49 protein-coding genes, 1 tRNA gene and 2 pseudogenes (1 of these 52 only partly in view) are annotated in these 56,433 nt (G+C 64.3%); 24 read left to right on the top strand and 28 right to left on the bottom strand.

Annotated features, from left to right (window positions below; translation table 11 throughout):
* The 3 genes from ACODSK_RS01840 to ACODSK_RS01830 form a co-directional block, all read left to right on the top strand.
* Positions 1-511, top strand: the 3' end of a protein-coding gene (locus ACODSK_RS01840; RefSeq protein ID WP_489013433.1) for a p-hydroxyphenylacetate 3-hydroxylase oxygenase component. Its footprint begins 659 nt before the window's first position; only the last 511 of its 1,170 coding nucleotides appear in the window; its start codon lies off the left edge, out of view; its stop codon occupies positions 509-511.
* A 68-nt stretch (positions 512-579) separates the two neighbouring features.
* Complete coding sequence (locus ACODSK_RS01835; protein ID WP_489013431.1) at positions 580-1,524, top strand: p-hydroxyphenylacetate 3-hydroxylase reductase component; 945 nt, start codon at positions 580-582, stop codon at positions 1,522-1,524.
* Between the two features lie 332 nt (positions 1,525-1,856).
* Positions 1,857-3,950, top strand: a complete 2,094-nt coding sequence (locus ACODSK_RS01830) for a TonB-dependent siderophore receptor (RefSeq protein WP_489013429.1) — start codon at positions 1,857-1,859, stop codon at positions 3,948-3,950.
* Positions 3,951-4,061: 111 nt separating this feature from the next.
* Here the strand turns inward: ACODSK_RS01830 and ACODSK_RS01825 are convergent, their stop codons facing one another.
* Positions 4,062-4,451, bottom strand: a complete 390-nt coding sequence (locus tag ACODSK_RS01825; protein WP_489013427.1) for a VOC family protein — start codon at positions 4,449-4,451, stop codon at positions 4,062-4,064.
* Positions 4,452-4,570: 119 nt separating this feature from the next.
* Here ACODSK_RS01825 and ACODSK_RS01820 point away from each other — a divergent pair, with 119 nt between their 5' ends.
* On the top strand, positions 4,571-5,392 hold the full coding sequence (locus tag ACODSK_RS01820; protein WP_489013425.1) for a class I SAM-dependent methyltransferase: 822 nt from the start codon (positions 4,571-4,573) through the stop codon (positions 5,390-5,392).
* A gap of 123 nt (positions 5,393-5,515) precedes the next feature.
* Here ACODSK_RS01820 and ACODSK_RS01815 read toward each other — a convergent pair whose 3' ends face one another.
* From ACODSK_RS01815 to ACODSK_RS01795, 5 genes are all read right to left on the bottom strand, one after another.
* Complete coding sequence (locus ACODSK_RS01815) at positions 5,516-7,474, bottom strand: DNA topoisomerase III (protein WP_489013423.1); 1,959 nt, start codon at positions 7,472-7,474, stop codon at positions 5,516-5,518.
* A 120-nt stretch (positions 7,475-7,594) separates the two neighbouring features.
* Positions 7,595-9,607 carry a hypothetical protein gene (locus ACODSK_RS01810; protein WP_489013422.1) on the bottom strand — a complete coding sequence of 671 codons (2,013 nt, stop codon included), beginning with the start codon at positions 9,605-9,607 and terminating at the stop codon, positions 7,595-7,597.
* A gap of 12 nt (positions 9,608-9,619) precedes the next feature.
* Positions 9,620-11,305 carry an alpha-keto acid decarboxylase family protein gene (locus tag ACODSK_RS01805; RefSeq protein ID WP_489013420.1) on the bottom strand — a complete coding sequence of 562 codons (1,686 nt, stop codon included), beginning with the start codon at positions 11,303-11,305 and terminating at the stop codon, positions 9,620-9,622.
* Positions 11,302-13,074, bottom strand: coding sequence for a flavin monoamine oxidase family protein (locus ACODSK_RS01800; protein ID WP_489013418.1), 1,773 nt, complete (start codon positions 13,072-13,074; stop codon positions 11,302-11,304). Before ACODSK_RS01800 ends, ACODSK_RS01805 begins: the two co-directional genes overlap by 4 nt.
* A gap of 243 nt (positions 13,075-13,317) precedes the next feature.
* On the bottom strand, positions 13,318-14,595 hold the full coding sequence (locus ACODSK_RS01795) for a bifunctional O-acetylhomoserine aminocarboxypropyltransferase/cysteine synthase (protein ID WP_489013416.1): 1,278 nt from the start codon (positions 14,593-14,595) through the stop codon (positions 13,318-13,320).
* 273 nt (positions 14,596-14,868) lie between these two features.
* Between ACODSK_RS01795 and ACODSK_RS01790 the strand changes: the two genes are divergently transcribed.
* Positions 14,869-16,332 (top strand): SulP family inorganic anion transporter, encoded by a 1,464-nt coding sequence (locus ACODSK_RS01790; RefSeq protein ID WP_489013414.1) that lies wholly within the window; start codon positions 14,869-14,871, stop codon positions 16,330-16,332.
* 130 nt (positions 16,333-16,462) lie between these two features.
* On the opposite strand, the gene fusA is transcribed toward ACODSK_RS01790, so the two are convergent.
* The 5 genes from fusA to ACODSK_RS01765 form a co-directional block, all read right to left on the bottom strand.
* The gene (gene fusA / locus ACODSK_RS01785) at positions 16,463-18,568 is read right to left on the bottom strand and encodes an elongation factor G (protein ID WP_489013413.1); all 2,106 of its coding nucleotides are present in this window, start codon (positions 18,566-18,568) and stop codon (positions 16,463-16,465) included.
* Positions 18,569-18,787: 219 nt separating this feature from the next.
* Complete coding sequence (locus ACODSK_RS01780) at positions 18,788-19,954, bottom strand: Gfo/Idh/MocA family protein (RefSeq protein WP_489013411.1); 1,167 nt, start codon at positions 19,952-19,954, stop codon at positions 18,788-18,790.
* On the bottom strand, positions 19,951-20,397 hold the full coding sequence (gene aroQ / locus ACODSK_RS01775; RefSeq protein WP_489013409.1) for a type II 3-dehydroquinate dehydratase: 447 nt from the start codon (positions 20,395-20,397) through the stop codon (positions 19,951-19,953). The genes ACODSK_RS01780 and aroQ overlap by 4 nt, the downstream gene beginning before the upstream one ends.
* A gap of 15 nt (positions 20,398-20,412) precedes the next feature.
* Positions 20,413-21,786 carry an MFS transporter gene (locus ACODSK_RS01770; RefSeq protein ID WP_489013407.1) on the bottom strand — a complete coding sequence of 458 codons (1,374 nt, stop codon included), beginning with the start codon at positions 21,784-21,786 and terminating at the stop codon, positions 20,413-20,415.
* A 114-nt stretch (positions 21,787-21,900) separates the two neighbouring features.
* Positions 21,901-22,947, bottom strand: a complete 1,047-nt coding sequence (locus tag ACODSK_RS01765) for a Gfo/Idh/MocA family protein (RefSeq protein ID WP_489013405.1) — start codon at positions 22,945-22,947, stop codon at positions 21,901-21,903.
* Positions 22,948-23,038: 91 nt separating this feature from the next.
* Between ACODSK_RS01765 and ACODSK_RS01760 the strand changes: the two genes are divergently transcribed.
* A complete protein-coding gene (locus tag ACODSK_RS01760) occupies positions 23,039-23,983 on the top strand; it encodes a LysR family transcriptional regulator (RefSeq protein WP_489013403.1) in 945 nt (314 codons plus the stop codon).
* Here ACODSK_RS01760 and ACODSK_RS01755 read toward each other — a convergent pair.
* Both ACODSK_RS01755 and ACODSK_RS01750 read right to left on the bottom strand, forming a co-directional pair.
* On the bottom strand, positions 23,980-24,624 hold the full coding sequence (locus tag ACODSK_RS01755; protein ID WP_489013401.1) for a TIGR04211 family SH3 domain-containing protein: 645 nt from the start codon (positions 24,622-24,624) through the stop codon (positions 23,980-23,982). The genes ACODSK_RS01760 and ACODSK_RS01755 overlap by 4 nt on opposite strands.
* Positions 24,625-24,783: 159 nt before the next feature.
* Entirely contained in the window at positions 24,784-25,188 is a 405-nt protein-coding gene (locus tag ACODSK_RS01750) for a DUF7832 domain-containing protein (RefSeq protein ID WP_489013399.1), read from the bottom strand.
* A 170-nt stretch (positions 25,189-25,358) separates the two neighbouring features.
* Between ACODSK_RS01750 and ACODSK_RS01745 the strand changes: the two genes are divergently transcribed.
* The 5 genes from ACODSK_RS01745 (at position 25,359) to ACODSK_RS01725 (ending at position 29,912) form a co-directional block, all read left to right on the top strand.
* Positions 25,359-25,856, top strand: a complete 498-nt coding sequence (locus ACODSK_RS01745) for a PaaI family thioesterase (protein ID WP_489013397.1) — start codon at positions 25,359-25,361, stop codon at positions 25,854-25,856.
* 225 nt (positions 25,857-26,081) lie between these two features.
* Complete coding sequence (locus ACODSK_RS01740) at positions 26,082-27,584, top strand: APC family permease (RefSeq protein ID WP_489013395.1); 1,503 nt, start codon at positions 26,082-26,084, stop codon at positions 27,582-27,584.
* Positions 27,544-28,131, top strand: a complete 588-nt coding sequence (locus ACODSK_RS01735; protein WP_489013394.1) for a DUF3156 family protein — start codon at positions 27,544-27,546, stop codon at positions 28,129-28,131. Before ACODSK_RS01740 ends, ACODSK_RS01735 begins: the two co-directional genes overlap by 41 nt.
* A 116-nt stretch (positions 28,132-28,247) precedes the next feature.
* Complete coding sequence (feaR, locus tag ACODSK_RS01730) at positions 28,248-29,201, top strand: transcriptional regulator FeaR (RefSeq protein WP_489013393.1); 954 nt, start codon at positions 28,248-28,250, stop codon at positions 29,199-29,201.
* Between the two features lie 132 nt (positions 29,202-29,333).
* Entirely contained in the window at positions 29,334-29,912 is a 579-nt protein-coding gene (locus tag ACODSK_RS01725) for a TetR/AcrR family transcriptional regulator (RefSeq protein ID WP_489013391.1), read from the top strand.
* A 113-nt stretch (positions 29,913-30,025) separates the two neighbouring features.
* On the opposite strand, the gene ACODSK_RS01720 is transcribed toward ACODSK_RS01725, so the two are convergent.
* Positions 30,026-30,391: a cupin domain-containing protein gene (locus tag ACODSK_RS01720; protein ID WP_489013389.1), complete on the bottom strand. Its 366-nt coding sequence runs from the start codon at positions 30,389-30,391 to the stop codon at positions 30,026-30,028.
* A 168-nt stretch (positions 30,392-30,559) separates the two neighbouring features.
* Here ACODSK_RS01720 and hpaR point away from each other — a divergent pair, with 168 nt between their 5' ends.
* Positions 30,560-30,985, top strand: coding sequence for a homoprotocatechuate degradation operon regulator HpaR (hpaR, locus tag ACODSK_RS01715; protein ID WP_489013387.1), 426 nt, complete (start codon positions 30,560-30,562; stop codon positions 30,983-30,985).
* Between the two features lie 93 nt (positions 30,986-31,078).
* Here hpaR and hpaI read toward each other — a convergent pair whose 3' ends face one another.
* From hpaI to ACODSK_RS01675, 8 genes are all read right to left on the bottom strand, one after another.
* Positions 31,079-31,882, bottom strand: coding sequence for a 4-hydroxy-2-oxoheptanedioate aldolase (hpaI, locus tag ACODSK_RS01710; RefSeq protein WP_489013385.1), 804 nt, complete (start codon positions 31,880-31,882; stop codon positions 31,079-31,081).
* A 13-nt stretch (positions 31,883-31,895) separates the two neighbouring features.
* Positions 31,896-32,699 carry a 2-oxo-hept-4-ene-1,7-dioate hydratase gene (gene hpaH, locus ACODSK_RS01705; RefSeq protein ID WP_009394236.1) on the bottom strand — a complete coding sequence of 268 codons (804 nt, stop codon included), beginning with the start codon at positions 32,697-32,699 and terminating at the stop codon, positions 31,896-31,898.
* An 11-nt stretch (positions 32,700-32,710) separates the two neighbouring features.
* A complete protein-coding gene (locus ACODSK_RS01700) occupies positions 32,711-34,015 on the bottom strand; it encodes an MFS transporter (protein WP_489013383.1) in 1,305 nt (434 codons plus the stop codon).
* Between the two features lie 61 nt (positions 34,016-34,076).
* On the bottom strand, positions 34,077-34,469 hold the full coding sequence (locus ACODSK_RS01695) for a tautomerase family protein (protein ID WP_489013381.1): 393 nt from the start codon (positions 34,467-34,469) through the stop codon (positions 34,077-34,079).
* A gap of 16 nt (positions 34,470-34,485) precedes the next feature.
* Positions 34,486-35,343 carry a 3,4-dihydroxyphenylacetate 2,3-dioxygenase gene (gene hpaD / locus ACODSK_RS01690; protein ID WP_489013379.1) on the bottom strand — a complete coding sequence of 286 codons (858 nt, stop codon included), beginning with the start codon at positions 35,341-35,343 and terminating at the stop codon, positions 34,486-34,488.
* Between the two features lie 173 nt (positions 35,344-35,516).
* Positions 35,517-36,977 carry a 5-carboxymethyl-2-hydroxymuconate semialdehyde dehydrogenase gene (hpaE, locus tag ACODSK_RS01685; protein WP_330078379.1) on the bottom strand — a complete coding sequence of 487 codons (1,461 nt, stop codon included), beginning with the start codon at positions 36,975-36,977 and terminating at the stop codon, positions 35,517-35,519.
* Between the two features lie 5 nt (positions 36,978-36,982).
* Complete coding sequence (locus ACODSK_RS01680; protein WP_489013377.1) at positions 36,983-37,759, bottom strand: fumarylacetoacetate hydrolase family protein; 777 nt, start codon at positions 37,757-37,759, stop codon at positions 36,983-36,985.
* Positions 37,759-38,430, bottom strand: coding sequence for a fumarylacetoacetate hydrolase family protein (locus ACODSK_RS01675; RefSeq protein WP_489013375.1), 672 nt, complete (start codon positions 38,428-38,430; stop codon positions 37,759-37,761). Before ACODSK_RS01675 ends, ACODSK_RS01680 begins: the two co-directional genes overlap by 1 nt.
* Before the next feature lie 164 nt (positions 38,431-38,594).
* Here ACODSK_RS01675 and hpaA point away from each other — a divergent pair, with 164 nt between their 5' ends.
* Positions 38,595-39,482: a 4-hydroxyphenylacetate catabolism regulatory protein HpaA gene (hpaA, locus tag ACODSK_RS01670; protein WP_489013373.1), complete on the top strand. Its 888-nt coding sequence runs from the start codon at positions 38,595-38,597 to the stop codon at positions 39,480-39,482.
* Between the two features lie 112 nt (positions 39,483-39,594).
* Here the strand turns inward: hpaA and ACODSK_RS01665 are convergent, their stop codons facing one another.
* Entirely contained in the window at positions 39,595-40,785 is a 1,191-nt protein-coding gene (locus ACODSK_RS01665; RefSeq protein ID WP_489013371.1) for an LLM class flavin-dependent oxidoreductase, read from the bottom strand.
* Positions 40,786-40,797: 12 nt separating this feature from the next.
* Positions 40,798-42,021, bottom strand: a complete 1,224-nt coding sequence (locus ACODSK_RS01660) for a lipase family protein (RefSeq protein ID WP_489013369.1) — start codon at positions 42,019-42,021, stop codon at positions 40,798-40,800.
* Positions 42,022-42,310: 289 nt separating this feature from the next.
* On the opposite strand from ACODSK_RS01660, the gene ACODSK_RS01655 reads away from it, so the two are divergent.
* Positions 42,311-43,378, top strand: coding sequence for a sigma-54 interaction domain-containing protein (locus ACODSK_RS01655; RefSeq protein ID WP_489013367.1), 1,068 nt, complete (start codon positions 42,311-42,313; stop codon positions 43,376-43,378).
* On the opposite strand, the gene ACODSK_RS01650 is transcribed toward ACODSK_RS01655, so the two are convergent.
* Positions 43,379-44,989 (bottom strand): inorganic phosphate transporter, encoded by a 1,611-nt coding sequence (locus tag ACODSK_RS01650; protein ID WP_489013365.1) that lies wholly within the window; start codon positions 44,987-44,989, stop codon positions 43,379-43,381. It abuts the gene before it with no gap.
* Between the two features lie 184 nt (positions 44,990-45,173).
* On the opposite strand from ACODSK_RS01650, the gene ACODSK_RS01645 reads away from it, so the two are divergent.
* From ACODSK_RS01645 to ACODSK_RS01610, 8 genes are all read left to right on the top strand, one after another.
* Positions 45,174-45,626, top strand: a complete 453-nt coding sequence (locus tag ACODSK_RS01645) for a GNAT family N-acetyltransferase (RefSeq protein WP_489013363.1) — start codon at positions 45,174-45,176, stop codon at positions 45,624-45,626.
* 115 nt (positions 45,627-45,741) lie between these two features.
* On the top strand, positions 45,742-46,095 hold the full coding sequence (locus tag ACODSK_RS01640) for a helix-turn-helix domain-containing protein (RefSeq protein ID WP_489013361.1): 354 nt from the start codon (positions 45,742-45,744) through the stop codon (positions 46,093-46,095).
* Between the two features lie 134 nt (positions 46,096-46,229).
* Positions 46,230-46,871 carry a response regulator transcription factor GacA gene (gacA, locus tag ACODSK_RS01635; RefSeq protein ID WP_009394222.1) on the top strand — a complete coding sequence of 214 codons (642 nt, stop codon included), beginning with the start codon at positions 46,230-46,232 and terminating at the stop codon, positions 46,869-46,871.
* Between the two features lie 2 nt (positions 46,872-46,873).
* On the top strand, positions 46,874-48,697 hold the full coding sequence (uvrC, locus tag ACODSK_RS01630) for an excinuclease ABC subunit UvrC (protein WP_489013359.1): 1,824 nt from the start codon (positions 46,874-46,876) through the stop codon (positions 48,695-48,697).
* Positions 48,698-48,730: 33 nt separating this feature from the next.
* On the top strand, positions 48,731-49,291 hold the full coding sequence (gene pgsA / locus ACODSK_RS01625; RefSeq protein ID WP_489013357.1) for a CDP-diacylglycerol--glycerol-3-phosphate 3-phosphatidyltransferase: 561 nt from the start codon (positions 48,731-48,733) through the stop codon (positions 49,289-49,291).
* Positions 49,292-49,357: 66 nt separating this feature from the next.
* Positions 49,358-49,433, top strand: a tRNA-Gly gene (locus ACODSK_RS01620).
* A gap of 442 nt (positions 49,434-49,875) precedes the next feature.
* Entirely contained in the window at positions 49,876-50,790 is a 915-nt protein-coding gene (locus ACODSK_RS01615; protein ID WP_489013355.1) for an AraC family transcriptional regulator, read from the top strand.
* A gap of 181 nt (positions 50,791-50,971) precedes the next feature.
* Positions 50,972-51,154, top strand: a complete 183-nt coding sequence (locus tag ACODSK_RS01610; RefSeq protein WP_489013353.1) for a DUF1289 domain-containing protein — start codon at positions 50,972-50,974, stop codon at positions 51,152-51,154.
* A 64-nt stretch (positions 51,155-51,218) separates the two neighbouring features.
* On the opposite strand, the gene ACODSK_RS01605 is transcribed toward ACODSK_RS01610, so the two are convergent.
* Together ACODSK_RS01605 and ACODSK_RS01600 are read right to left on the bottom strand one after the other, a co-directional pair.
* A complete protein-coding gene (locus ACODSK_RS01605) occupies positions 51,219-51,860 on the bottom strand; it encodes a 3-oxoacid CoA-transferase subunit B (protein WP_489013351.1) in 642 nt (213 codons plus the stop codon).
* Between the two features lie 8 nt (positions 51,861-51,868).
* The gene (locus ACODSK_RS01600; protein WP_056802975.1) at positions 51,869-52,564 is read right to left on the bottom strand and encodes a 3-oxoacid CoA-transferase subunit A; all 696 of its coding nucleotides are present in this window, start codon (positions 52,562-52,564) and stop codon (positions 51,869-51,871) included.
* Positions 52,565-53,563: 999 nt separating this feature from the next.
* Here ACODSK_RS01600 and ACODSK_RS01595 point away from each other — a divergent pair.
* Positions 53,564-53,900: pseudogene (locus ACODSK_RS01595) on the top strand (PAS domain-containing protein); the annotation flags it as partial.
* Positions 53,901-53,953: 53 nt separating this feature from the next.
* A pseudogene (locus ACODSK_RS01590) lies at positions 53,954-54,139 on the top strand (methyl-accepting chemotaxis protein); the annotation flags it as partial.
* Between the two features lie 236 nt (positions 54,140-54,375).
* On the opposite strand, the gene ACODSK_RS01585 reads toward ACODSK_RS01590, so the two are convergent.
* The gene (locus ACODSK_RS01585) at positions 54,376-56,079 is read right to left on the bottom strand and encodes an AMP-binding protein (protein ID WP_489013349.1); all 1,704 of its coding nucleotides are present in this window, start codon (positions 56,077-56,079) and stop codon (positions 54,376-54,378) included.
* Positions 56,080-56,433 lie beyond the last annotated feature (354 nt).

Below are 56,433 nucleotides of genomic sequence, written 5' to 3'. Positions count from 1 at the left end.
GGACAGCAAGATCTTCTACACCCCGTACCGCCCGTACTTCGCCGTCGGTTTCGCCACCATCAGCCTGGGCATCGCCGAGCGCATGCTGGAAGCCTTCCGCGAGAAAACCAAGAACCGCGTGCGCGCCTATACCGGTGCCAGTGTTGGTGCCGCGACCCCGGCGCTGATGCGCCTGGCCGAGTCGACCCACCAGGTCGCCGCCGCCCGCGCTTTCCTCGAAAAGACCTGGCAGGACCACGCCGACCACGGCGCGCGCAAGGAATACCCGAGCCGCGAGACCCTGGCCTTCTGGCGCACCAACCAGGCCTATGCGGTGAAGATGTGCATCCAGGCCGTCGATCGCCTGTACGAAGCCGCTGGCGGCACCGCCTGGTTCGAGAGCAACGAACTGCAACGCCTGTGGCGCGACTCGCACATGACCGGTGCGCATGCCTACACCGACTACGACGTCTGCGCGCAGATCCTCGGTCGTGAGCTGATGGGCCTCGATCCAGACCCGAGCATGGTCTGAGTCCCGATTCTCTCTTTCGCATAACAACAATCACGGTTGCCCCTCGCCGGGCAGCCGGGGAGTCTTGCATGTCCAATCAAACCGTAGCGGCCTTCGACAGCCGTGCCTTCCGCCGCGCCCTGGGCAACTTCGCCACCGGCGTCACCGTGGTTACCGCCGATGACGGCGCGGGCAACAAGGTCGGCGTCACGGCCAACAGCTTCAACTCGGTGTCCCTCGATCCGGCACTGATCCTCTGGAGCCTCGACAAGCGTTCCACCAGCCTGGCGACCTTCGAGGCGGCCAGCCACTTCGCGGTGAACATCCTCGCGGCGGACCAGATCGACCTGTCCAACAACTTCGCCAAGCCGCGGGACGATCGCTTCGCCGGTATCGCGCATCAGGCCGGAGCGGGCGGGGCGCCGATCCTGCTGGACTGCTCGGCCAACTTCCAGTGCGAGAAGTACCAGATCCTCGACGGTGGCGATCACTGGATCATGATCGGCAAGGTGGTGTGCTTCGAGGACTGCGGACGTTCGCCGCTGCTGTATCACCAGGGTGCCTACTCCATGGTCCTGCCGCACACGCGCATGACCAAGCGTGAAGAAGGCCAGCCGCCGAGCAGCAACTTCCAGGGGCGCCTGAGCCACAACCTGTATTACCTGATGACCCAGGCTCTGCGCGCCTACCAGAGCAGCTACCAGCCACGCCAACTGTCCAGCGGCCTGCGCACCAGCGAAGCGCGGATGCTGATGGTGCTGGAAAACGATGCCGGCCTGAGCCTGGCCGACCTGCAGCGGGAAGTGGCGATGCCGGCGCGGGAAATCGACGAAGCGGTGGCCAACCTGACCCGCAAGGGCCTGGTCAGCGGCAGCGAGGAGGGTGGTAATGTGCGCCTGACCGTCAGCGGGATCGACCAGACCGAAGCCTTGTGGACCATTGCCCGGGAGCAGCAGGACAAGGTGTTCGGGCAGTTCAGTGAAGAGCAGATCGAGACCTTCAAGACTGTGTTGAAGGCTGTGATTCGCGGGTGAGTCGACTGGCCTCATCGTCGGCAAGCCGACTCCCACAGGGTTCTGGGTCGGCCACGGCATCTGTGTTCGACGCGGACCCTGTGGGAGCTGGCGTTGCCAGCGATGAGGCCGGAAAGAACAACACTGACCAGCAAGATCGGTGTCGAAGCTGATGGCCCCATCGCCGGCAACGCCGGCTCCCACAAGGAGCGCGGTCAGAAACCTGTGGGAGCTGGCATTGCCAGCGATGAGGGCCTCGAGTCATGCACTGAAAGCCAATTCCCCCACAAACCGGATGGTGTCATTTTGCTTCTGAATTGTTATGTTATTACATCAATAATTCAGGTGCCCCCATGTCCTCCGCCTTCGCCAGACTCTCCCTTGGCCTTTCTGCCAGCCTCCTCAGCCTGCCCACCCTTGCCGAAGAGCCGATGCTGCTCGATGCGCTGAGCATCAGTGACCGCCGCATCGAAGAACGCGCCGACGGCCCGGTCCAGGGTTATCGCGCCACCCGCTCTGCCACCGCGACCAAAACCGACACCGATATCCGCGACACTCCGCAGGCCATCAGCGTGGTTCCGGCGCAAGTGCTCGAAGACCTCAACAGCACCCGCATCGACCGCGCCCTGGATTTCGCCGGCGGCGTCTCGCGGCAGAACAATTTCGGCGGCCTGACCTTCCTCAACTACAGCGTGCGCGGCTTCACCACCGGCGAGCTGTACAAGAACGGCTTCGCCATCAACCGCGGCAGCTACAGCTCACCGGACGCTTCGGCGATCGAGCGCATCGAGGTGCTCAAGGGCCCGGCCGCCAGCCTGTACGGTCGTGGCGATCCCGGCGGGCTGGTGAACATCGTCAGCAAGAAACCCCAGGCCGAGGCGTTCAGCACCTTCAAGGCCAGTGCCGGCAGTTGGGACCGCTACCGCAGCAGCCTCGACGTCAACACGCCGCTGAGCGAGGACGGCCGGGTGCTGTCACGGGTCAACATGGCCGTGGAAGACAACGGCAGCTTCCGCGACCACGTCGACGGGCGCCGGGCGATCGTCAGCCCGTCCCTGAGCTGGCAACTGACCCCGGACACCTTGCTGTCCATCGACAGCGAGTTCTCCCGCACCGAATCGGTGTTCGACCGCGGCATCCCGGCGGTCAATGGCGAACTGGGTCCGGTGTCCCGTTCCACCTTCGTCGGCGAGCCCAACGACGGCCGTATCCGCAACGACAACCAGACCCTCGACCTGGCGTTGGAACACCATCTCGACGACAACTGGAAACTGCGCCTGGCCAACCACTACACCCAGGGCACCCTGCGCGGTAACAGTTCGGAGCCGTCGCGGGTGGTGGGCGATCGCATCAGCCGCTTCTACCGCGAGCGCGATTTCGAGTGGAACGACAACATCACCCAGGCCGAGCTGCACGGGCACTTCGAGCTGCTCGGCTGGCAGCACCAGAGCCTGGTTGGTCTGGAATACGAGAACTACCGCAACAGCCAGAAGTACCCGCAAAGCGTGACCGGCTTCGGCTATGGCATCGATATCTACAACCCGGTGTATGGCCAGGCCAAGCCGGCCATCGTCAACCCCAACGACTTCTTCGAGCAGACCGAGAGCTACGCCCTCAACCTGCAGGACCAGATCGCCTTTACCGACCGCCTGCGCGGCCTGGTCGGCGTGCGCCTGGAGCATATCGAGCAGACCGCGCAGAACCGCGCGACCGGCGTGGTCAACAGCCAGGAAAAGGACGTGGCCACGCCGCGCCTGGGCCTGCTGTATCAACTGACCCCCGAGGTCGGTGTGTTCGCCAACGCCTCCACCTCGTTCAAGCCCAACGCCATGGGCACCCAGGGCCAGGTGTACAAGCCGGAGAAGGGCATCGGTTATGAAACCGGGCTCAAGCTGGATCTGTTCGACAGCCGGGTCGGCGCGACCCTGGCGCTGTTCCGCATCGACAAGGAAAACGTCATCACCACCGATGCCTTCGGCGACAGCATTGCTGCCGGCAAGGCACGCAGCCAGGGTGTGGATATGCAGTTCAGCGGGCAGGTGACCGATGCGGTGCGGGTGATCGGCGCCTATGCCTACATCGACGCCGAGGTGACCAAGGGCGATGCGGCGTTGCCCAAGGGTAGCGACCTGCTGGGCATTCCCCGGCATAGCGGCAGTGTGATGGCGGTGTATGAGTTCCAGGACGGGGCGTTGCGGGGTTCGGACTTCGGCGCGTCGGCCAACTATGTCGGGGAGCGTTCGGGGCAGGCCGGCAGCAGCTTCCGCTTGCCGTCCTACAGCACTGTCGATCTGCTGGCCCACTACAAGGCCAGCGAGCAGCTCACCTTCGGTCTGAACCTGAACAATCTGTTTGACCGCAAGTACTACGAGCGGGGCTACAACATGGCCTGGAACATGCCGGGGGATCCGCGCAACCTCAGCCTGAGCCTGACTTACTCGATGTAGTGCTCTCTCGGGCCTCATCGCCGGCAATGCCGGCTCCCACAGGGTTCTGTGCTCGACGCGGTCACTGTGGGAGCTGGCGTTGCCAGCGATGAGGCCCTTGAAGTCAACCCATCAACCGACGGCCGTACACAACTCCACCAGAATCCCCGCCGGGCACCGCACCCACGACACCGTCTGCCCCCAGGGCTTGACCTGCGGCGCCTTCAGCTCCACCGCTCCCGCAGACAGGGCCCGGGCATGGGCGCCTGGCACATCCTCGGTGACCAGGCCGATCTCCATCCCCAGTGGCCGCTGGCTCTCGCTGGCCGGCAGCACGCCACCTTCGAAATTCATCTCACCCAGCTCCAGCGAGGCAAAGGCCAGGGTAGTAGCCCCGGTTTCCAGCTCGCCGTAGTCCCCCGACTCGTGGAGAAACCGCCGTTGCAGCCCGAAGGCGGCCTCAAAAAACGCCAGAGAAGCGCTGACATCGGCGACATAGGCGATGGTGTAACCCAGTTTCATGTGGCTCTTCCTTGATGAACGAGACCTGCGGTTATACCCCATTGCGGCCAACCGGCACATTGCTAGTACCGCTGGACAGCACTATGGTGGTGCACGGACCTGGAACAAAGGAGCTGACCATGGCCGATTCACTTGCCCTCAACAAAGCCAGCTGGGACGAGCGCGCGCCGCTGCACGCGGCCTCTGGCGATTACGAAGTGGCGGCATTCATCGCCGACCCTGCGCACCTGTCCGAAGTGGTGCGCTTCGACCTGCCGCTGCTGGGGGATATCGACGGCCTGCGCGGCCTGCACCTGCAATGCCATATCGGCACCGACACCCTGTCCCTGGCCCGACTTGGCGCGCAGATGACCGGGCTGGATTTTTCCGCGCGTTCGCTGGAGCAGGCCAGGAGACTGGCCTCGCGCTGCGAGTTGCCTATCGAGTATGTCGAGGCTGATGTCTACGCCGCCTGCTCGACCTTGCCGGCGGCCTCGTTCGACCTGATCTACACCGGCATTGGTGCGCTGTGCTGGCTGCCGGATATCCAGCGCTGGGCCGGCACCGTGGCGACCCTGCTCAAGCCGGGCGGGCGGCTGTTCCTGCGTGAGGGGCATCCGATGCTGCTGGCCTTGAACGAGGATCACCAGGACCGGCTGGTGGTCGATTATCCGTACTTCGAGCGGCCTGAGCCGACGGTGTGGATCAGTGACCAGACCTATGTCGCCACCGACTCCAGCCTGGTCCATACCGAGACCCATGAATGGAACCACGGCCTTGGCGAGGTGGTGAGCGCCTTGCTCAGCCAGGGCCTGCGTATCACCGGCCTGGTGGAGCATGACAGCATCCCTTGGGAGGCGCTGCCGGGGCAGATGAGCCGGCGCGACAATGGCGAGTGGCAACTGGATCATCAGCCGTGGCGATTGCCGTTGAGCTATACCTTGCAGGCGGTGAAGGAGTAGGGATCGCAGATAGAGGTGTTGTTGATGGCCTCATCGCTGGCAACGCCAGCTCCCACAGATTTTCTGGCGTACATCCCACTGTGGGAGCTGGCGTTGCCAGCGATGAGGCCATCAGCAGCAACCTCAAGCCCCGGCCTTTTTCACCCTCGGCTTGCGCACTCGCTTCACCCCATCCTTGGTGGCCGTACCACTGGCCTTGCGTTTCTTCTTCCACGGCGATCCGCCACGCCCGGCCGGTGTCGCCGGCCCGGAGATGCGCAGGCTCATCCCGGCACAGCGCTCCACCTGCTTGCTCATCCATGCCGATTGCTTCTCGACGAAGGTTTCCAGGCTCATTTCCCCGCTTTGCACCATGTCCAGCGCCTGTTCCCAGATCGCCGTGGTGCCCGGGTCGGCAATCGCCCGCGGTACCGCGTCGATCAGGCTGAACGCCGCCGGCGTGGCATTCAGCGCCTTGCCGTTCTTCACCAGGTAACCACGGTCGAGCAGACCCTGGATGATCCCGGCGCGGGTCGCCTCGGTGCCGATCCCGGTGGTTTCCTTGAGCTTCTGCTTGAGGCGCGGATCCTCCACCAGCTTGGCGACGTTCTTCATCGCCTTGATCAGGTCGCCCTCGGTGAATGGCTTGGGCGGCTGGGTCCAGAGGTCCTTGAGGGTCAGGTCGCGGACATCGCACCACTGGCCCTTGCTCAATGCGGGCAGCACCTGTGGCGCTGGCGCTTCACGCCCCTTCGGCGGCGTCAGGGCTTCCGGCAGGGCCCGGCGCCAGCCCGGCTCGACGATCTGCTTGCCCACCGCGCGCAAGGCCTGTCCGGCACAGTCGAAATCGGCCTGGGTGCGGTCGTATTCGTGGTTGGGCAGGAACTGCGCCAGATAGCGCGCGCGGATCAGGGTGTAGACCGCCTTGGCCTTGCCCGGCAGGCGATTCGGATCGACCGCCGCTGCCGTGGGGATGATGCCGTGGTGGGCACTGACCTTGGCGTCGTTCCAGGCCCGCGAGCGGCGTTGCGCCTGAAGGTGCGGCTGCAATGGCGCCAATGATGGATCGGACCGACCGAGCGCAGCGAGAATCGCCGGCGCCTCGCTGTGCTGGCTGAGCGGCAGGTAGCCGCAATCACTGCGCGGGTAGGTGATGACCTTGTGGGTCTCGTACAGCGACTGGGCGATATCCAGGGTTTCCTGGGCGCCGAGGCCGAATTTCTTCGAGCAGACTTCCTGCAGGGTGCCGAGGTCGAAGGGCAGCGGCGGCGCCTCGCGCACGCGCTCGGTCTTCACCTCGACCACCTGCGCCGAACCCGCCGCCTGCATCGCCGCGGCGGCCTGTTGCGCCAGTTCCTGCTTCAGGCAGCGGCCCTGGTCATCGCAGGCATCATCCGGTGCACGCCACTGTGCGGTAAATACGGTGCCATCGCTGTCCAGCTGCACCTCGATGGCCCAATAGGGCACCGGGACGAAATCGGCGATGCTGCGGTCGCGGTCCACCACCAGGCGCAAGGTCGGGGTCTGTACCCGGCCCACCGGCAGCACGCCCTGGTAGCCGGACTGGCGGCCGAGCAGGGTGAACAGGCGGCTCATGTTCATGCCGATCAGCCAGTCGGCGCGGGAGCGGCCCAGGGCCGAATGATACAGGCTGAAGGTTTCCGCCCCGGGCTTGAGCGCGGCCAGGGCCTTGCGGATCGACGCGTCGTCCAGCGCCGACAGCCACAGGCGGCGGATCGGCCCGCGATAGCGGCAGTGCTCGACCAGCTCGCGGGCGATCATCTCGCCCTCGCGGTCGGCGTCGGTGGCGATCACCAGCTCCGTCGCCTCGCCGAGCAGGCGCTTGACTGCCTTGTACTGGCTGGCGGTCTTGGGCTTGACTTGCATCTTCCACTGTTGCGGCACGATCGGCAGGTCGGCCAGCACCCAGCGCTTGTAACGGGCGTCGTAGGCGTCGGGCGGGGCGGTTTCCAGCAGATGGCCGATGCACCAGGTCACCGTCACCCCGGTGCCGACCCAGCAGCCATCGCCACGCCGGCTGGCGCCGAGGACCTTGGCGATATCCTTGGCCTGGGAGGGCTTTTCGCAGAGGAACAGGCGCATGGGCGGGGTGGCATCCAGGGAAAAGAGGTTCCCTAGGATGCGCAGGATGGAAGGGGATGGCAAGAATTATCTGTATGGATGTACAGCTTTCCGGGGCCGCACAACGGCCCCGGAATTGTTTTACGGCGCCGCACTCACCGTAGCATTGCGCCAGGCATTGCTCAGCTTCTGCTCCAGCTCGGCCGGCACCGGTTTCTTCTGTGCCACCAGGCTCAGCTTCAGTCCGTTCAGCGAGCGTCCGCTCAGGCGGTTTTCGCTCAGGTCCTCGGTGAAAATCCGCTCCGCCTCCCGTGCCTTGCCTTGCGCCAGCAGCGCATAGCCCAGCGACTCGCGCACGGTGTAGTACCAGTCCGGCGGTTCGTTGTACCAGAGCTTGTCCTGCACTTCGACGGCCTTGCTCCAGGCCGCGAGGACCTGTGCCTTGCTGTCGTCCTTGAGTCCGGCGAGGTCATCGGCCAGGGCCTTGCCCAGATCGCCCACGGACCTGGCGGCGGTGTCTTGCACGGCCTTGAGCACCAGAGCGCCGTCAGTCGCCTCCTGGGCCTTGGTGAACAGGATCAGGTTGGCCAGGCGCAGCAGTTCGACGGCGTCGTTGTTGCCATAGCGCAGCCCCGTTGGCGTGGTTTCCTTGACCTCGGCAAGCACCTTGCCCGCCGTGCTCCAGAATCCGTTCAGCGCCTCGACGGCCTTGCCGCTGTCCTGCTTGCCGTCGAGCGTGCGATACGCCTGGGCATAGCTCTGCATGATCCGCGTGTAGGGCATGGTCAGTTCTTGCCAGCCCTGCACCTGGGCCTTGCAGGTGTCATTGATCTTCGCCAGTCCGGCCTGGACCTGATCGTCGAACGGTTTCAACCTGTCCCACGCCTGGAAGCGCACGGCGTAGTAGTACGGCACCGCGTAAAAGTAGTCGGACTTGGTCTTCAGCTCCGCCGGATATTTCTCGCAAAGGAACGGCAGCGAAGCGTTCTCGGTGGTGTTGTCCACCAGTTCGCTGGCCATGTTCAGCGCTTCGTTCTTGCGCCCTTCGATGGACAGGGTCCAGGTCAGGAAGTGGATGTTGTGCCCCAGGTAATGCAGCAGGTACGGGCTTTCCGGCTGGACCTCGCGGCCATAGGCGCGGTCCACCGAGATCGCCGCGTAGTTGGTGGCACTCGACAGCGCGTTGTTGCCGGTGCGCTGGTAGATGTGCGAGGCCATGTGGATCAGGTGGCCCACCGCCGGGTTGAGGGTGCGGAAGCGCTCGGCCATGGGCATGCCGCTTTCGGGGAAGGGCGATTCCTCGATGGCATGGATGAAGAAGTGGTTGGCGCCGGAGTGGTTCTGGTCCTGTACCAGCACGCGGTTGAGCACTTCCAGGGCGTCGGCGGCTTCATCGGTCGGCTTGACCGCATTGGACGTGGCTTCGCTGCCTTTCCACCATTTCCACGGATCGATGTTGAGCAGGGCGTCGGCGTACAGGGCGGCAGCGTCGAGATCATCGAAGTAGGTGGTGGAGAGGTCCTTCATTTTCTTCACGTAGCGCTGCTTGCCGTCCGCCGACAGGGTGATGTCATCGCCGTTGACGTCGTACTGGCTGAGGAAAGCGCTGGCATATTCCGCTTCACGCTTTACCTGTGCTTCGCTGAAGCCGGTCGGGATCTTGTCCACGCGGACCTTGGCGTTCTTCTGAGCCTTGTTCACCGCCAGGTACGCCAGTTGGTCGCAGCCCTCGGTGGCGTCGGTGTTGATGTTCGAGCTGGCCGACAGGGCGATGCCCCAGAGCGGCATGGCCGAGCCATTGTCGAGCTGGTAGGCCTGATAGAAGGCGCGGATAGCCTCGCTGAAGTTGAAGCCGTATTGCAGGGCCATGCCCTGGCTGTAGAAGGCCTGGATCTTCTCGCTGTCACCCAGTGCGACCAGGTCGTAGCGGGTACCGCCGAGGCCGGAGAGCAGTTGATCCGGCTTGGTGTCGCGGGTACTGACGCAGAGCTCCAGTGCCTGTTCCAGGGTGGTGCTGTCGGGTAGTTTCTTGAAGGTCTTGCCTTGTGGCTGGTCGGCGTCGTTGTGCATGCCACCGTGAGCGATGGCCTGCAGCGGCAACGCCGCCAGCAGTGCGCAGGCGATCGCCGTGCGCACGCTGGTGGTTCTGTCCATGAACGTTGTTCCTTATGGGGTGGTGGCCAGGCGCTCGATCTGCACCGCCAGGTCTTTCTCGGCAATCTTCACTTCCACCAGCACCGGACGGTCGCTCACCGCCAGCAGCTTGGGCAGCAGTTCCTGAAGTTCGGCGACCGTGTGGATCTGGTGGCCTTCGGCGCCGTAGCCCTTGGCCAGCGACGGGTAGTCGAGGCTCGGCAGGGTGTCGAAGGGGGCGAAACTGCCGTCGGGCTTGAAGGCGTCGATATCGACGAAGGCCTGCTCGATGGCATACACCTGGTTGCTCATGACGAAGACGATGGCATTGACCTTGTTGCGCGCCAGCGCCGCCAGGGACTGGCTGACCATCATGAAGCCGCCGTCGCCGGCCACCACGATCGGCCGCCGGCCACTGCCCAGGGCCACGCCGAGGGCGCAACCGGTTTCATGGCCGAGGGAGCCCCAGATGGCATCGGAGAGGAAGGCGTTGCGCGGCATGCCCTGGATATTGCTGGCCACGTACAGTGACGAGCTTTCACCGAGGATCAGCGTGCTCTGCTCCCACAGGTGATGTTCCTGGGCGAAGCTCACCAGGCTGTCGAAGAAGTTGGCGTAGCTCAGCGGGCTGTCGCTGCCGTGGCTGGCCAGCAAGGCCGGATGCTTCGGCAAGGTGACGTCCTGGCGCGGGAAGCGCGCATCGACGTCCAGCGCCTTGAGCAGCCCGTCGACGTAGTCCGGCAGGCGCACGTTGGGGTAGTAGTCGTCGCCGGTGCGGGCCAGGTCGCAGTTGACCTGGATGATCTTGTCGAAGCTGGCATTGAGCAAGTCGAGGTAGTCATCGGTGAAGATCACCCCGATGGCCAGGATGCAGTCGGCCTCCAGCACCAGAGGCGAGGTTTCCAGGCGCGAGGCCGGGCCGGCGTAGGTGCCGATGAACGGCTTCTGGCTTTCGTCGAGCACGGTCTTGGCATCAAGGGTGGTGCTGAACGGCAGCTGGCAGGCGTCGATCAGGCGCTGCACCGCGTCCTGCAGGCCGTAGCGCATGACTTCCACGCCGAGCAGCACCAGCGGCTTCTTCGCCTCGGCCAGGCGTTTGACGCTGTTGTCCACCAGTTGCTTGAGCGCGTCGGCGTTGGATGGGCGCGGCGCCGGGGTCAGTTGGCCATGGGGGCGCGAGCATTCCAGGCCCCAGACATCCTTCCACGCTTCCAGATACACCGGCTGGCGGTGGGTGATGGCGGCGATCAGCGCGTTGTCGATCTGCCACGGCGCCTGGCGAGCATCGGAGATGATCTCGCTGGCCACGGTGACCTGCGCCAGCACGTTGCGGTCGGCTTCGAAGTCGCCGGTAGAGTGGTGGAACAGCACGTTCTGGGTGCGCGCCAGTTCGCGGTTCTGGGTCGACGGGCTGGCGGAAATCACCACCACCGGGGCGCGTTCGACGAACGAGCCGGCGATGGCGTTGACCGCGCTGAAGGTGCCCACGCCGTATTGCAGGGACACGGCGCCGATGCCATGCACCCGGGCATAGCCGTCGGCGGCGTAGGCGGCGCCCATTTCATAGACCTCGCCCACCGCGTCGATGCCGTCGAAGGCATCCAGCGCGTTCATGAAGTTGGAGACATAGTCCCCCGGGACCTGGAACACCTTGGTCAGGCCCAGTTCCTTGAGGCGGGTCAACAGATAGTCGGCAACGCTGAAGTCGACGGTACTCATGCCTTGATCCCCGTGTAGGCGAAGTCGGTGACTTCGGCGAGGGTGGCCTTGCAGTCGGTGCAGGGCAGGGCCGGCGGATTCTCGATATCCACTGGCGCCGGGGTCGGCAGCAACTGATAGGCCTCAGGCAGCCACTCCGGACGCGGCAGGCCGAAGAAGTCCTGGAGGGTGGATTCGGCAGTGGTCAGTGCACCTTCGACCCAACCCTGGCCATAGGAATAGGCCTCGCCGACGATGTACACCTCCTGCTCCGCCACCGGATGGCGCATCTGCTGGATGATCAGGTCGAGACGGTAGTTGGCTTTCCATTCGTGCCAGCCGCCGCCGAACGGATCGGCGTCCCAGGCGTGGTAGACCGCGGAATAAGGTGCCGGCAGCTCGATCTGGTCATGCAGCGAGGTGACCTGGCGCTGGGCGATATGGACCATCTCTTCGCTGATCTGGTACTGCATCTTCGGCACGATTTCATTGGCATCGACCCGGCCCTGCAGGGTCGAGGGCTGGTAGCCCGCGAACGGTACGCCGCCTTCCAGGCCCTTCCAGAACGGCACGGTGCCGATGTCGTTGTAGGAGGCCATCAGCAGCGAGTTGAGGGTCTTTTCGCCGCCGTCCTGCTCGCACTCGGTGCCCATGTAGTAGCACTGGCGGATCGGCAGGTCGGTGACCGAGCGGCCGGCCACCAGGCCCTGGGCGCGCCACCAGGGTTGCTCGTAGGCGAGGAACAGCTTGAAGGCGGACTGCACCAGTACCGAGTCGAGGTTCTCTTTCAGCCACTTGTCCTGGAACAGCGGCGAGTCGATCAGCTCCAGCGAGCGCCGCGGCATGGCCAGGATGACCTGGCGGGCGTGGATGATCTCTTCCTGCGCACCGACGATATCGCGGGTGTTGCCGTTCACGGTTTCGGTCGGCTGGAAGTGCAGGCGGTACGGGTATTCGGTGTCATCGCTGTATTGCAGGGAGGCCAGGCGACGGTTCTTGTGCACCCGGTCCTCGCTCGGCACCAGGCCGCCCGGGACGTTCTTGAACTGCTCTTCGAGGGTCAGCGGCAGGGACTGGAAGCCCTTCTTCAGGGTGAGGAACTTGGTGGTGTCGCTGTATTCGGTGGCGGGCAACTGGGTCACGGCGCTGGCGTTGGCCACGTTGGCCTCATAGCCGCCGGCGTCCTTCATGAACTGGTAGCCCTCGTTGCTCAGCACGCGGTAGAGCAGGTCCCAGAAGCCGTAGCGCCAGATTTCCTTGCCGAACACCTTGACCTGCATCTGCTCGGCCAGGCTCAGCTTGTCGAAGCCCGGGTAGATGCTGTTCATCACCTTGACCTGCAGGTCCTCGGGGCCGAAACCACGCTCGGACCAGGCCAGCTTGTAGGGGATCTTTTCCGGGGCTTCGCTGAAGTCACGCAGGCGGAAGCGCTCGCCGCGCAGGTAGAACAGGTTGTCCTTGGCGCCCACCGGATCCTTCTCCGGCAGGTTGCTGCCCATGGGGAAGTCCTTGGTCGGCAGCTTGAGCTCGCCCACCAGCCTGTCGACCATCACATGGCCGCTGGTGCCTTCCTTGTTGGACGGCATCCAGCGCATGCCGCCGACTTCGGCGACGACGTTGGGCAAACCGGGGAGATTGATACTGAAGAGACGCCCGCCGATGCGGTCGCTGTATTCGAACAACTGGATGCGTTGACGATCACCCTGGGCTTCTTGCAAGCGCCATGCGCTATAGGTCCCTGATACGCCGCCGCCGATGATGGCGACATCCAATGGCTGGGTCTGACTCATCGCAAATATCCTTATGTTGTGTGGGCAAGGAATTCCGTGCGGGAGGCAGTATTGACGACCTTTGTGACAATGCCAATGTGATATCACTGAAATATTTGCAGGCGATCGCTGAAACGGTGAACCCCCAATGAAACCGGGGCTTTTCCCGCAGAAAAGCTATGTGCGCAAGGCAATTCCGAGGGCACCGCTCAAGCCCGCGCCCGCCGTCGATATCGGGCAGGGCGAGGCTGGCGGAGTTGCCGTTTATCCGCGGCTGGCAGCGAGGGCCTGTTGCAGGTCGGCGAGGATATCGTCGCTGTGCTCGATGCCGATCGACAGGCGCACCATGTCCCGTGGCACGCCGGCTTTTTCCAGTTCTTCGTCGTTCAGCTGGCGGTGGGTGGTGGAGGCCGGATGGCAGGCCAGGGACTTGGCATCGCCGATGTTCACCAGGCGCACCACCAGCTTCAGCGCATCGATGAAGCGCGCGCCGGCTTCCTGGCCGCCCTTGATGCCGAAGGACAGGATCGAGGCAGGTTTGCCCTGGGTGTAGCGCCGGGCCAGTTCGTGCTCCGGATGATCGGGCAGGCCGGCGTATTTGACCCAGGCGACCTGCTCGTGCTCCTGCAGGTAACGAGCGACCTTGAGGGCGTTCTCGGTATGGCGCTCCATGCGCAGGGCCAGGGTTTCCAGGCCCTGCAGGATCAGGAAGGCATTGAACGGCGACAGCGCCGCCCCGGTGTTGCGCAGCGGTACCACGCGGCAGCGGCCGATAAAGGCGGCCGGGCCGAAGGCTTCGGTGTAGGTCACGCCGTGGTAGGACGGGTCGGGGGTGTTGAGCAGGGCAAAGCGTTCCTTGTGCTCGGCCCAGGGGAACTTGCCCGAGTCGATGACGATGCCGCCGATGCTGGTGCCATGGCCGCCGATGTACTTGGTCAGCGAATGCACGACGATATCGGCGCCGTGTTCGAACGGCCGGCACAGGATCGGCGTGGCCACGGTGTTATCGACGATCAGCGGCACGCCATGGCGGTGGGCGGCGTCGGCCAGGGCCTGGAGGTCGACGATATTGCCGGCGGGGTTGCCAATGGACTCGCAGAACACCGCCTTGGTGCGCTCGTCGATCAGCGCTTCGAGGGCGGCGATATCGTCGTGGGGGGCGAAGCGGGTCTGGATGCCGATGCGTGGCAGGGTATGGGCCAGCAGGTTGTAGGTGCCGCCGTAGAGCTTGGCCACCGAAACGATGTTGTCGCCCACCTCGGCCACGGTCTGGATCGCGTAGGTGATCGCCGCCATGCCCGAGGCCACGGCCAGCGCGCCGACCCCGCCTTCGAGGGCGGCCATGCGTTGCTCCAGCACGTCGTTGGTGGGGTTCATGATCCGCGAATAGATATTGCCGGCGACCTTCAGGTCGAACAGGTCGGCGCCGTGCTGGGTGTCGTCGAAGGCGAAGGAGGTGGTCTGGTAGATCGGCACGGCCACCGCCTTGGTGGTCGGGTCCGGACTGAAGCCCGCGTGGATGGCCAGGGTTTCCAGCTTCATGCAATCGTTCCTTGAGGGATGGGTGGAGCGGGGGAGCATGGGGTTGGGGCGATTGGCTGGTCAATAGCCATAGTGGTTATAAGGAAATAGCCAGAGCACCGAAGAACCCTGTGGGAGCCGGCGTTGCCGGCGATGGCGTCTGGTCAGGCAACATCGTCGCGAGTGCTGGCCTCATCGCTGGCAAGGCCAGCTCCCACAGGGTTTTGTGTCGTCTATGGGGAATCCGGTAAGCTTGCTAACGATTTTTCCCCGCCTGTCCCAACGGAATCCCCGATGTCCCAAGCACACCCGAAAAGCCGGGCCCTGCGCGTGCGCAGCGATATCCTGGCCGGTTTGACCACGTCGTTCGCCCTGGTGCCGGAGTGCATCGCCTTCGCCCTGGTCGCCCACCTCAACCCGCTGATGGGCCTGTATGGCGCCTTTATCATCTGCACCCTGACCGCCCTGTTCGGCGGCCGCCCCGGCATGATCTCCGGTGCCGCCGGCTCCATGGCCGTGGTGATCGTCGCCCTGGTGGTGCAACAGGGTGTGCAGTACCTGCTGGCTACGGTGTTGCTGGGCGGGCTGCTGATGATCCTGTTCGGCCTGCTGCGCCTGGGCAAGCTGGTGCGACTGGTGCCGCATCCGGTGATGCTCGGCTTCGTCAACGGCCTGGCCATCGTCATCGCCATGGCCCAGCTCGAACACTTCAAGCAAGGTGAAGCCTGGCTGCAAGGCCCGGCCCTGTGGCTGATGCTTGGCCTGGTGGGCCTGACCATGCTGGTGGTCTATGTGCTGCCAAAGCTGACCCGCGCGGTGCCGCCGGCGCTGGTGGCGATCCTCGGGGTCGGCGTGCTGGTGTACCTGCTCGACCTGCCGACCCGCACCCTTGGTGACATGGCCCATATCGCCGGTGGCCTGCCATCCCTGGCGCTGCCGCAGGTGCCATGGAACCTGGAGACCCTGCGCATCATCGCCCCCTATGCGGTGCTGATGGCCCTGGTCGGCCTGCTGGAAACCCTGCTGACCCTCAACCTCACCGACGAAATCACCGAGAGCCGCGGCCACCCCGACCGCGAATGCGTGGCCCTCGGCGCGGCCAACATGGTTTCCGGTCTGTGTGGCGGCATGGGCGGTTGCGCGATGATCGGGCAGACCGTGATCAACCTCAGCTCCAATGGCCGTGGTCGCCTGTCGGGTGTGGTCGCAGGGGTGATGATCCTGCTGTTCGTGCTGTTCCTTTCGCCGCTGATCGAGAAGATCCCGCTGGCGGCGCTGGTCGGAGTGATGTTCGTGGTGGCCCAGCAGACCTTCGCCTGGGCGTCGCTGCGGGTGCTGCACAAGGTGCCGCTGAGCGATGTGCTGGCGATCGTCGCGGTGACCGTGGTCACGGTGTTCACCGACCTGGCCACGGCGGTGCTGTTCGGCATCGTCATCGCTGCCGTCAACTTCGCCTGGCAGCATGCCCGTGAGCTGTACGCCGACAGCCAGTTGCAAGCCGATGGCAGCAAGCTGTACCGGGTGCATGGCACGCTGTTCTTCGCTTCCAGCACGCCGTTCCTCAACCAGTTCGACCCGGCCAATGATCCAGCGCAGGTCACCCTGGATTGCCAGCACCTGAGCTTCGTCGATTATTCGGCGATCGCGGCGTTGAAGACCTTGCGCGAGCGTTATGAGAAGGCGGGCAAGCACCTGCGGGTGGTGCATCTGTCGGAGCGCTGCAAGCAGTTGTTGAAGCGGGCGGGGGCGGAGCACTGATTTTGTGTTGATGCTGATGGCCTCATCGCTGCGGTTCGGCGCCCCGACAAGCCAGCTCCCACAGGGTTCGGTGCATGCAATACCTGTGGGAGCTGGCTTGCCAGCGATGAGGCCATCAGCCCCAACAAAGCTATCCCTGCTTCTTGATGATCGCCTCGGCAATGCTCGCCGGCGCCTCGGCGTAGCGGGTGAACTCCATCGAGTAGCTGGCCCGGCCCTGGGTCATCGAGCGCATCTCGGTGGAGTAGCCGAACATCTCCCCCAGCGGCACTTCGGCGCGCACCACCTTGCCTGCCGGGGTGTCCTCGCTGCCCTGGATCAGGCCGCGACGGCGGCTCAGGTCGCCCATGATGTCGCCCATGTACTCCTCGGGCATCACCACTTCAACCTTCATCACCGGCTCCAGCAGCACCGCGCCGCCTTTCTGCGACAGCTGCTTGGTGGCCATGGATGCGGCGACCTTGAACGCCAGTTCGTTGGAGTCGACATCGTGGTACGAGCCGTCGAACACCGCGGCCTTGAGGCTGATCAGCGGATAGCCGGCAACCACGCCGTTCTGCATCTGTTCCTCGATGCCTTTCTGGATCGCCGGGATGTACTCTCGGGGGATCACCCCGCCGACGATTTCGTTAATGAACTCCAGGCCTTCCTTGCCTTCGTCGCCCGGGGCGAAGCGGATCCAGCAATGCCCGTACTGGCCGCGCCCGCCGGACTGGCGGACGAACTTGCCTTCGATTTCGCAGGTGTTGCGGATCTTCTCGCGGTAGGCCACCTGCGGCTTGCCGATATTGGCCTCGACGCCGAACTCGCGGCGCATGCGGTCGACGATGATGTCCAGGTGCAGCTCGCCCATGCCGGAAATGATGGTCTGCCCGGTTTCTTCGTCGGTCTTGACCCGGAACGACGGGTCTTCCTGGGCCAGCTTGCCGAGGGCGATGCCCATCTTCTCCTGGTCGGCCTTGGTCTTGGGTTCCACCGCCACCGAGATCACCGGGTCGGGGAAGTCCATGCGTTCGAGAATGATCGGTTTGTTCAGGTCGCACAGGGTGTCGCCGGTGGTGACGTCCTTCATGCCGATCAGCGCGGCAATGTCACCGGCACAGACGGCCTTGATCTCGGCGCGCTGGTTGGCGTGCATCTGCACCATGCGCCCGACCCGTTCCTTCTTGCCCTTGACCGAGTTGAGCACGGCGTCGCCGGAACTGAGCACGCCGGAGTAGACCCGGGCGAAAGTGAGGGTGCCGACAAAGGGGTCGGTGGCGATCTTGAAGGCCAGGGCCGAGAACGGTTCGTTGTCGTCGGCGTGGCGCTCCAGGTGCTTGTCCTCGTGGTCCGGGTCGGTGCCGTTGATCGCCGGGATTTCCGAAGGCGCGGGCAGGTAGTCGATCACCGCGTCGAGCATCAGCGGCACGCCCTTGTTCTTGAACGACGAACCGAGGATCGCCGGGACGATCTCGTTGGCCAGGGTGCGCTGGCGCAGGCCGGCCTTGATCTGCTCGTTGCTCAGCTCGACGCCGTCGAGGTAGAGGGTCATGAACTCGTCGTTGGCCTCGGCGGCGGCCTCGATCATATGGGCGCGCCATTCCCGGGCCTGGTCCAGCAGCTCGGCGGGGATCTCTTCCTCGCGGTAGCTGGTGCCCTGGTCGTCGTCGTTCCAGTAAATGGCTTTCATCTTCACCAGGTCGATCTGCCCGGCGAAGTGTTCCTCGGCGCCGATGGCCAACTGGATCGGTACCGGATGGTGGCCGAGGCGCTGGTCGATCTGCTTGACCACGCGGAGGAAGTCGGCGCCCTGGCGGTCCATCTTGTTGACGTAGGCCAGGCGCGGTACGTGGTACTTGTTGGCCTGGCGCCAGACCGTCTCGGACTGCGGCTCGACGCCGTCGGCGCCGCTGAACACCACCACCGCGCCGTCGAGCACGCGCAGCGAGCGTTCCACCTCGATGGTGAAGTCGACGTGGCCGGGGGTATCGATGATGTTGAAGCGGTACTTGTCGGCGAATTGCTTGGTCGAGCCCTGCCAGAACGCCGTGGTCGCCGCCGAGGTGATGGTGATCCCGCGTTCCTGTTCCTGGGCCATCCAGTCCATGGTCGCGGCGCCGTCGTGGACCTCGCCCATCTTGTGGTTGACCCCGGTGTAGAACAGGATCCGTTCGGTGGTGGTGGTCTTGCCCGCGTCGACGTGGGCGACGATGCCGATATTGCGGTACAGCTCGATGGGGGTGGTGCGCGCCATGTGGGGTCACCTGTGCTGCGGTGGGGAAGGGGAATTGTCTTTCCACGGTAGCAGAGGCTGGGGGTTGTGCTTGGGTGGGTGCCGGGTGGCGACTCCTTGGCATCTCTATTGATGCTGATGGCCTCATCGCTGGCAATGCCAGCTCCCACAGGTTCTGTGGTGAACGCGGTCCTTGTGGGAGCTGGCGTTGCCAGCGATGAGGCCATCAGCGACAACGAATCAAGCGACCTCGGTCCAGCGCCCCTCGGCCCGGTCCGATTTCACGCAGGCATCGATAAAGCGCATCCCGCGCAGGCCATCCTCGGCCGTCGGGCACAGCAACGATTGCGCACTCGGCACCCGCTGTTCACGCCGCGCACGAATGCGCTCCGCCGCTTCGCTATAGATATTGGCGAACGCCTCCAGCAACCCCTCCGGCTGACCCGCCTTGATCCGCGTCGACAAGCGCGCCGACTCGCTCAGCCAGGCCTCGCCCCGGCGCAGGATCTGGTGCGGCTGGTCCTGGTAGCGCACTTCCAGGCGCTCCGGGTCTTCCTGGTGCCAGTACAGCGAGCCCTTTTCACCGAACACCCGCAGTTGCAGGCCATGGCGATGCCCGGCGGCGACGAAGCTGGCCCAGAGCATGCCGCGCGCGCCATTGCCCAGGCGCAGCTTGACGTGGGCGTTGTCGTCGCTGACCCGGCCCGGCACCAGGGTGCTCAGTTCCGCCGAGACTTCGCTGATTTCCTGGCCGGTGACGAAGCGCAGCAACTGGTGGGCATGCACGCCGACATCCGCCAGTACCGAGGACGCCCCGGCCTGAGCGGGATCGGTGCGCCACATCAGGGCCTTGGCGCCTTGCTGTTCGAGGGCGCGGGTGCCGAAGCCGGCGGCATGCTCGACCTGGACCAGGCGCACCTCGCCGAGGGCGCCGCTGGCGATCAGTTCGCGGGCTTCGCGGATCAGCGGGTAGCCGCTGTAGTTGTGGGTCAGCAGGTGCAGCGCCGGGCCCTTGCGCACCCGTTGCAGCAGTTGCTCGGCTTCATCGAGGCTGGCGGCCAGCGGCTTGTCGCTGATCACGTCGATGCCCTGGTCGAGGAAGGCCAGGCTGGCCGGCACATGCACGGCGTTGGGCGCCATGATTGCGGCGGCGTGGATGCCGTCTTCGCGGGCGGCTTCGGCCACCGCCATGCTCTGGAAGTCCGGGTACACGCGGTCCGGCGCGATGCCGTAGGCCTCGGCGGCGGCGCGGTTGCGCGCCGGGTCGCGGGCGAACACCCCGGCCACCAGTTCGAAGTGGCCGTCCAGGTGCGCGGCGTAGCGGTGGGTGGAGCCGATCGACGACTCCAGGCCGCCGCCGACGAAGCCCAGGCGCAGGCGTTGGTTCGGATTACCGAGGTTTTTCATGGCTTGCTTCCTTGCAGTTGCTTGGCGAAGTGATCGATGGCCAGGACATAGCCGTGAGTACCGAAACCGGCCAGCACCGACTGCGCCACCAGCGACACATAGGAGTGATGACGGAAGGCCTCGCGGCGGTGCACGTTGGAGATATGCACCTCGATCACCGGCACTTCGGCAGCGATCAGCGCGTCGTGGATGGCCACCGAGGTGTGAGTCCAGGCGCCGGGATTGATGACGATGCCGGCGACCCGGCCACGGGCCTGGTGGATCCAGTCGATCATCTGGCCTTCGTGGTTGGTCTGCTGGAACTCGATGGCCAGCTCATGGCGCTGGCCGGCGGCGCGGCACAGGGCTTCGACATCGGCCAGGGTCTCGCGGCCATACACCTCGGGCTGGCGCAGGCCGAGCATGTTCAGGTTGGGGCCGTTGAGGACGAGTACGGTTTGCATGGGGATCACTTCCAATCAGGGGGTGGTGCGCAGGGCCTGGGCCCGCAGCGCGTCGTAGGTGGGTTTGTCGAGAGCCACGGCGTCGCTCTTGCCGAGCTGGTCCAGTGGCGTGCGGTAGGTTTCCGGGGCGCTCCAGGCGGCAATCGCCGAGATCGCGGTGACCACGCAGGTGATGGCGCCGATCAGCAGCGGCACGTTGTCCGAGCCGGGCGGGGCGACGGCGGTGAACAGGGCCGGGAGCAGGGCGGTGATCATGTAGCCGATGTTCTGCGCCACGGCCATGGCCGAGACGCGGTAGTGGGTCTGGAACTGCTCGGGGAAGAAGCTCGGGAAGATCGCGTTGTAGCCTTGGTAGATCGTCCCCCACATCAGCAGCGAGGCAGCGAAGGCCAGCGGCACGCTATGGATGCTGATGGCGTACAGGTAGAGGAACGACATCAGCCCGCAACCGATCGCCGCGCCGATGATCAGCGGACGCCGGCCGATGCGGTCGGACAGGTTGCCGACGAAGGGAATCACCAGCACCGCGACGATATTGCCGACCACCGGGATCCACAGGTAGACGCTCTTGTCGAAGCCCACGCCGTAGGCCGGCTGCACCGCGTAGGCAGCGCCGAAGATGGTGGTGACCACCGGGATCACGTTCATCAGCGACACGCCGAACACCACCAGCATGCCGTGCCAGCTGTACTTGAAGGCCTCGCGGATCGGCGAGCGGGTGCGGGTGACCTGTTCCACCTTCTGCACGAAGGCCTCGGGTTCCTTGACCTCGCGGCGAATGATGAAGGCAGCGATCAGCACGGCGGCGCTGAGCAGGAACGGAATGCGCCAGCCCCAGCTGTTGAAGGCTTCTTCCGGCATGAAGTAGGCCAGCGGCAGGAAGATCGCCGCCGCCAGCACCTGGCCGGCCTGCACGCCCTGCAGGGTGAAGCTGGCGAAGAAGCCACGGCGCCCGGGTGGGGCGTGTTCAAGGATCATCGAACTGGCCCCGGCGATCTCGCCGGCCACGGCGAAGCCCTGGATCAGGCGCAGTACCACCAGCAGGGCGGGGGCCCAGTAGCCGATCTGGTTGAAGGTCGGCAACAGGCCGACGGCGAAGGTGGCGATGCCCATCAGGAACATGCACAGCAGCAGGACGTTCTTGCGCCCGCGGGTGTCGCCCCAGTGACCGAGGACGAAGGCACCGACCGGACGGGCCAGATAGCCGACGCCGTAGGTGGCGAGGGAGGCGATGATCGCCAGCTTGGGGTCGCCGGCGGGGAAGAAGATCTGCGGGAAGATCAGCGCGGCGGCCTGGGCGTAGATGAAGAAGTCGTAGTACTCCAGGGCGGAGCCGACCCAGCCGCTGGCGGTGGCTTTTTTGGTTTGTCGGGTGTTGTCGTGAGCCATGGTGTTCTCTCTTGTTGTTTTTATGGTGTTCTCTGGGGCCTCATCGCTGGCAACGCCAGCTCCCACAGGGATCGTGTGGGAGCTGGCTTGCCAGCGATGAGGCCCTGACGGTCTCTACAACTCTTGGGTGGAGATGATTTGCCCGGTTCTGGCCGCCTCGCTGATCGCATCGACGATCTGCAGATTGCGCAGCCCGTCGCGCACGCTGACCAGCGGCTCGGCCTCGCCACGGATCACCTGGCAGAAATGCGCCAGCTGGCGCGCCAGCGGGTCGGCTTCTTCCAGGCTGGCCACCGCCGTCTCGAACGGCTTCCACCACGAGCGGTCGTCACGCCTGGCGTAGTACTTCAGGCGCATGGTCGGGATCGACAGCGAGCCCTGGGTGCCGGCCAGCACGTAGCAGTCCTCGTCGGCGTAGCTCGGGTAATCGTGGTTTTCCCGCGCGGTCTGCTCCCAGCTGCGGGCGCAGGCGGCGGTGTCGGAGAGCATGAAGGTGCCGAGGGCGCCGCTGGCAAAGCGCAGGCTCACCGCCACCGTGTCTTCCACGGCAAAACCACGGGTGGCATTGGAGGCCTGGGCCTGCACCGAGACGATCTCGCCGCACAGCGAACGCAGGTTGCCGATCTCGTGGATCATGTTGATCAGCACCGGTCCTCCCCCGGCTTCGCGGCGCCACGGGGCGGCATCGAAATAGTCGTCGGGCTTGTAGAACAGCGCACTGCCCATCACCGCCACCAGGTTGCCCAGCACGGCTTCGCCGATCACTTCGCGAGCCTTTTCCAGGATCGCGCTATGGGCGCGGTGGTGGCCCACCAGCAGCTTGGCCCCGGCCTGTTCGGCGATGGCCAGCAGGCGCTTGCCTTCTTCCAGGGTGTGCGCCACCGGTTTTTCGATCAGCGCGGGAATGCCGTGGGCGACGCAGGCGAGGGCGCCTTCGACATGCAGTTGGTTGGGGGTGGCGAGGATCACGCCGTCGGGACGCTGGGCGGCCAGCAGGCTGTCGAGGTCGGCGTAGAGCGGCACGCCGAGGCTGTCGGCAAAGGCGGCGGTAGCGGGCAGGGGATCGACAATGGCAGCCAGTTCGCAGTCGCGGCTGGCCAGGATCAGTTCGATATGGCGGCGGCCGATCAGGCCGGCGCCGGCAACGGCAATGCGGATCATCTTCGTGGGTCTCTCTTGTTGTTCTGGCTTGTACGGCAAGGCAGCTTTTGTGAGAGGCTAAATAAAAAGTCCCAGGAGATAATCGGGCGTAATGAAGAATCAGAATGTGCTCACAGCGAATAATGGGCCGCTATTGCGCGACCTCCAGCTGTTCTGCGAAGTGGCCCGGCGCTCCAGCTTCATCGCCGCTGCCAGCGAGACCGGGCTGTCGCCGGCGCATGTCAGCAAGCGCATCGCCACCCTGGAGGAACAGCTCGGGGTGAAGCTGTTCAATCGCACTACCCGACGGGTGAACATCACCAGCGATGGCGAGGCCGCGTTCGTCTGGGCGCAGAAGATTCTCGAGGACGTCGGGGCGATGGTGGATGCCTTGTCCGGTGGTCAGCGGGAGCCCCAGGGCACCTTGCGCCTGTGCACCAGCCTGCGCCTGGGCCGCGAGCACATCGCGCCGATCCTTTCGCTATTGCGCCGGCAATACCCGGCGCTGGAGGTGTGGCTGGAATTGCTGGACCGTCGTGCCGACCTGATCGCCGATAACTTCGATATCGATATCCGCGTGGGCGAGGTGCAGGAGAAGCACCTGATCGCCCACCGCATCGCCGAGAGCACCCGGGTGCTGGCGGCGGCGCCGGAGTACCTGGAGCGCCGTGGCGCGCCCAAGGTGGCGGCGGACCTGGCCCAGCACGATTGCCTGCTGTTCCGCAGCCGCGACGATCGGTTCGGGGTGTGGAAGCTGGTCGGCCCGAACGGCGGAGAGACGGTCAAGGTCACCGGGCCGATGGCTTCCAACCACAGCGATATCGTCCGCCAGTGGGCCCATGACGGCCACGGCATCATCATGGCTTCGGCCTGGGATATCGCCGGCAGCCTGGCCAGCGGCGCGCTGGTGCGGGTACTGCCGGCCTGGTATCAGCCAGCGGATATCTGGGCGGTGACGGCGGTGCGCTCGTCCAGTTCGGCCAAGGTGCGGGCCTGCGTGGCGTTCCTGCGCGAGCAGTTGGCCAGCGGGCCCTATGCGCTGGAGCGCAGGGTTTAGGCCCAGCCGCTGTTCTTCTTGCGACCCCGGGTCAGCGCCGGAATGATCAGCCCGGCAAGCAGCCCGGCTCCGGCGATTGCGCCGCCGTAGACCATGTAGCGCATCATCACCTGCTTGTTTTCGTCGCCGAGGCGGGCCTGGGTGTCGCGCAGTTGCGACTGGGCCTGGGTCAGTTCTTCGTTGAGCGACTGGTTGCGGGCCTGCAGTTCGTCTACCAGGTTCTTGCGCGAGTCCATGGTCTCCTGCATGCCCTGGACGCGGCTTTTCCAGCTGTCGTCGATGGTCTTCAACTGTTGTTCGAGCTGGGCGACGCGCTCGGTCAGTTGCGGCAGGCGCTCGGCCTGGCCAGGGACGCTTTGCAGGTCGTTGCTGGAAATCCATACGGTATCGCCGGACTCGGCACGGACCTGGCTGTAGCTGCCCTGGGTAGCGAGCAGCTTGACCTTCTGCCCGGATTTCAGGGTGCCGACCAGGCGATGGCCGTCGGTGGGGCCGCTGCGTACGTAGGTGGTGAGGCTGTCGCTGACCCAGCGATCGTCGCTGGCGGATTCTTCGGCGTGGGCGACGCTGCTCAGGAGCAGGCCGGCGAACAGGGCGGGAAGCACGGCGGAGCGTGCGCGGAGAGGGCGAAGCAGGCGCATGGTTATCTTCCCCGAGAAGAAAAAATGAAAACCGCCGACCGGCATGCCTGCCGCCAGCGCAACGAAAAAAGGGGATAACCGTTGGACGTCCCCGGGGCTTGTCAGTCAGGGAGTACCGCGACAAGCCACCGCGAGAAGACAGTATTTATCGCATCAGGTTCACTGACCGGCCTGCCATTGGGCGAACCGTTGGTCGAGGCGTGGCGCCAGCAGATCGTAGTGTTCCCAGCTGGCACCGGGCTCGTCGATGCCGACCATGCCGAGCAGCTGGGTCAGGTCGTCGGGCAGCGACGGGGCCCGGCGGCCGAGGTAGTGAGCGGCGAAAGCGTTGCCCTGGCGGCTGAGGTCTTCGTCCACCAGCAGGTTGTCGCAGCACAGCTGGAAGAAGCGGGCGGGGGTCAGCAGGCGTTCGGCGAGGGCCTGGATTTCGGCGTCGTAGTCGGCCTTGAAGTCGCGACTGAGCAGGTCGTGGGAGGCGCTCCAGGCAAGGAACAACCCGGTGTAGGGGGCGTGGCGGGGGGAACCATCATCGGCATAATGCCAGCCGGCATCATTAGCAATCATCGCAGCAGTCCTTGTTCTGATGTGGGGCCTTGCTGGGGGTGTAGCTTACTCCTTCCGCTCATGGCCGGAAGCCATATGAGACTTAATGACGCATGAAACGGCTGACTTTGAATCAGAACAGGGAGAGCGTTAACATCTGAACTTTCCTACAAAAACAAATCTGGAAACAAATGACCTCCCAAGCGATCCCCCTCCAGGACCTGGCAGCGCCGGACGGCGTCTGCTATGGCTGCGGCTCGGCCCATCCGAGCGGCCTGCACCTGAAAAGCCACTGGGCCGATGACGGCGTCCATGTGGTCTGCACCCATTCTCCCGACAGCACTTTCTGCGGCTGGCCCGGCCTGGTCTATGGCGGGCTGCTGGCGATGCTGGTGGATTGCCACTCGAACTGGACGGCAATGGCGTATCACTACCGCGCCCAGGGGCGCGAGCCGGGTTCGCTGCCGCGCATCGATTGCGTGACCGGGCACCTGGGGCTGACCTACCTGAAGCCGACGCCGATGGGCGTGGAGCTGACCCTCAAGGCTCGGGTCGAGGGCGAACCGGGGCGCAAGACCCGGGTGATCTGCGAGGTGTGGGCGGGGGATGTGCTGACGGTGACGGCGGATTCGGTGTTCGTTCAGGTGGATACCGAGAAACTGAAGCAGAAGGCGCATGGGCAGGCCTGATGTGTAGATATTGAGGGGCCCATCGCTGGCAAGCCAGCTCCCACAAGGTCCGGTGCATGCAGGTCCTGTGGGAGCTGGCTTGCCAGCGATGAGGCCCTCACAAGCGACACCCTTCCAAGGCCTGGCAGCCAGCAACAAAACCCCCGGCAGTCTGGGGCAAGACGTGGCATGGAGTGCGGCGCACAGTGACGCACAACCATAACAACGGCACTTGAGGTCTTCACCATGTCGCTCAACGACACGCTCAGCGCGCACCTGAACCGGGGCACGATCGGCTTTCCCACCGCCCTTGCCAGTACCATCGGCCTGATCATGGCCAGCCCCGTCATCCTGACCGCGACCATGGGCTTCGGCATCGGCGGCAGCGCCTTCGCCATGGCGATGCTGATCGCGGTGCTGTTGATGCTGGCGCAGTCCACCACCTTCGCCGAAGCCGCGGCGATCCTGCCGACCACCGGCTCGGTGTACGACTACATCAACTGCGGCATGGGCCGTTTCTTCGCCATTACCGGCACCCTGTCGGCCTACCTGATCGTCCACGTCTTCGCCGGTACCGCCGAGACCATCCTCGCCGGGGTCATGGCCCTGGTGAACTTCGAGCACCTGAATACCCTGGCCGAATCCGCCGGCGGCTCCTGGCTGCTCGGCGTCGGCTTCGTGGTGGTGTTCGCCGTGCTCAATGCCTTCGGCGTCAGCGCCTTCGGCAAGGCGGAAATCATCCTCACCTTCGGCATGTGGACCACCCTGATGGTGTTCGGCGTGCTCGGCCTGATCGCCGCGCCGGCGGTGCAGCTGGATGGCTGGTTCGGCGAGTCGATGGTCGGCACCGACCTGATCACCGTGCTGTCGCTGGTGGGCATGGCCATGTTCATGTTCGTCGGCTGCGAGTTCGTCACCCCGCTGGCCCCGGACCTGCGTCGCTCGGCGCGGACCATGCCGCGGGCCATGGCCCTTGGCCTGCTGGGTGTGGCCACCTGCATGTTCATCTATGGCGCGGCGATGAAGCGCCAGGTGGAAAACGTCGTGCTGGACGCCGCCACCGGCGTGCACCTGCTGGATACGCCGATGGCCATCCCGCAGTTTGCCCAGCAAGTGATGGGTGATATCGGTCCGCTGTGGCTGGGCATCGGCTTCCTGTTCGCCGGCGCTGCGACCATCAACACCCTGATGGCCGGCGTGCCGCGCATCCTCTACGGCATGGCCGTCGACGGCGCGCTGCCGAAGGTCTTCACCTACCTGCACCCGCGCTTCAAGACCCCGCTGCTGTGCATCCTGGTCGCCATGCTGATCCCGTGCCTGCACGCCCTGTACCTGGGCGGCAACACCGACAACATCATGCACCTGGTGCTGGCTGCGGTGTGTGCCTGGAGCACGGCGTACCTGTTGGTGACCCTGTCGGTGGTGATCCTGCGCATCCGTCGTCCGGACCTGCCGCGCGCCTACCGCTCGCCGCTGTTCCCGCTGCCGCAGATTCTGTCCAGCGTCGGCATCCTGCTGGGCATGTGGTTCATCACCCCGCCGGGCATGAATCCTGCCGACGTCTACGTGCCGTTCGCCTGGATGCTCGGCGGTACTGCGGTGTACGCGCTGTTCTGGACCTTGGTCGTGCAGCGGGTCAACCCGTTCAAGCCGGCCGTGGTCGAGGACGTCCTGGCCAAGGAATTTGCCAACGAACCTGGAGTGCATCATGGCCACCAGCGCGCCGAATCTCTGGCAAAGGCTGTTTGATCGCGCACCCTCGGGCTATCGCCCGGGGGTGACCCTGGAGTACCTGCGACGCAATCTCGGCGTGCAGGACTGCCAGGTCGTGCAACCCGGCCAGGCGCGTTTCGCCCTGGCCGGCGGCGTCGAATTCGAGGTTCGCGAGCGCACCGAATCACAGCTGCTGATGCATATCGTGGTCTGCGAATTCCGCCTGCAATGTGCTGCCAGTTCCGAGGGCACCGCGACCCTGGAACTGCACCACAGTGGCGCGATTCGCCGTACCGGCCTGGGCTGGAAACAGAAGGGCGGTGAAGCGGGATTGCTGGAGCGGGTACGCCAGCGCCTGGAGCAGGATCAGGCGCTGATGCAGGCCCTGATGCCGCTGGACTTCAAGCGCCTGCGCCTGGAGCGCGCCGAGGGCCTGTGGACCGTGGTACTGGAGCATATGGGCGGTAGTGAAGTGGTTAACCGCATGCCTGCCTTTCGTCGCTATATCCGCATCAGTCCCGAGCAGCGCGAGCATCTGCTGACCGCTCTGATTGCCCTGAAACCGCTGTTGGAAGGACTCTGAACGAAAGTTGGCACTCATCGTGCTTTTACACATGGGCTTACAGAATTGTTGCGTGCATATAGATAACATGTTAACTATTGCCCGACAAAAACAAGATGCCACTGTGGAGGTACGTCATGAGTATCCATCAGGCTACCGGCTCGGCCCTGGATCGCTGGAACGCGGCAATGCAGGCAACGTGCGGGTACTTCGAAACCGAACTTGCGTTCAACCGCTCGCTGTTCATCGGCGAGATTTCCACCTGGTCGCGGGGTGGCCTGGGCATGGCCAACCTGCGCACCAACGCCGGGGTGATCCGGCGCAACGGCCTCAAGGCCGATCGCGACAACGACCAGCATTGCTTCCTGGTCAGCCAACGGACCGGCTTTTCCCAGATCACCCAGAACGGCACCAGCCTGCAGCTGGCTCCCGGCGAGATGCTGCTGATGGATTCGGTGGGCGCCTGCGAGATCACCCCCTTCGGCCTGATCGAACACGCTTCGCTGGGGCTGTCCCGCGAGCAGGTGTCGCGGCAACTGGGCGGTGACCAGCGCATCTTCGGCAAGATCTCCCAGAGCAAGGCCTGCGGGCGCATGCTGCATTTGCTGATGGACCAGCTGTGCAAGGAAACCAGCGCCCAGGACGGCGAACAGGCCGAAGGCGATGCGCTGCACAGCGCCTTCCTCTCGCTGCTCGGCTCGGCCCTTGAAGGCAGCGACCAGGACACCCGCCTGCCGGCCTCGTTGCAGGGCGCCGACCTGCGCAGCTACGTGCAGAAGGTCATCGACGAATCCCTCGGTCAACCTGGCCTGACCCCGGTCAGCCTGGCGACACGCCTGAACATCTCGGTGCGCCATCTGTATCGCCTGTTCGAAGAGCAGGGTGACAGCGTCTGCCGCTACATCCAGCGCGCCCGCCTGCAGCGCAGCGCCGATGACCTGGCCAATCCGATCCACAAGACCGAGTCCATCACCACCATCGCCTACAAATGGGGCTTCACCGATTCGGCGCACTTCAGCCGTTCGTTCAAGAAGCAGTACGAGCAGTCGCCCAAGGACTTCCGCAGCACCAGCCTGGCGGGCCTGGCCTGAATCACGATCAATACGCAGTACCGGCTTGACCCTGCCTCCAGGCGGCTTTAACTTCGCCCAGATTATCGACCTATCGGTCGTTAGGGTGCCTGGAAGGCAGGTTGGCAAGCAGGGTCAATGGAGAGGTTTTGCATGAGAGTTCTTTCGCCCTCGGCGGAGAAGATTTGCCTGGTGGCGGTCGAGCAGTTCGCCGAGTCCGGCTACGACGCTGCCTCGCTCAACGATATCGCCGTGGCGGTGGGCATGCGCAAGCCGTCGCTGTATGCCCACTTCAGCGGCAAGGTCGACCTGTTCGAGGCGGTCTTCGAGCGGGCGCTGGAGGCGGAGCGGCTGCATGTCGATGGCTGTTTCGCCGAGGACGACGGCCTGCCCGGCGCGCTGTATGGCGAGCGCATGGCGCAGCGCTACCGGGAATCGGCGCACCTGCGGTTTTTGCTGCGGGCGGCGTTCTTTCCGCCGGCGGAGCTGCGTTCGATGATTTCGTCGGGATTCGAGGGGCACCTGGCGCGGGTCGGCGAGGTGTTCGGCAAGGCACTGGAGCAGCAGTTTCCCCGGCTCAAGGGCGAGCGGCGGCAGTTGTTCGTGGATGCTTACCTGGGGGTGATCGACAGCCTGATCGTCGAGCTGATCTATGCCGGAGAGGCGGCGTATGAGCGGCGGTTGAAGGCGATGTGGACGATCTTTGCGGCTTCGCTCGGGGCTGCTGTTTAAGCCTTGAGGGCCTCATCGCCGGCAACGCCGGCTCCCACAGGTTGCAGTGTAGCTGCGGACATTGTGGGAGCCGGCGTTGCCGGCGATGAGGCCATCAAGGCTTATAAAGAACCTCAGGCCACCGCGAAGTAATGCTTCACGAAGCTCTCGCTGAGAATCTCCCACAGTACCGGGGTGCCCTTGGTCACGAACCAGCTGTCACCGACCTTGTACTCGGTCACCTGGCCGGTGCTTTCGTCGGTCAGGCGCACGGCACCGGTGACCACCACGGCCTGTTCGTTGAACGGGTAGACCATGCGGAACTTGCCCTGGGTGGTGCCGAAGTAGGCGCTGCTGACCGCATCGGTCGGCGCACCGAAGGTCATCTTGCCGAAGGCGCGGACTTCACCTTCGAGAATCTCCGAACCGAGGTCGGCGACGGTGCCCCAGGCGTCGAGTTCGCTGAGCTGGATGTGCTGTTTGGCGGCGTGCAGGGTCATGGCAGTGCTTCCTTGAAAGGAGGAATGAAAGTGTGCCCATTAACGCCGCTGCGCCGGGCGCTGTCTTGCCCATGCGTGCCGGGGCATTTGATCGGCGATGCCAGGCGCTGTCGTCGTCAAGGCTTTTTGTTAAAGTGTTAACAAATAACCCGAGAACCTTGCACTTTCATGTCCAGCCGTCCGCGTCAGTCCCTGACCCTCACCCTGTTGCAAGCCCGCGAAGCCGCGATGCGCTTCTTCCGACCTTCCCTCAACGAACACGGCCTGACCGAGCAGCAGTGGCGGGTGATCCGCATCCTGCGCCAGCAGGGCGAGCTGGAGATCTATCGCTTGGCCGACCAGGCCTGCATTCTCAAGCCGAGCATGACCGGTGTGCTGGTGCGCATGGAGGCGGCCGGATTGGTCAAGCGGCGCAAGGCCGAGACCGATCAGCGCCGGGTGCTGGTGGAGCTGGCGGAGAAGGGCGAGGAGATCTTTGCCTCGATGAGTCAGCGCATGGAGGCCAACTATCAGGCGTTGCAGGGGCAGTTTGGCGAGGAGAAATTGCAGCAGTTGCTGGGGTTGCTGGATGAACTGAAGCAAGTTCGGCGGTGAGTTTGCTGGCCTCATCGCTGGCAATGCCAGCTCCCACAGGGTTCTGCGGTGTGCGCAATCCCTGTGGGAGCCGGCGTTGCCGGCGATGACTGACTAATAAACGCCGCCGGAGGTTGGCTGCACCACCTGGCCTTCCTTGAACTTGGCCGCCAACCCCTGCAACCCGCGCATCAGCACCGTGGTATCCACCCCCACCGCGACGAACTTGGCACCGAGCTCGATATAGCGCCGGGCCAGTTTCTCGTCGGCACTGAGAATCCCCGCCGCCTTGCCGGCCTTGTTGATGCGCAGGATGGCGTCTTCGATCGCCGCCTGCACCTCGGGGTGCCCCGGGTTGCCGCGATGGCCCATGGACGCGCTGAGGTCCGCCGGGCCGATGAACACGCCATCGACGCCGTCCACCGCAACGATCTCGTCCAGGTTGGCCAGGGCCTCCAGGTTCTCGATCTGCACCAGCAGGCACATCTGCGCATCGGCGTGATCCAGATAACCCGGAATGCTGTTCCAGCGCGACGCCCGCGCCAGTGCACTGCCGACCCCGCGCACACCCTTGGGCGGGTAATGCACGGCGCGCACCAGCTGGCGTGCCTGCTCGGCACTGTCGACCATCGGCACCAGCAATGTCTGCGCGCCGATATCGAGAACCTGCTTGATCAGCGCGGTATCACCGATCACCGGGCGGATGATCGCCTCGCTGGCGTAGGGCGCCACGGCCTGCAGCTGGGCGAGCATGCCGCGCAGGTCGTTGGGCGCGTGTTCGCCGTCGATCAGCAGCCAGTCGAAGCCGGCGTTGGCCGCCAGCTCCGCGCAGTAGGCATCGGCCAGGCCGAGCCACAGGCCGATCTGCGCCTGGTCCTGCTGCAGGCGCTGTTTGAAGCGGTTGACGGGCATGTCCATGACGGTCTCCTGATCAGACGAAACGGCAGGCGATGGAGCCGAGCATGTCGTAGTCGACATGGAAGGTGTCGCCCGGACGCGCCGCTACCGGACGGGTGAACGAGCCACCGAGGATGATCTGCCCGGCTTCCAGGGTGACGTCGTACGGCGCCAGTTTGTTCGCCAGCCAGGCCACGCCCTTGGCCGGGTGGTTGAGCACGGCCGCGGAGACGCCCGATTCCTCGATCACGCCATTGCGGTAGAGCACCGCCGGCACCTTGCGCAGGTCGATGTCGGTCGGCCGCACCGGGCGCCCGCCCATGACCACGCCGGCGTTGGCGGCGTTGTCGGAGATGGTGTCGAAGACCTTGCGGGTGACCTGGGTCTGCGGGTCGACCTGCTGGATGCGCGCATCGATGATCTCCAGTGCCGGGATCACCCATTCGGTGGCGTCGAGCACGTCGAACACGGTGACGTTCGGGCCCTTCAGCGGTTTGCCGAGGATGAACGCCAGTTCCACTTCAACGCGCGGGACGATGAAGCGCTCGAAGGGGATGTCGCTGCCTTCTTCGAACAGCATGTCGTCCAGCAGTGCGCCGTAGTCCGGTTCGGTGATGTTGGACGACACCTGCATGGCGCGGGAGGTCAGGCCGATCTTGTGCCCGACCAGCTTGCGCCCGTCCTTGATCTTCTGCGCCACCCAGGCGCGCTGGATGGCGTAGGCGTCCTCGATGGTGATGCCTGGGTGCTCCAGGGAGAACTGGCGCACCTGTTCGCGGTTGCGTTCGGCGCGGTCCAGTTGGGCCGCGGCGCTGAGGATCTGGCTGTGGTCGAGCATGATCGAATCTCTTACTGAGGGTTGACGGTAGCGGCGTGGGTGCGCAGCACCAGCAGGCCGCCGAGCGTGATGAAAACGGCCAGCACGTACAGGGCCAGGCTGGCGCTATGGGTGGTGTCGCGCATCCAGCCGATCAGGTAGGGCGCGGAGAACGAGGCGATGCTGCCCAGCGAGCTGATCAGGCCGATGCCTGCCGCCTGGGTGGTGTTGGACAGGAACGCCGGCGGCAGTTGCCAGAACATCGGCAGCGCGGCGCTGGCGCCCATGCCGGCGATGATCAGGCCGCCCATCACCAGCGCGGCGTTTTGCGGTGCCAGGCCGGCCACGGCGATGCCCAAGGCGGACATCAGCAGCGGCACGCAGAGGTGCCAGCGGCGTTCGCGGCGGCGGTCCGAAGAGCGCCCGCAGGCGATCATGAAGAAGCAGCCGGCCAGGTACGGCACGGCGCTGAGCAGGCCGACGCGACCATCGCTGCCGATGCCGGCGCCATGGATCAGGGTCGGCATCCAGAAGGCCAGGGTGTTTACCGCCAGCATCACCGCGCAGTACACCGCCACCAGCAGCCAGACCCGGGCGTCGCCGAGGATGCCGCCGAAGGAGGTGATCGACTTGCGTTGTTCTTCCTGGTTCAGCTCTTCGCGCAGGCCTTGCTTCTGCTCGTCGCTCAGCCAGCTGACGCTGGCGAAACTGTCCGGCAGGCACTTGAGCACCACCAGGCCCAGCAGGATGACGGGAGCGCCCTCGAGCAGGAACATCCACTGCCAGCCGCGCAGGCCGGCGGCGTCGTGGAACAGTTCGAGGATGCCGCCGGACAGCGGGCCGCCGACCACGCCGGCCATGGGTACGGCGATGGCGAACAGCGCGGTGATCTGGGCGCGGCGGCGGGCCGGGTACCAGCGGTTGAGGTAGACCAGGATGCCGGGGAAGAACCCCGCCTCGGCCACGCCCAGGAGGAAGCGCAGCACGTAGAAGCCGGTCGACGTTTCCACCAGCAGCATGCTGGTGGACAGCGCGCCCCACACCACCATCAGGGTGGCGATCCAGCGCCGCGGGCCGACCCGGTCGAGGGCCATGTTGCTGGGCACGCCGAACATCGCGTAGGCGATGAAGAACAGCCCGGCGCCGAAGCCGTACACCGTGTCGCTGAAGTGCAGGTCGGTGCTCATCTGCATCTTGGCGAAGCCGATGTTGATGCGGTCGAGGTGGGCGAACAGGTAACACACCAGCAACAGCGGCATCAGCCGCCAGGTGACGGTGGAGTGGGTCGAAGCTTGACGGGCAAGGGTGACGCTATCTGCGGTATTGGCTGTGCTCATGATGTTGTTCTTTTTTGTCAAAGCCGTGGATGAAGTGTGCCGTTAAGGGAAGGCGGGGAGGTCAACCCGCCTGGTTTTTCAGGAATGCGTGAACGTTGTTCTGCTTGAAGTTCAGTTGCGGGTGCAGCTCGGTCATCTCGAACGACAGCGCCAGCAGGCGCTCGGCCTGCAGGGCGGCGAAGTGCTCGGTGATCACCGCGAACAGCTGCTCGGCGACTTGCGTGCGGGTTTCCAGGTCGCGGCCGTGGCCGACCTTGAGGGTCATGTGGACGAAGGCGTAGTCGTGCTTGCCGTCGGCCATGCGCCAGGTGTCCAGGCGCACCGCGCGGCTGCGGATGCCGCCGAGGGGAAACACGCCGCTGGCGCCCAGGGTGGCGTGGACCTTCTCGAACAGGCCGGGCAGGTCGGCTTGCTGTTCGATGTTGTCGGTGATTTCAGCGATGAAATGAGGCATGGAGAACTCCTTGGGATCAGACCGGGAAGATCGCGTTGATCTGGCCGGTGCCGGAGCTGCCGAAGGCTTCGGTCAGGACTTCCACCGGCTTGTCGTAGTCGGCACCGCCGAGCAGGCCGAGGAGCATCGCGGTGTCGTGCATGCCGCCTTCGCCGTAGCAGGCCGTGGCGTAGTCGGGGAGCATTGCGCAGAACTCCTTGAAGCGACCTTGCTTCCACAGCTCGACCACGCGCATGTCGACCTGCTTGTCGAATTCGCGGGTCCAGTTATGGATGTTGGCTTCGGCGTTGCGGTCGTCGGAGAAGCGGTGGGAGAGGGAGCCGGAGGCCAGCACCAGGACCTTGCGGTCGCTCTTCTCGATGGCCCGGCGCACGGCGGCGCCGAAGGCCAGGCTGTCTTCCAGGCGGTGCCAGGCGCACCAGGCGGCGATCGACACGACCTGCAGTTTTTCTTCGTCCGGCACGCCCATGTGCATGTAGCGCATCGGGACCAGGGTGCCGTATTCCAGCTCCAGGCTCGGGATGTTGTGGGCCTGGGTGCGCACGCCGGCGGCATTCGCCTCGGCGGCGATCAGCTCGCCCAGTTCGGGGCTGCCGGGGTATTCGAAGGCCATGTCCTTGATGAAATGGGGCAGTTCGTTGCTGGTGTAGACGCCCTTGAAGTGCTCGCCACAGTTGATGTGGTAGGCGCTGTTGACCAGCCAGTGCACGTCGAACACCACGGCGGTGTCGGCGCCCAGCTCGCGGGCGCGGCGGCCGATTTCCTTGTGCCCGGCGATGGCCGCTTCGCGGCAGCCGTGGTGCTTGCCCGGCAGTTCGGACAGGTACATCGAGGGGACGTGGCAGACTTTGGCTGCCAGGACGACTTCGCCCATGATGGAACTCCTGGTTCTGTTGTTCTTGTCTCGCGTGTGCGACGCAGGACCCTGTGGGAGCTGGCGTTGCCAGCGATAGGGCCCTGGCAGTCACCCTCTGTGGTGAGGCTGCTGGCCTCATCGCTGGCAACGCCAGCTCCCACAGGGGATTTCGGTGATCGCCCGATCAGCGGTCAGACACCCCAGCGCGGAATGTGGTGGCTACCCATCGAGATGCACACGTTCTTGATCTCGGCGAACACTTCGAAGCTGTACTGACCGCCTTCGCGACCGGTACCCGAGCCCTTCACGCCGCCGAACGGCTGGCGCAGGTCGCGGACGTTCTGGCTGTTGATGAACACCATGCCGGCCTCGATGCCACGGGCCAGGCGATGCGCCTTGCCGATGTCCTGGGTCCAGATGTACGAGGCCAGGCCGTACTCGGTGTCGTTGGCCAGTTGCAGCGCTTCGGCTTCGTCCTTGAACGGGATCAGGCAGACCACCGGGCCGAAGATCTCTTCCTGGGCGATGCGCATCTTGTTGTTCACGTCGGCGAACACGGTCGGCTGGATGAACTGGCCGCGTGCCAGGTGAGCCGGCAGGTTGGCCGGGCGCTCCAGGCCGCCGGCGAGCAGGGTGGCGCCTTCCTCGATGCCGATGCGGATGTAGCCGGTGACCTTGTCGTAGTGGGCCTGGGTGATCATCGAGCCGACCTGGGTTTTCGGGTCGGTTGGATCACCCACAATGAGCCGCTTGGCGCGGGCGGCGAACTCGGCGACGAACTGCGGGTACACGCTCTCCTGGATGAAGATCCGGCTGCCGGCGGTGCAGCGCTCGCCGTTCAGCGAGAAGATGGTGAACAGCGCGGCGTCCAGCGCGCGTTCCAGGTCGGCGTCCTCGAAGATCAGCACCGGCGACTTGCCGCCCAGCTCCATCGAGTACTTCTTCAGGCCGGCGGTCTGCATGATCTTCTTGCCGGTGGCGGTGCCGCCGGTGAAGGAGATGGCGCGCACGTCCGGGTGACGGACCAGGGCATCACCGGCGGTGGCGCCGTAGCCCTGGATCACGTTGAGTACGCCATTCGGAATACCGGCTTCGACAGCCAGGCGACCCAGTTCGTTGGCGGTCAGCGGCGACAGTTCGCTCATCTTCAGCACCGCGGTGTTGCCCAGGGCCAGGCATGGCGCGGTCTTCCAGGTGGCGGTCATGAACGGCACGTTCCACGGCGATACCAGGCCACACACGCCGACCGGCTGGTACAGGGTGTAGTTGAGCATCTGGTCGTCGACCGGGTAGGTGTGGCCGTCCATGCGTGTGCAGACTTCGGCGAAGAAGTCGAAGTTGTGCGAGGCACGCGGGATCAGCACGTTCTTGGTCTGGTGGATCGGCAGGCCGGTGTCCAGGGTTTCCAGCTCGGCCAGCTTCGGCACGTTCTGGTCGATCAGCTCACCCAGCTTGCGCATCAGGCGGGCACGTTCCTTGGCCGGGGTGTTGGCCCATTTCGGGAAGGCTTCCTTGGCCGCAGCAACCGCCTGGGCGACTTCCTCGGCACCGCCGCTGGCGACTTCGCCGATGGCTTCGCCGGTGGCCGGGTTGTAGTTGACGAAGGTGTCCTTGCTCTCGACCTCACGGCCGTTGATCCAGTGCTTGATCATGCTGCTCATGCCTCAGTTTTGTTGTAGTGAGCGAAGAACTCGGCTTCGCTGACGATGCGGTTGACCAGGCGGCCGACACCTTCCACTTCCACCACCACTTCGTCGCCCGGGACCACGTCGGCCAGGCCTTCCGGGGTGCCGGTGGCGATCATGTCGCCGGGTTGCAGGGTCATGAAGCTGGACAGGTATTCGATCAGGTAGGGGATGTCGAAGATCATGTCGCGGGTGCTGCCTTCCTGTTTCAGCTCACCGTTGATCCAGGTGCGCAGGGTCAGGTTGGACGGATCCGGTACATCGGCCACGTCGACGATCCACGGACCGACCGGGGTGGTGCAGTCGCGGTTCTTCACCCGCAGGTTGGGGCGGTAGTAGTTCTCGAGGTAGTCGCGGATGGCGTAGTCGTTGCACACGGTGTAGCCGGCCAGGTACTCCAGGGCGTCCTCGCGCTTGACGTTGCGCGCCGGCTTGCCGATCACGGCCACCAGCTCGCACTCGTAGTGCATGTACTTGATGTTGTCCGGGCGCCAGGTGATGGCGTTGTGGCCGGTGTAGGTGCCCGGCGACTTGACGAAGGCCAGCGGCTCGGTCGGCGGCGCAAAGGCCAGCTCGGCGGCGTGGTCGGCGTAGTTCAGGCCGAGGGCGAACATGCTGCCGTTGGCAGGTGGCAGCCACTCGACCTGATCTTCGGCGATCAGGCGGCCATCGGCCAGGCGCACGGCGTTGTCGGCTTCCACGGTCACGGCGTGGACTTCACCCTGGAAACGGATACGAGCGTGTTTCATCAGTGGGCCTCCTGCTCGGCAACGATGGGATTGGCCAGACGGCCCAGCCCGGTGATTTCGATTTCGACCTGGTCGCCCGCCTGCACGTCGGCGCGGCCTTCGGGGGTGCCGGTGATCAGCACGTCGCCTTCATGCAGGGTCATGAACTCGCTGATTTCCGCGATCAGTTGCGGGATGCCGCGCACCAGGTTGGCGGTGCTGTTCTGCTGACGGACTTCGCCGTTGATGAACAGGCGGATATCCAGTTGGTGCGGGTCGGCGATCTGTGCCACCGGTACCAGTTCCGGGCCGATCACGCAGAAGCCGTCGCGGCACTTGGCCTTGACCGCCGGGCGGTAGTAGCTCTCTTCCGGCAGGCTGAATTCGTTGACGATGGTGAAACCGGCGACGTGCTCCAGGGCCTGTTCGGCGCTGACCCGACTGGCGCGCTTGCCGATCACCACGCCCAGGGCAGGGCCGGCCTGCAGGCGCTCGACACCCTTGGGATAGACCACCGGCTGGCCATGGCCATTGCGGGTGTTGGGGGTCTTGATGAACAGCACCGGCTTGACCGGTGGCTTCTGGTACGGCGCCTGTTCGAATTCGGCGAGACGCTGTTGCAGCAGCCCCTTGTAGTTCAGCGCAACGCCGAACAGGGTGCCGGTGGCAGTGTCATGCAGGGCACGGCTCATGCTCTTCTCCTGACAGTGGGCGGGACGACACGGGGTGCCCCACGAGGGTAATTGTTAATGTGTTAACGTTATAATTAAGATGTTAACGAAATGCAAGCTGCCGATCGTCCGTGGCGGCGTTAAGCTGGCGCACAGAACAACAAGCAGTAACGGGTAACAGGGCCATGAGCGATCGCACACCGATCCCCAACATCAACATCGGGCAGGTCTACGACCAGCGCTACAGCGACTCGGAAGTGCACTACGACCAGCTCGGCAACCTCGCCGGCTTCTTCGGGCGCAACATGCCGGTGCACCGGCACGACCGGTTTTTCCAGGTGCATTACGTCAAGTCGGGGACGGTGCGGGTCTATCTGGACGACCAGCAGTACGTCGAATCCGGGCCGATGTTCTTCCTCACGCCGCCGACCATCCCGCACTCCTTCGTGACCGAGCCGGATGCCGACGGTCATGTGCTGACGGTGCGCCAGCAACTGGTCTGGCAGTTGCTCGAAGCCGATCCCGGGTTGGCCCCGGGGGCGCAGGTGGCGCCGGCTTGCGTGGCCTTGAACGGGCTGGTCGAGGCGCAGCGGCTGGAGATGCTCTTCGAGCTGTTGCGCGGGGAAGTGGAAGGGACGGAGGCGGGCAGGGAAGCGGCGCTGCACAGCCTGACCCGGTTGCTGATGATCAGTCTGCTGCGGTTGTGCGCGCGGTCATTGCCGGCGCGGACCACACGGCATGAAGACCTGCTGATCTTCCACCGCTTCAACGAATTGATCGAGGCTCATTACCTGGAGCACTGGCCGTTGTCGCGTTATGCCGAGGGTATCGGGGTGACCGAGGCGCGGCTGAACGATGTCTGCCGCAGGATCGCCGACCTGCCGTCCAAGCAACTGGTGCTGGAGCGGGTGATGCAGGAGGCCAAGCGGCTGCTGCTGTTTACCGGGAGTTCGGCGAACGAGATCTGCTACAGCCTGGGGTTCAAGGATCCGGCGTATTTCAGCCGGTTCTTTTTGCGGTATGCCCAGGTGACGCCGGGCGAATACCGGTTGAGGCAGGGAGGATTGCGTTGACTGTGAGGGCCTCATCGCCGGCAACGCCGGCTCCCACAATGTCCGCGGTGACACAGAACCCTGTGGGAGCTGGCATTGCCAGCGATGAGGCCCGAAAACGCAGTAAAAAACTTCAGCCTGCTGCTTTAAGCCCAGGCAACACAGCCCGTTTCAGCGCCTCCCGCTCCCCGCGAAAATGCGGAAGGATATGCTCCCCAAGCCGATACGCCTCTTCCAGATGGGGATACCCGGCGAGGAAGAACACATCGATCCCCAGCTCGTTGTACTCGCGAATCCGCGCCACCACGTTCTCGTAGCTGCCTACCAGTGCCAGCCCCGGCGGGATGCCGATATAGCCGAACCCGGCCCAGACGTTCGGGTAGATGAAGAAATCGTCGAAGCGCTTGCTCTCCTCGCGATTCCCGTATTCCTCCTCGTAGCTCAGCTTGCGCGCCGTGCGCAGCCCGGCGTGGACGGCGGCGGCCTTGATGGTGTTCTTCGCCACGCCTTCGTCGAAGAAACGCTTGGCTTCGAGATGGGCAAGCTCCTCGGTTTCGCGGGTGATCACGTCGATGGACAGGCCGAAGCGGATCTCGCTGTCGCGCCCGTACTTCAAGGCGCGCTCGCGGATATCGGCGATCAGCTCGCGGATCTTGTCCGGGTGCTCGGCGCGCATCAGGTAGAAGTCGGCATGCTTGGCGGCGAACTCCCGCGCCGGGATCGACGAGCCGGCGGTGCAGATCAGCGGCAGCTCGGCCTTTTTCTGCGGCCCGCGCAGGCCGCCGCCTTCGGCCTTGAAGAAGCGCCCGTCGTAGTGGAAGTTCTCCGAACCCCAGTAGCCGCGCACCACGTCCATGAACTCGGTGGCACGCTCGTAGCGATCGTCATGCTCGAAGAAATCGCCGACCTGGCGCTGCACCGCGTCCGAGCCGCCATTGATGATGTTCCAGATCAGCCGGTTGCCGGTGGCGCGCTGGTAGGTGGCGGCCTGCTGCACCGCGACCCAGGGCGTGTAGTGGTACGGCTGGAAGGCCGCCACGTAGTTCAGCGTGCGGGTTTCCCGGGCCAGCAGCGAGCACACCGTCCAGGGCTCCTCGCCGTAGGGCGCGTTGACCATCAGCACGCCGCCGAAGCCGTTGATTTCGGCGGCCTTGGCGATCTGCCCGAGGTAGTCGATGTAGGTGAAGTGATCGCCAACACGAAAGCCCGACACCGCACCGGTGCTGTCGCCGCCGGGATGCCAGTCGCCGCGGTTGCGCGGGTCGCCGGGGAGGAACTGGGTTTCGCCGTGCAGTGGCAGGCGGGTGAAGAATTCGATGCTCATGGGGCGCTGTCCTTATTGCACGGAGGGGTTGCAGACCGGGGCGATGGTTTCGCCGTTGAACACCTTGCGGGCGAACGGCAGGGAGTCCTTGAGCGAGGCATTGACCGTTTCGCTATGGCCCAGGCCCTTGTACAGGTGGCCCTGGACCACCGAGCCGGCCTTGCAGGCGTCCTGCATCAGGGCGACCTGGGTCGAGGCGGCGGGGGTCTTGTCCTCGGCGCCGGTGCCGATGAAGATCGGCTGCGCCAGTTTCAGGGTCGGGTAGCTGACCTGGGCCTGCCAGGCCTTGAGTTGCTCGCCGTCATTGGCCTTGCGCGTGTTGGCCGGGGTCAGGCCGGTGCCGATGACATCGGCGGTCAACTGTGCCAGGCAACTGGTGCGGGCCTGTTCGAACAGCGGCAGGGCCTTGTCGGTGTAGTAGTCGCGCGGATCGATCTGCGGGTTGTACTGCTGCGCCGCGAGCAGGGTGTAGAAACCGTAGGCCAGGGAGGCGTCGACTTTGTTCGGGTCCTGCTCGCCGACGTTCTTGCTGCCGACGGTGTAGATCACCCCGGTGCCGACGCTACCCTTGAGGCCGAGGTCGGGGGCGTAGGTCGGTGCGTAGGCAGCTGCGGCGAAGGCGCCGGCGCCACCTTGGGACTGGCCGAGCACCAGCACCTTGTTGGCCAGGCCCGGCACTCCGGCGATCACCGCTTTCGCCGCGTCGAGAATGCCGTAGGCGGCCATGCGGTTGTTCAGCAGCGGATGGCCACCGGGCACGCCGAGGCCCTGGTAGTCGGTGGCGACGATGGCATAGCCCTCGCTCAGCCAGCGCGCCAGGTACTGCACGTCGCGGTAGGAGCGCCCGGACCAGGACGGCGCGCAGATGTCCGCCACGCCCACGGTGCCGTGGCCCCAGGTCACCACCGGCCAGCCACCCTGCGGTGCCTTGCCTTGCGGAATGAACAGCGCGCCGGACACGGCAATCGGCGTCTTGCCGTCGATACCGTCGGTGGAGCTGTAGAGGATGCGCAGTTGCGAAGCGGCGCCGGGCAGGCTGAGGGTGCGGTCCAGCGGCTCGCTGCGCAGCAGTTTGCCCGGGGTGGCGGGGATCGCCTTGTCGAAGGTGTAGAACGCCGAGACCCGGCCGTCGCCTTGCAGCGGGTCGGGTTTCGGCGCGTAGGTTTCGCCGGCCAGGGCGTTGACGGAGAGGGCCAGCAGGCTGAGGCCGACGGTAAGGGCACGGGTGAATTTCATGAAGGGTCCTTGAACGAGACAACGGTCGGGGAGCCCTTGAGCGAAAGCCATGCCAAATGTCGGGAAATACGCTGCAGGCCGCGGCTGACAAGGCTTCCAGCCTAAGCATTGGCAACGGCCGCTGGCGCCTCGTGCTGACCTTGGAACACTCCCTGCTGGCCGGTTGCTGCTGGAGCAGCAGTGCTACTGCACTGACTTTTCTGGAATATACAAATGCAAATTAATAATTATTTGTTCTAATTTGTTTCGTGCACTATGAGGGCGCGCCACACCTGCCAGGAATGCCCTTATGTCGCTGATTACCCATCCCAACGCCCGCGAGTTGACCAAGTCCGTTCGCGCCACCGTCCTGGTGTTCAAGGACCCGCGGTCCCAGGAACTGCTCAGTCGCATCGAGCGCCTGGCGCCCAGCGAAGCCAACACGCTGATCATCGGCGAGACCGGTACTGGCAAGGAGCTGGTGGCGCGGCATATCCACCAGCTCAGCCGTCGCGGCCGCGAGCCGTTCGTCGCGGTGAACTGCGGTGCCTTCGCCGAAACCCTGGTGGAGAGCGAGCTGTTCGGCCACGAGAAGGGCGCCTTTACCGGCGCGACCAACGCCAAGGCCGGCTGGTTCGAGGCGGCCAATGGCGGCACGCTGTTTCTCGACGAGATCGGCGACCTGCCGCTGAACATGCAGGTGAAACTGCTGCGCGTGCTGCAGGAGCGCGAGGTGGTACGGCTGGGTTCACGCACGCCGATCCCGATCAATGTGCGCCTGGTGGCCGCGACCAACGTCAACCTGGCCGATGCCGTGGTGGCGGGGAATTTCCGCGAGGACCTGTTCTACCGCCTGCATGTGGCAACCATTCGCCTGCCGCCGCTGCGCGAGCGGCCGGGGGATATCCTGCCGCTGGCCGAGTTCTTCCTTGAAGAGCATTGCCAGCGCCTCGGCTACAACCGCGCGAGCCTCAGCCCGGAAGCCGAGCGCAAGCTGCTGACCCACAGTTGGCCGGGGAATATCCGCGAGCTGGAAAACGCCATTCACCACGCGCTGCTGGTGTGCCGCCAGCAGCGGGTGCAGCCGGGAGACCTGCATCTGGTGGATATGCGCCCGGGGCAAGGTGTGCGCCACGAGGAAGCCTTGCTGCCGCAGCGCCTGCCGGCAGCGCCGCCGGACCTGGAAGCGGCGCTGACCGCGCTGTTCGAACAGAACATTCCCGACCTCTACGAGCACATCGAGGAAACCGTGTTCCGTACCGCCTACCGCTTCTGCCATGGCAACCAGTTGCAGACCGGTCGGCTGCTGAACATCAGCCGCAATATCGTCCGCGCCCGCCTGGAGAAGATCGGCGAACTGCGCAGCAACAGCGCCTGATCAGATAAACCGGGTCAGCAACCAGTACAGCACGCCGGACAGCAGGACCGACATCGGCAGGGTGAGGATCCAGGCCATGGCCAGGTTGCGGATGGTCCGCCCCTGGACTCCGGAACCGTTGGCCACCATGGTTCCGGCGACCCCCGAGGAGAGCACGTGGGTGGTGGACACCGGCAGGCCGAAATGGTCTGCCGCGCCGATGGTGCACATGGCGACCAGTTCGGCGGAGGCGCCCTGGGCGTAGGTCAGGTGGGTCTTGCCGATCTTCTCGCCGACGGTGACGACGATGCGCTTCCAGCCGACCATGGTGCCCAGGCCAAGGGCCAGGGCCACGGCGACCTTGACCCACAGCGGGATGAAACGGGTGGCGTCGTCGATGCTGGTCTTGAACTGCTGCACCGTTCTACGCGCCTCGGCATCCACCTCCAGCAGCTTGTGCTTGTCCATCAGGCGGATCGCTTCGCTGGTCAGGTACATGTCGTTGCGCACGTTGCTCACCGCCTCGGCGGGGATTCCGGCGAGGCCATAGCTGTCTACCTGCTGGCCGATATCGCCGGCCAGGCTGGCCAGCGCCGGGATCAGCAGCGGACTGGCTTCGGGGGCGCGGATGAATTGGGTCAGCACTTCCCGGGGCCGGGCCTCCAGCAGCGGCACCGTGGCGTAGCCCGACAGGGCCTGGCGGGTCTCCTGGGCGACCATGACGAAGCGCTGCGATTGTTCTTCCGGCATGGTCCGGTTCAGCGCATAGGCCATGGGCAGGGTGCCGACCAGGATCAGCATGATCAGGCCCATGCCTTTCTGTCCGTCGTTGGAACCGTGGGCGAAGGACACGCCGGTGCAGGTGACGATCAGCAGGCCGCGGATCCACAGCGGCGGCGGCTGGTTGCCGACCGGGGCTTCGTACAGTGCGCGGTGTTTCACCAGCTTGCGCAGGCCCAGTAACAGCACGGCGGCGCAGGCGAAACCGAGGATCGGTGAAAACAGCAGGGCATAGCCGACCTTGCCGGCCTGGGCCCAGTCGACCCCGGAGGTGCCATCGCGACCGTGCATCAGCGCATTGGCCACGCCCACGCCGATGATCGAGCCGATCAGGGTATGCGACGAGGAGGCTGGCAGGCCCAGCCACCAGGTGCCGAGGTTCCAGATGATCGCCGCCAGCAGCAGGGCGAAGACCATGGCGAAACCGGCCGATGAGCCGACCTGCAGGATCAGCTCCACCGGCAGCAGGGCGATGATGCCGAAGGCCACCGCGCCACTGGAAAACAGCACACCGAGAAAATTCCACACCCCGGACCAGACCACGGCGAAGCGCGCCGGCAGGGAATTGGTGTAGATCACCGTGGCCACCGCGTTGGCGGTGTCGTGGAAACCGTTGACGAACTCGAAGCCGAGGGCGATCAGCAGCGCCAGACCGAGTAGCAGGAAGGGCGTCCAGGTGGTGATCACCGTGCCGCTGGCGTCGATATCGCGGAACAGGCTCCAGGCGGTGTAGAGCAGGGCGCCGATCAGCAGGCTGCAGAACAGCACGGCGGGGCTACGGCTCGCACGGGAGCCGGGAGAGGATGCTGCGAGCGCGCCCGCAGGGGCGGTGGCGCTGGTCTGGGTAGTCATGAACGGGTCCGGGGGTGACATTTTCAGGCTCCTGCCTGTGCCAGGGCAGCGTACTAGCATAGGCAGTGAGCGAGCTGACGCCAGTCAATGAAACCGGGTGTAAGCTCCATTGATTTGAGTGATGAAGGGCTTGTCCGGGTCCGTTTCAAAGCGACCTGGAAGCCCCTTCGAACGAGGCCCTGCCGTGAACCTGCAACTGCTCCCCGCCAGCGATTCAGACCTGCCGTTTGCCCGTGACCTGACCCGGCGCGGCATGCTGCGCTACTACTGTGATTACGATCTGCTGTGGCAGGACGAAGCCTTCGATCAGGCCTGGGGGTGGCGCGAGCAATGGCTGCTGATGGGCGACGAACGGCGCCTGGGTTTTTGCAGTCTGAGCCAGGACTCCCGGGCGTTGTATATCCGCGAACTGCATATATTGGAAGGTTTCCACGGTCAGGGCTGCGGCACCTGGGTGTTACGCGAATTGAACGGCTGGGCGAAGCTGCGCCGATTGCCGTGGTTGCGTCTGACCGTATTCGAGAACAACCCGGCGCGTCGGCTTTATTTGCGTGAGGGATTTCGTCAAGAAGGCGTCGACGAGTGCTTTGTCCGCATGCAGCGCGAAGCGTGCGTTGACCCCCTTCGAAAGGCGTAGGACGGCTTGTGCTGCACTTCGCCGCGCAGGCATAGTTCAAGATTGTTGACGGTGCAGTGGATGTACCGGGTTTCCTACCCTTAATTGGGTGTTTTGCAAAGGATTATGTATTCGTATGAAGGGTATTGGACTACGTCTCAGGGAAGAACGCGAACGCCTTGGGCTGACTCAGCGGGCATTTGGCGATATCGGTGGTGTCGAGCCCAACGCCCAGGGCAAGTATGAAAGTGGCGAGCGTACCCCCCGTGCCGACTATCTCGCGGCGGTAGCGGCCAGCGGCGTCGACGCCTTGTATGTATTGAGCGGCGTGCCGACGCCGGCAATCCTCGACGATCTTCGCCCTGGTGAGAACCATTTGCTCGACTGCTACCGGCGCCTACAACCGGCGGATCAGCAGGCTGTACGACATCTTCTGGAGAGTCTGGCGGGAAATGCTCTGGCGCCTGTAGGCAAGGTGGCATTGGCCTGATCGGAAAATGCGTAACCCGAGTGTCGAAAAAATGAAATCTGACGTCATCTTTGTGACGCATTCTGTTAGGTCCACCACGCAATTTTTTGATAAGGTGGCCGGATCCAATTCAGACCGTAAGGCGAGGTGTCTGCTTGATTAGGGTTCTGGTGGTCGACGATCACGATCTGGTACGTACCGGCATAACCCGCATGCTGGCCGACATCGACGGTCTGCAAGTGGTAGGCGAGGCCGACTCCGGCGAAGAAGCGTTGAAGAAGACCCGCGAGTTGAAGCCGGACGTGGTCCTGATGGACGTGAAAATGCCCGGAATCGGTGGCCTCGAAGCCACCCGCAAGCTGCTGCGCAGTCACCCCGACATCAAGGTGGTCGCGGTCACCGTCTGCGAGGACGATCCGTTTCCCACCCGTCTGCTCCAGGCCGGCGCTGCCGGTTACCTGACCAAGGGCGCCGGGCTTGAGGAAATGGTCCAGGCCATCCGCCTGGTGTTTGCCGGCCAGCGCTACATCAGTCCGCAGATTGCCCAGCAACTGGCGCTCAAGTCCTTCGAGCCAAAGAACGCTTCGCCGTTCGACAGTCTGTCCGAGCGGGAAATCCAGATCGCCCTGATGATCGTCGGCTGCCAGAAGGTGCAGATCATTTCCGACAAGCTGTGCTTGTCGCCGAAAACCGTGAACACGTACCGTTACCGCATCTTCGAAAAACTCTCGGTTACCAGCGATGTGGAACTCACCTTGCTGGCGGTCCGCCACGGTATGGTCGACGCCAACCTCTGAACATGACCCCCGCTTTTGATCCAAGTGCGTTTCTGGCGACCTGCAGCGGCCGTCCGGGTGTCTACCGGATGTTCGACGCTGGCGGTCGCCTGCTTTATGTAGGCAAGGCCAAGAACCTCAAGAAGCGTCTGGCCAGCTATTTCCGCAAGACCGGCCTGGCGCCGAAGACCGCTGCGCTGGTCGGGCACATCGCCCAGGTCGAGACCACCATCGTCTCCAGCGAGACCGAAGCGCTGCTGCTGGAGCAGACGCTGATCAAGGAATGGCGGCCGCCCTACAACATCCTGCTGCGTGACGATAAATCCTACCCTTACGTATTCCTGTCTGACGGCGAATTCCCGCGGCTGGGCATCCACCGTGGTGCCAAGAAGCAGAAGGGCAAGTATTTCGGCCCGTACCCCAGTGCCGGAGCGATCCGCGAAAGCCTGAGCCTGTTGCAGAAGACCTTCCATGTTCGCCAGTGCGAGGACAGCTACTACGCCAACCGCACCCGGCCTTGCCTGCAATACCAGATCAAGCGCTGCAAGGCGCCGTGTGTCGGCCTGGTCGAGCCGGCCGAGTACGCCGAGGATACCCGCCACTCGGTGATGTTCCTCGAAGGTCGCAGCCATCAGCTGACCAACGAACTCAATGCCGACATGGAAAAAGCCGCCATGGTCCTGGAATTCGAGAAGGCCGCCGAGCTGCGCGACCAGATCGCCTTGCTGCGCCGGGTTCAGGACCAGCAGAGCATGGAGGGCGGCAGCGGCGACGTCGATGTGGTGGCGGCCTTCGTCAACCCGGGCGGCGCTTGCGTGCACCTGATCAGCGTGCGCGGCGGGCGGGTGCTCGGCAGCAAGAACTTCTTTCCCCAGGTGGGTATCGAGGAGGAGGTGGCCGAGGTCATGTCGGCCTTCCTGTCCCAGTACTACCTGGGCAACGCCGAGCGCGAGCTGCCGGCGGAGCTGATCGTCAACGTCATTCATGAAGACTTCGATGCTCTGCGTGACGCCGTGGAAACCCTGCGTGGCCGCGAATTGGGCATCAGCCACCGGGTTCGCGGCACCCGTGCCCGCTGGCAGCAACTGGCGGTGACCAATGCCGAACAGGCGCTGATGGCCCGTCTTGCCAACCGCCAGCATATGGCCGCGCGCTTCGAGGCCCTGGCCGAGGTGCTGGGCCTGCCGGAAGTGCCGCAGCGCCTGGAGTGCTACGACATCAGCCATTCCAGCGGCGAAGCCACCGTCGCCTCCTGCGTGGTGTTCGGCCCGGAAGGTCCGCTGAAGTCCGATTACCGCCGCTTCAATATCGAAGGCGTGACGGCGGGCGATGACTACGCCGCCATGCAACAGGCCCTGACCCGGCGCTACGGACGGATCAAGGACGGCGAGGGCAAGCTTCCCGATGTCCTGCTGGTGGACGGCGGCAAGGGCCAGCTGAACATGGCCCGGGAGGTCATGCAGGCCTTGCAGGTGCCGGACCTGACCCTGCTCGGCGTGGCCAAGGGCGTGACCCGCAAGGCCGGTTTCGAGACCCTGTACCTGAACGATGTGCACCACGAGTTCACCCTCAAGGGCGACTCCCCGGCGCTGCACCTGATCCAGCAGATCCGCGACGAAGCCCACCGTTTCGCCATCACCGGCCACCGTGCGCGGCGCGGCAAGGCGCGGCGCACGTCGAGCCTGGAAGACGTCGCCGGAGTCGGGCCGAAACGCCGTCGTGACCTGCTGAAACATTTCGGCGGCTTGCAGGAATTGTCCCGCGCCAGTGCGGAAGAAATCGCCAAGGCACCCGGAATCAGCAAAAAGCTCGCCGAGTCGATTTATGACAGCCTGCATAGCGAGTAGAATCCCCCGTTCACCTCGCAGCCAGTTGTCCCGATGAATATCCCGAACCTGCTAACAGTCCTTCGTGTCCTGCTCATCCCGATTTTCATTCTGCTGTTCTACCTCCCGTATCACTGGAGCTATGTAGCGGCCAGCAGCGTCTTCGCCATTGCCGCGGCCACCGACTGGCTCGACGGCTACCTGGCCCGGCGCCTGCAGCAGAGCACGCCGTTCGGCGCCTTCCTCGATCCGGTGGCGGACAAGCTGATGGTGGCGGTGGCCCTGGTGCTGCTGGTGCAGGTGCACGCCAACCTGTGGCTGACCCTGCCGGCGGCGGTGATCATCGGTCGCGAGATCGTGGTTTCGGCACTGCGCGAGTGGATGGCCGAGCTGGGGGCGAGGGCGCATGTCGCGGTCTCCAACCTCGGCAAATGGAAAACCGCGGCGCAGATGCTGGCGCTGGTCATCCTCCTGGCCAACCCACCGGCGTTCACCGCCTGGGTGGTGGTGGGTTATGCCTTGCTGATGATCGCCGCGGGCCTGACCTTGTGGTCGATGGTGCACTACCTGCGTGCCGCCTGGCCGCACCTGCGCGAAGGCTCGGAAAAAAAATAAAGTTTTTCTGAATCAAGGGGTTGACGATATGTTTCAACTCTATACAATGGCCACCATCAAGACGACGCGGGAATAGCTCAGTTGGTAGAGCACGACCTTGCCAAGGTCGGGGTCGCGAGTTCGAGTCTCGTTTCCCGCTCCAAATATGGCGCTTCAGAATGGTTTTATGATCATTCTGGAGTGAAAGAAAAAAGGCCCTTTAGGGCCTTTTTTCGTTTTCCCGGGAAAAATCACCGAGACCTGCCTCGTCCTCCTTAAACGTCACGCGTCATTCCCGCGCAACAGACGGCATCAAGCTCCCCCCAAAAAAAGTCAGGCAAAACAGGCAAATCCTATTCTCGACCTGACACCCTGCAGTCAGGCAAACCCCAACCTCCAAAGCCTTTCCCCAGGCTCCCGCGCTGAAGCTTTATCAGAACGAGCAAGTCATCAACCGGAATAGGCAAAGACCGTTCCCCGCCTTTTTTTACAATCAGCTCGACTTGTTCGTCGTCCGGCAGCCGTTGCCGGCGAGGCGATCAGGCTGAATGTCTTATCAGACACCCACCCATCAATGTGCTGTCACGTTTGCATCGAGGTACCTCATGACCGGGTCTTCCGAACCGCCACGGCCGCCTGCGGGCGATTGCCGAGCCCTGGCTGCCGCCATCGCTCGCATTGCGCTCTCCGATGGCGATTACGAAACCGCGATTCCCGGCTTGACCCTGCATCGCCGTCGCACGGTCACCCAACCCTTGTATTGCATATACGGTCTTGGCCTGGGGATTACCGCTCAGGGCGAGAAGCAGGTGGTGGCAGGTGACGAGGTCCTTAACTTCGGACCAGGGCAGTCGTTGTTGGCGACCGTCGATCTTCCCGTGGTGACCACCGTCACCAAGGCAAGTCATGGCGAGCCATTTCTCGGCCTGATGCTGCACCTCACGCCGCAGGACGTGCTGCAGATGCTGACCGAGCTGCGCTTGCCATCACCGATTCACGACTGCGGTTTTCGATCGATGGCCGTGGAGCCCTTGACCGATGGCCTGCTCGACGCGGCGTTGCGCCTGGTGGAGCTGCTGGCCGACCCGATCATGCTGCCGTACCTCGCACCCTTGGTCCTGCGTGAGATCGCCTACCGGTTGCTGACCGGTCCCCATGGCGCGCAGTTGCGTCACCTGATCAGCCAAGGGGCGCCCAACCAGCAAATGGTCGGCGCCATCAACTGGCTCAAGCACCACTTTGCCGAACCCATGGATCTTGAGCGACTGGCTGCCAGTTGCCATATGAGCCTTTCGACCTTCCGCCAGCACTTTCGCACTCTGACCGGCCTGAGCCCGCTGCAATACCAGAAGCAACTGCGCCTGCAGGAGGCGCGTCAGCTGATGCTCACCCGCAGCCTGGATGCCAGTACCACGGCCGCGCGGGTCGGGTACGAAAGCGCCTCGCAGTTCAGCCGTGAGTACGCCCGTTTGTTCGGCGAGCCACCGCAGCGGGACATCCGTCGCTTGCGCCTGAACTGATCCTTCCTAACCTGAGCAACTCCTTGGCGCGCAGTGTCGCGGGAGAAGGCATTGCGCCGGGCTGGGTGCGCGGACCGGGTTTCGAACGGTATCCTGCCGCAGCGAAAATCAGGGCTGCGCAGCCTCGATAAGCAACGCGGGGCCGTGAGCGCTCTGCTCATCGATCAATCAGGCAGGAAACATGGCAAAAGATGTTGAAAACCCCTGCGTCTCGCTCTGCCAGCTGAACAGCGAAATGTGCGTCAGTTGCGGGCGAACCAGGGAAGAGATTCGTAAATGGCGCGGTATGAAAAGGCCGGAAAAGATGGCCACGGTGCAGAAGGCGGCCCTGCGGATGAAAGGCATCGCCAAAAAGAAAAAGTAGGGCGGGATACCGCAAAGCAAACAGGACCTTGTGGAGGCCAAGCCCCCACAAGGTCGCCGTTGAATCACTTGATCAGCGGTACGCCACTCAGCTTTTGCAGCTCATCAAAGTCGATATCGGCGCAGATCTCTACCACTTTCAAACCCTCGGTCGTCACTTCCAGCACCGCCAGGTCGGTATAGATGCGGCTGACGCAGGCGATCCCGGTCAACGGGTAGGTGCACTCGGGCACCAGCTTGCTTTCGCCGGATTTGGTCAGGTGGTCCATCATCACGAACACCTGGCGCGCGCCGGTGGCCAGGTCCATCGCGCCGCCCACGGCAGGGATCGAACCTTCGGCGCCGGTGTGCCAGTTGGCCAGGTCGCCCTTGACCGAGACCTGGAAGGCACCCAGTACGGCGATGTCCAGGTGGCCGCCACGCATCATCGAGAACGAGTCGGCGTGATGGAAGAAGGCACCGCCGGTGAGCAGGGTCACATGCTGCTTGCCAGCGTTGATCAGGTCGTCGTCTTCCTCGCCCGGAGCAGGGCTCGGGCCCATGCCCAGCAGGCCGTTTTCACTGTGCAGGAAGACTTCCTTGTCGCCCAGGTAGTTGGCCACCAGGGTCGGTGCGCCGATACCGAGGTTGACGTAGGCGCCTTCCTGGATGTCGGCGGCGACGCGCTGGGCCATCTCGGTGCGGGAGAGTTTCTTGGTGATGGTCATGGCAGGCCTCAGACAGCTTTGGCGATCGAAGAAGCGGCAGCGCCGGAAACGGCGACCACGCGCTGGACGAAAATACCGGGAGTGATGATGTGCTCCGGATCCAGCTCGCCGAGTTCGACGATCTGGTCGACCTGGGCGATGGCGGTCTTGGCGGCCATGGCCATGATCGGGCCGAAGTTGCGCGCGGCCTTGCGGTAGGTCAGGTTGCCCCAGCGGTCACCCTTGTGCGCCTTGATCAGGGCGAAGTCGGCGTGCAGCGGCATTTCCAGCACATACTGGCGACCATCGATCTCGCGGGTTTCCTTGCCTTCGGCGAGCAGGGTGCCGTAGCCGGTCGGCGAGAAGAACGCACCGATGCCCGAGCCTGCAGCGCGGATACGCTCGGCCAGGTTGCCTTGTGGCACCACTTCCAGCTCGATCTTGCCGGCGCGGTACAGTTCGTCGAAGACGTAGGAGTCGGACTGGCGCGGGAAGGAGCAGATCACCTTGCGCACGCTGCCGGCCATCAGCAGGGCGGCCAGGCCGATCTCGCCGTTGCCGGCGTTGTTGCTGATGATGGTCAGGTCGCGCGCACCGGTGGCAATCAGCCCGTCGATAAGCTCGGACGGCATGCCGGCAGTGCCGAAGCCGCCGACCATGATGGTCGAACCGTCGGTGATGCCCTCCACCGCGCTGGCGATGGACTCAAACGTTTTATTGATCAAAGCGGGCTCCTGGTTATTCCTGGAGTATTGATTGCCGGACTGGCCGACGCGCCGTGAGGCCTGGGCCAGTCAGCGCCTGGAGTCGTTGGCTGACTTGTCCATAGCGTGCCGCAGAGAGGGCAACAAGTAGAGGGGGTAAAGCGGAAGTGGTGCGATTATCGAACCGTTGTGCGATATGCGCGCAGGGTTGTGGCTGTCACGGCCATAGGGCTCTGGTTGTGGCTCGTGGCAAAACCATGAATACCAACTTCCGGAACAGATGTCCCCGCGCGCAGCCACAGGACCACCTCGTCACTAAACTGCCTCCCACCTTGTGATAACCGAGACGCTACGATGTTTCTCTTTTCCACAATCCGGGCGGTCAGAAACACGCTTTCTCGAATCATCAACCTCTCGAACGCTGCCGATGCCGTCTGCTCAGGCTCGATCCGGGCGCTGGCAGTGCAAGCCGAGCGATCACTGACGGACATCGAGCACCGACTCGGTGTTCTGCAAGAAGAGAAGATAGTCCAGGCCCGGGAGCTTGAAACACTCACGCAAAGCCTGATGGCCGCACAAGAAGCGTATCGGCACGAGCGGGTTCGTTTTCAATTGCTCACCTCCTGCGCGGGAGGCTGTTTCTGGGAGTCTTCCTCTCACGGAAAGCCCGGCCCGGGTAGCGCGATAACCCTTTCGCCGCAACTGGCGGCGCTTTTGCCTGGCGCGCCAACCCGCCTGGGTGAATTGATGGCCTATCTGCATGCGGATGACCGTACCCCGGTGGAGACAGCGCTTTACGGCTCGCGAGGGACACTGGCACAGGTGTTCGAATGCCGGATCCGCGTTGCTGCGGATGAATATGTCTGGTTCGAAGGCTGTCTTGAGGTGAGTGGCGCTGCCGCCAAAGCCCCGCAGATGCTTTGCGTGCTGCACGACATCACGGAACACAAGCGTCAACGGGATGCACTGGCTGCCAGCGAGCTGCGCTTTCAGCTCTCGCTCGAAGCCATCCGCGACGCGATCTGGGAGATGGAAGTGGTGGACGGCGACCTGGTCAACCCGAGGAACGCGGTCTGGTGGTCGCCTCAATTCATTCGCCTGCTGGGTTTCGAAAATGCTCAGGAGTTTCCTGAACGCCTGGAAAGCTGGGCGTCCCGACTGCATCCGCAAGACCAGCAAAGCACCTTCGATACCTTTACCGCGTACATGGCGGATCTCGCCGCAGAGGCCCCGCTGGAGCTGTCCTATCGGTTGAAGCTGAAGAGCGGCGAATACCGCTGGTTCCGGGCCAAAGGCCTGGCCCAGCGTAGCTACAGCGGTGTTCTTCTACGCGTGATCGGCTCGCTGGTCGATGCTCAGGATGAATTCGAAGCGTCCGAACTCAGGCGCCGGCAGGACCTTCAGCACCAGTCGCTTCAGGGCAACCTGAAGAAGATAGACACGATTGTCAGCTCCATCGAAGGCATCGCCAGCCAGACCAACCTGCTGGCCCTGAACGCCGCCATAGAAGCCGCCCGCGCGGGCGAATATGGCCGGGGCTTTGCCGTGGTCGCCGATGAAGTCCGCACCCTGGCGATTCGCACGACCGAGGCGACACGACTGCCAAGGCGATGATGGGTGCTGGTGAGGAAGAGAGCCGCCCCTAGAGGAATGCCCGTCAGCTAAGTCATGGGGCCGCTTTGCGGCCCTTCGCGAGCAAGCTCGCTCCCACGAAGTAGCGCAATACCGTGGGAGCGAGCTTGCTCGCGAAGGGCTGCAAAGCAGCCCCAAGTAGTCAAACAGAACGTCCGCAAAACCTGAATGATGCGCTGCTATGGAGCTGTCAGAGACTGTTAACTTTTGAGCTGCGGGAAGTCCTCCTCGAAGTACTCACGCTCGCCGCGACTGTCGCCCTGGCGGCGCTGGTCCTCCCGCTGGCGCAGCTCGACCCGACGGATCTTGCCGGAAATGGTCTTGGGCAATTCGGCGACGAACTCGATGCGCCGGATCCGCTTGTACGGCGCCAGGTGTTCGCGGGCGAAGGCGAGGATGTCGTGGGCCAGCTCGGCATTACCCTCGTGGTCATGGACCAGGATCAGGAAGGCCTTGGGCACGGCCAGGCGCACTGGATCGTGGCTGGGCACCACGGCCACCTCCATCACCGCCGGATGCTCGATCAACGCGCTTTCCAGCTCGAACGGACTGATACGGTAGTCCGACGCCTTGAACACATCGTCGGCGCGGCCGACGAAGGTGATGTAGCCCTCGGCATCGACCTGCGCGGTATCGCCGGTACGGTAGTAGCCGCCGCGCATGACTTCGTCGGTTTTCTCCGGACTGTCCTCGTAGCCCAGCATCAGGCCCAGCGGTCGCTCGGCCAGGGGCAGGGCGACTTCGCCTTCGGTGGCGGGCTGACCATCGGGATCGAGCAGGGTCACCCGATAGCCCGGTAGCGGACGGCCCATGGAGCCGGGCTTGAGCCGCTGGCCAGGAGTATTGCCGACCAGCGCGGTGGTTTCCGACTGGCCGAAGCCGTCGCGCAGGTCCAGGCCCCAGGCCTGCTGGACCTGCTCGATGATTTCCGGATTGAGCGGCTCACCGGCACCCACCAGCTCACGCAGACTCAGGCGTCCGCGATAACTGGCGAGGTCTTCCTGGATCAGCATCCGCCACACCGTCGGCGGCGCGCACAGGCTGGTGATGCGGTAGCGCTCCAGGGTCTGCAGCAGCGACGCGGCGTTGAACCGCGGGTTGTTATGGATGAACACGCAGGCGCTGGCGTTCCACGGCGCGAAGAAGCAACTCCAGGCGTGCTTGGCCCAGCCGGGAGAAGAGATGTTCAGGTGGATGTCGCCAGGCTGCAGGCCGATCCAGTACAGGGTCGACAGGTGCCCCACCGGGTAGCTCTGGTGACTGTGCAGGACCATCTTCGGCTTGGACGTGGTGCCGGAGGTGAAGTACAGCAGCATCGGGTCGCTGGCCTGGGTCACGCCTTCCTCGATGAAGTCCTCGCTGTGCTGTTCGGCGGCGGCGTGGGGCACCCAGCCGTCCGCCTGGGCGCCGACGCTGATGCGGGTGCAGGTACCGTCGATGCCGGTGAATTTCTCCAGGTTGGCGGCGCCGACGATAAGGTGGCGCACGCGCCCGCGGGCGATACGGTCGCGCAGGTCTTCCGCGGTCAGCAGGGCGGTGGCGGGGATGACCACTGCGCCGAGCTTGAAGGCCGCCAGCATGGACTCCCACAGGGCGATGTCGTTGCCCAGCATCATCAGGATGCGCTCGCCGCGCTTCACCCCCAGGGCACGCAGATGGTTTGCCACGCGATTGGAGCGCCGGGCCATCTCGTCGAAGCTGTAGCGGCGTTCGCTGCCGTCCTCCTCGACGATCCACAACGCACTGGCCGGGTTGTCGGCGGCCATGGGATCGAAGTAGTCCAGCGCCCAGTTGAAGCGATCGAGGCTGGGCCAGCGGAAGTCGCGGGCTGCGGTTTCGTAATCGGTACGGTGGGCCAGCAGGAAATCGCGGGCAGCAAGGAAGGCGTGGCGTGCTTGGTTCATGGGGGCGTGCCTTGATTGTTGTTGTCAGTCCCGCCTGGTCAGGAAGCAGGGGGTTGGAGCGAGTATAGGCGCGCGTTTATGGCTGCTGAATTCACAAAAAAGCGGGTGGCATGTGCAAATTTGCATGGGGGTGAAGGAGATGTGATAGCGGATCAAGGCTGACAGGCGCATGCCGATGTTTTTCCAGTGCCCTCAAGATCGAGCGCCGCCCGCGCGGCGCATCGCGAAGCGCATGTCGATGGTTTTCTAGCGCCCTCAAGATCGAGCGCCGTCCACACGGCGCATCGCGGCTAACAGCCGCTCCCACATTTGTTGCAACGTGCCATGGCCTGTTGGATTTGAGTTGCCAGCCTT

The sequence above is a fragment of the Pseudomonas sp. FG98 genome, assembly GCF_057808595.1.
This window is presented reverse-complemented; position numbering and strand designations above follow the sequence as displayed.

Coding starts and splice junctions, on each gene's coding strand:
- ACODSK_RS01675 (WP_489013375.1), bottom strand. CDS start 38,430: ATGAGCCGTGCCCTGCATGACACTGCCACCGGCACCCTGTTCGGCGTT.
- feaR (WP_489013393.1), top strand. CDS start 28,248: ATGAGTATCCATCAGGCTACCGGCTCGGCCCTGGATCGCTGGAACGCG.
- ACODSK_RS01640 (WP_489013361.1), top strand. CDS start 45,742: ATGAAGGGTATTGGACTACGTCTCAGGGAAGAACGCGAACGCCTTGGG.
- ACODSK_RS01800 (WP_489013418.1), bottom strand. CDS start 13,074: ATGAGTCAGACCCAGCCATTGGATGTCGCCATCATCGGCGGCGGCGTA.
- ACODSK_RS01680 (WP_489013377.1), bottom strand. CDS start 37,759: ATGAAACACGCTCGTATCCGTTTCCAGGGTGAAGTCCACGCCGTGACC.
- hpaA (WP_489013373.1), top strand. CDS start 38,595: ATGAGCGATCGCACACCGATCCCCAACATCAACATCGGGCAGGTCTAC.
- ACODSK_RS01745 (WP_489013397.1), top strand. CDS start 25,359: ATGACCTCCCAAGCGATCCCCCTCCAGGACCTGGCAGCGCCGGACGGC.
- ACODSK_RS01735 (WP_489013394.1), top strand. CDS start 27,544: ATGGCCACCAGCGCGCCGAATCTCTGGCAAAGGCTGTTTGATCGCGCA.
- ACODSK_RS01750 (WP_489013399.1), bottom strand. CDS start 25,188: ATGATTGCTAATGATGCCGGCTGGCATTATGCCGATGATGGTTCCCCC.
- ACODSK_RS01830 (WP_489013429.1), top strand. CDS start 1,857: ATGTCCTCCGCCTTCGCCAGACTCTCCCTTGGCCTTTCTGCCAGCCTC.
- uvrC (WP_489013359.1), top strand. CDS start 46,874: ATGACCCCCGCTTTTGATCCAAGTGCGTTTCTGGCGACCTGCAGCGGC.
- ACODSK_RS01760 (WP_489013403.1), top strand. CDS start 23,039: ATGAAGAATCAGAATGTGCTCACAGCGAATAATGGGCCGCTATTGCGC.
- ACODSK_RS01605 (WP_489013351.1), bottom strand. CDS start 51,860: ATGACCATCACCAAGAAACTCTCCCGCACCGAGATGGCCCAGCGCGTC.
- ACODSK_RS01795 (WP_489013416.1), bottom strand. CDS start 14,595: ATGAAGCTGGAAACCCTGGCCATCCACGCGGGCTTCAGTCCGGACCCG.
- ACODSK_RS01740 (WP_489013395.1), top strand. CDS start 26,082: ATGTCGCTCAACGACACGCTCAGCGCGCACCTGAACCGGGGCACGATC.
- ACODSK_RS01825 (WP_489013427.1), bottom strand. CDS start 4,451: ATGAAACTGGGTTACACCATCGCCTATGTCGCCGATGTCAGCGCTTCT.
- ACODSK_RS01780 (WP_489013411.1), bottom strand. CDS start 19,954: ATGAAAAACCTCGGTAATCCGAACCAACGCCTGCGCCTGGGCTTCGTC.
- fusA (WP_489013413.1), bottom strand. CDS start 18,568: ATGGCGCGCACCACCCCCATCGAGCTGTACCGCAATATCGGCATCGTC.
- ACODSK_RS01835 (WP_489013431.1), top strand. CDS start 580: ATGTCCAATCAAACCGTAGCGGCCTTCGACAGCCGTGCCTTCCGCCGC.
- ACODSK_RS01790 (WP_489013414.1), top strand. CDS start 14,869: ATGTCCCAAGCACACCCGAAAAGCCGGGCCCTGCGCGTGCGCAGCGAT.
- hpaD (WP_489013379.1), bottom strand. CDS start 35,343: ATGGGCGAAGTCGTCCTGGCAGCCAAAGTCTGCCACGTCCCCTCGATG.
- ACODSK_RS01660 (WP_489013369.1), bottom strand. CDS start 42,021: ATGAAATTCACCCGTGCCCTTACCGTCGGCCTCAGCCTGCTGGCCCTC.
- aroQ (WP_489013409.1), bottom strand. CDS start 20,397: ATGCAAACCGTACTCGTCCTCAACGGCCCCAACCTGAACATGCTCGGC.
- ACODSK_RS01610 (WP_489013353.1), top strand. CDS start 50,972: ATGGCAAAAGATGTTGAAAACCCCTGCGTCTCGCTCTGCCAGCTGAAC.
- ACODSK_RS01695 (WP_489013381.1), bottom strand. CDS start 34,469: ATGCCTCATTTCATCGCTGAAATCACCGACAACATCGAACAGCAAGCC.
- hpaE (WP_330078379.1), bottom strand. CDS start 36,977: ATGATCAAGCACTGGATCAACGGCCGTGAGGTCGAGAGCAAGGACACC.
- ACODSK_RS01700 (WP_489013383.1), bottom strand. CDS start 34,015: ATGAGCACAGCCAATACCGCAGATAGCGTCACCCTTGCCCGTCAAGCT.
- ACODSK_RS01805 (WP_489013420.1), bottom strand. CDS start 11,305: ATGAGTACCGTCGACTTCAGCGTTGCCGACTATCTGTTGACCCGCCTC.
- ACODSK_RS01720 (WP_489013389.1), bottom strand. CDS start 30,391: ATGACCCTGCACGCCGCCAAACAGCACATCCAGCTCAGCGAACTCGAC.
- ACODSK_RS01815 (WP_489013423.1), bottom strand. CDS start 7,474: ATGCGCCTGTTCCTCTGCGAAAAGCCCTCCCAGGCCAAGGATATCGCC.
- ACODSK_RS01820 (WP_489013425.1), top strand. CDS start 4,571: ATGGCCGATTCACTTGCCCTCAACAAAGCCAGCTGGGACGAGCGCGCG.
- ACODSK_RS01655 (WP_489013367.1), top strand. CDS start 42,311: ATGTCGCTGATTACCCATCCCAACGCCCGCGAGTTGACCAAGTCCGTT.
- ACODSK_RS01755 (WP_489013401.1), bottom strand. CDS start 24,624: ATGCGCCTGCTTCGCCCTCTCCGCGCACGCTCCGCCGTGCTTCCCGCC.
- ACODSK_RS01585 (WP_489013349.1), bottom strand. CDS start 56,079: ATGAACCAAGCACGCCACGCCTTCCTTGCTGCCCGCGATTTCCTGCTG.
- hpaH (WP_009394236.1), bottom strand. CDS start 32,699: ATGCTCGACCACAGCCAGATCCTCAGCGCCGCGGCCCAACTGGACCGC.
- hpaI (WP_489013385.1), bottom strand. CDS start 31,882: ATGGACATGCCCGTCAACCGCTTCAAACAGCGCCTGCAGCAGGACCAG.
- hpaR (WP_489013387.1), top strand. CDS start 30,560: ATGTCCAGCCGTCCGCGTCAGTCCCTGACCCTCACCCTGTTGCAAGCC.
- ACODSK_RS01725 (WP_489013391.1), top strand. CDS start 29,334: ATGAGAGTTCTTTCGCCCTCGGCGGAGAAGATTTGCCTGGTGGCGGTC.
- pgsA (WP_489013357.1), top strand. CDS start 48,731: ATGAATATCCCGAACCTGCTAACAGTCCTTCGTGTCCTGCTCATCCCG.
- ACODSK_RS01770 (WP_489013407.1), bottom strand. CDS start 21,786: ATGGCTCACGACAACACCCGACAAACCAAAAAAGCCACCGCCAGCGGC.
- ACODSK_RS01665 (WP_489013371.1), bottom strand. CDS start 40,785: ATGAGCATCGAATTCTTCACCCGCCTGCCACTGCACGGCGAAACCCAG.
- ACODSK_RS01810 (WP_489013422.1), bottom strand. CDS start 9,607: ATGGACAGAACCACCAGCGTGCGCACGGCGATCGCCTGCGCACTGCTG.
- ACODSK_RS01615 (WP_489013355.1), top strand. CDS start 49,876: ATGACCGGGTCTTCCGAACCGCCACGGCCGCCTGCGGGCGATTGCCGA.
- ACODSK_RS01765 (WP_489013405.1), bottom strand. CDS start 22,947: ATGATCCGCATTGCCGTTGCCGGCGCCGGCCTGATCGGCCGCCGCCAT.
- ACODSK_RS01650 (WP_489013365.1), bottom strand. CDS start 44,989: ATGACTACCCAGACCAGCGCCACCGCCCCTGCGGGCGCGCTCGCAGCA.